Origin of the sequence: Psychrobacter sp. DM8 (assembly GCF_051307025.1) — a bacterium.
Classification (GTDB): Bacteria; Pseudomonadota; Gammaproteobacteria; order Pseudomonadales; family Moraxellaceae; genus Psychrobacter.
The window spans coordinates 461,371-519,041 of the sequence record NZ_CP195538.1 but is presented as its reverse complement, the minus strand read 5'-3'; the positions used below and the strand labels follow the sequence as shown (position 1 = coordinate 519,041).

Annotated in this window: 48 protein-coding genes, 1 tRNA gene and 1 other RNA gene (1 of these 50 running past the window's edge); 20 read left to right on the top strand and 30 right to left on the bottom strand. The window is 44.5% G+C overall.

Annotation, left to right across the window (positions count from 1 at the left end):
* A protein-coding gene (gene trhO / locus ACR64J_RS02280; RefSeq protein WP_435950287.1) for an oxygen-dependent tRNA uridine(34) hydroxylase TrhO crosses the window boundary here: on the top strand, positions 1-530 show its 3' portion. 517 nt of this gene lie to the left of the window's left edge; 530 of the gene's 1,047 nt are visible here — the last part of the coding sequence; its start codon lies beyond the left edge, outside the window; the stop codon is at positions 528-530.
* A 97-nt stretch (positions 531-627) separates the two neighbouring features.
* Here trhO and serA read toward each other — a convergent pair whose 3' ends face one another.
* The gene (serA, locus tag ACR64J_RS02275) at positions 628-1,854 is read right to left on the bottom strand and encodes a phosphoglycerate dehydrogenase (protein ID WP_435950286.1); all 1,227 of its coding nucleotides are present in this window, start codon (positions 1,852-1,854) and stop codon (positions 628-630) included.
* Between the two features lie 279 nt (positions 1,855-2,133).
* Here serA and ACR64J_RS02270 point away from each other — a divergent pair, with 279 nt between their 5' ends.
* The gene (locus ACR64J_RS02270; protein WP_435950285.1) at positions 2,134-3,636 is read left to right on the top strand and encodes an FAD-binding oxidoreductase; all 1,503 of its coding nucleotides are present in this window, start codon (positions 2,134-2,136) and stop codon (positions 3,634-3,636) included.
* 90 nt (positions 3,637-3,726) lie between these two features.
* Here ACR64J_RS02270 and ACR64J_RS02265 read toward each other — a convergent pair whose 3' ends face one another.
* On the bottom strand, positions 3,727-4,362 hold the full coding sequence (locus ACR64J_RS02265) for a BLUF domain-containing protein (RefSeq protein ID WP_435950284.1): 636 nt from the start codon (positions 4,360-4,362) through the stop codon (positions 3,727-3,729).
* Positions 4,363-4,823: 461 nt separating this feature from the next.
* Here ACR64J_RS02265 and ACR64J_RS02260 point away from each other — a divergent pair, with 461 nt between their 5' ends.
* A complete protein-coding gene (locus ACR64J_RS02260) occupies positions 4,824-6,461 on the top strand; it encodes a bifunctional GNAT family N-acetyltransferase/carbon-nitrogen hydrolase family protein (RefSeq protein ID WP_317200135.1) in 1,638 nt (545 codons plus the stop codon).
* A 253-nt stretch (positions 6,462-6,714) separates the two neighbouring features.
* Entirely contained in the window at positions 6,715-7,260 is a 546-nt protein-coding gene (locus ACR64J_RS02255; protein WP_317200136.1) for a protein disulfide oxidoreductase, read from the top strand.
* A gap of 75 nt (positions 7,261-7,335) precedes the next feature.
* Here the strand turns inward: ACR64J_RS02255 and ald are convergent, their stop codons facing one another.
* The 3 genes from ald to ACR64J_RS02240 all read right to left on the bottom strand — a co-directional run bounded on the left by ald (position 7,336) and on the right by ACR64J_RS02240 (position 10,799).
* Positions 7,336-8,451 carry an alanine dehydrogenase gene (ald, locus tag ACR64J_RS02250; RefSeq protein WP_435950283.1) on the bottom strand — a complete coding sequence of 372 codons (1,116 nt, stop codon included), beginning with the start codon at positions 8,449-8,451 and terminating at the stop codon, positions 7,336-7,338.
* Positions 8,452-8,709: 258 nt separating this feature from the next.
* Complete coding sequence (locus ACR64J_RS02245; RefSeq protein ID WP_435950282.1) at positions 8,710-10,068, bottom strand: NCS1 family transporter; 1,359 nt, start codon at positions 10,066-10,068, stop codon at positions 8,710-8,712.
* A 32-nt stretch (positions 10,069-10,100) separates the two neighbouring features.
* Positions 10,101-10,799 carry an aspartate/glutamate racemase family protein gene (locus ACR64J_RS02240; protein WP_435950281.1) on the bottom strand — a complete coding sequence of 233 codons (699 nt, stop codon included), beginning with the start codon at positions 10,797-10,799 and terminating at the stop codon, positions 10,101-10,103.
* Positions 10,800-10,938: 139 nt separating this feature from the next.
* Between ACR64J_RS02240 and ACR64J_RS02235 the strand changes: the two genes are divergently transcribed.
* From ACR64J_RS02235 to lspA, 3 genes are all read left to right on the top strand, one after another.
* Positions 10,939-11,673 (top strand): GntR family transcriptional regulator, encoded by a 735-nt coding sequence (locus ACR64J_RS02235; RefSeq protein WP_435950280.1) that lies wholly within the window; start codon positions 10,939-10,941, stop codon positions 11,671-11,673.
* Between the two features lie 164 nt (positions 11,674-11,837).
* Positions 11,838-14,690: an isoleucine--tRNA ligase gene (gene ileS / locus ACR64J_RS02230; protein WP_435950279.1), complete on the top strand. Its 2,853-nt coding sequence runs from the start codon at positions 11,838-11,840 to the stop codon at positions 14,688-14,690.
* Positions 14,683-15,324: a signal peptidase II gene (gene lspA / locus ACR64J_RS02225; protein WP_435950278.1), complete on the top strand. Its 642-nt coding sequence runs from the start codon at positions 14,683-14,685 to the stop codon at positions 15,322-15,324. The genes ileS and lspA overlap by 8 nt, the downstream gene beginning before the upstream one ends.
* Positions 15,325-15,391: 67 nt before the next feature.
* On the opposite strand, the gene ACR64J_RS02220 is transcribed toward lspA, so the two are convergent.
* Together ACR64J_RS02220 and ACR64J_RS02215 are read right to left on the bottom strand one after the other, a co-directional pair.
* On the bottom strand, positions 15,392-15,889 hold the full coding sequence (locus ACR64J_RS02220; RefSeq protein ID WP_435950277.1) for a hypothetical protein: 498 nt from the start codon (positions 15,887-15,889) through the stop codon (positions 15,392-15,394).
* A gap of 22 nt (positions 15,890-15,911) precedes the next feature.
* Positions 15,912-16,577 (bottom strand): DUF1294 domain-containing protein, encoded by a 666-nt coding sequence (locus ACR64J_RS02215; protein WP_435950276.1) that lies wholly within the window; start codon positions 16,575-16,577, stop codon positions 15,912-15,914.
* A gap of 166 nt (positions 16,578-16,743) precedes the next feature.
* On the opposite strand from ACR64J_RS02215, the gene ACR64J_RS02210 reads away from it, so the two are divergent.
* Together ACR64J_RS02210 and ACR64J_RS02205 are read left to right on the top strand one after the other, a co-directional pair.
* Complete coding sequence (locus ACR64J_RS02210) at positions 16,744-17,238, top strand: FKBP-type peptidyl-prolyl cis-trans isomerase (protein WP_435950275.1); 495 nt, start codon at positions 16,744-16,746, stop codon at positions 17,236-17,238.
* A gap of 21 nt (positions 17,239-17,259) precedes the next feature.
* Complete coding sequence (locus tag ACR64J_RS02205) at positions 17,260-18,300, top strand: aldo/keto reductase (RefSeq protein WP_435950274.1); 1,041 nt, start codon at positions 17,260-17,262, stop codon at positions 18,298-18,300.
* 89 nt (positions 18,301-18,389) lie between these two features.
* Here ACR64J_RS02205 and ACR64J_RS02200 read toward each other — a convergent pair whose 3' ends face one another.
* Positions 18,390-19,184, bottom strand: coding sequence for a lysophospholipid acyltransferase family protein (locus ACR64J_RS02200; protein ID WP_435950273.1), 795 nt, complete (start codon positions 19,182-19,184; stop codon positions 18,390-18,392).
* 263 nt (positions 19,185-19,447) lie between these two features.
* Between ACR64J_RS02200 and hflX the strand changes: the two genes are divergently transcribed.
* The 4 genes from hflX to ACR64J_RS02180 all read left to right on the top strand — a co-directional run bounded on the left by hflX (position 19,448) and on the right by ACR64J_RS02180 (position 23,380).
* Positions 19,448-20,923, top strand: a complete 1,476-nt coding sequence (gene hflX / locus ACR64J_RS02195; RefSeq protein WP_435950272.1) for a ribosome rescue GTPase HflX — start codon at positions 19,448-19,450, stop codon at positions 20,921-20,923.
* 304 nt (positions 20,924-21,227) lie between these two features.
* Positions 21,228-21,659 (top strand): CidA/LrgA family protein, encoded by a 432-nt coding sequence (locus ACR64J_RS02190; RefSeq protein WP_435950271.1) that lies wholly within the window; start codon positions 21,228-21,230, stop codon positions 21,657-21,659.
* Between the two features lie 66 nt (positions 21,660-21,725).
* Positions 21,726-22,415, top strand: coding sequence for an LrgB family protein (locus ACR64J_RS02185; RefSeq protein ID WP_435950270.1), 690 nt, complete (start codon positions 21,726-21,728; stop codon positions 22,413-22,415).
* A gap of 164 nt (positions 22,416-22,579) precedes the next feature.
* Complete coding sequence (locus tag ACR64J_RS02180; protein WP_317200150.1) at positions 22,580-23,380, top strand: lytic transglycosylase domain-containing protein; 801 nt, start codon at positions 22,580-22,582, stop codon at positions 23,378-23,380.
* 162 nt (positions 23,381-23,542) lie between these two features.
* On the opposite strand, the gene tsf is transcribed toward ACR64J_RS02180, so the two are convergent.
* The 10 genes from tsf to ACR64J_RS02130 form a co-directional block, all read right to left on the bottom strand.
* Positions 23,543-24,427: a translation elongation factor Ts gene (gene tsf / locus ACR64J_RS02175; protein ID WP_435950269.1), complete on the bottom strand. Its 885-nt coding sequence runs from the start codon at positions 24,425-24,427 to the stop codon at positions 23,543-23,545.
* A gap of 177 nt (positions 24,428-24,604) precedes the next feature.
* Positions 24,605-25,462 carry a 30S ribosomal protein S2 gene (gene rpsB / locus ACR64J_RS02170; protein WP_435950268.1) on the bottom strand — a complete coding sequence of 286 codons (858 nt, stop codon included), beginning with the start codon at positions 25,460-25,462 and terminating at the stop codon, positions 24,605-24,607.
* Positions 25,463-25,895: 433 nt separating this feature from the next.
* Entirely contained in the window at positions 25,896-26,345 is a 450-nt protein-coding gene (locus tag ACR64J_RS02165; protein ID WP_435950267.1) for a chemotaxis protein CheX, read from the bottom strand.
* Between the two features lie 36 nt (positions 26,346-26,381).
* Entirely contained in the window at positions 26,382-26,831 is a 450-nt protein-coding gene (locus ACR64J_RS02160) for a chemotaxis protein CheX (protein WP_435950266.1), read from the bottom strand.
* Positions 26,832-26,880: 49 nt separating this feature from the next.
* A complete protein-coding gene (locus tag ACR64J_RS02155) occupies positions 26,881-27,243 on the bottom strand; it encodes a response regulator (RefSeq protein ID WP_435950265.1) in 363 nt (120 codons plus the stop codon).
* 9 nt (positions 27,244-27,252) lie between these two features.
* On the bottom strand, positions 27,253-29,493 hold the full coding sequence (locus tag ACR64J_RS02150) for an ATP-binding protein (protein WP_435950264.1): 2,241 nt from the start codon (positions 29,491-29,493) through the stop codon (positions 27,253-27,255).
* Between the two features lie 77 nt (positions 29,494-29,570).
* Complete coding sequence (locus ACR64J_RS02145; protein ID WP_435950263.1) at positions 29,571-30,440, bottom strand: substrate-binding periplasmic protein; 870 nt, start codon at positions 30,438-30,440, stop codon at positions 29,571-29,573.
* 383 nt (positions 30,441-30,823) lie between these two features.
* The gene (locus ACR64J_RS02140) at positions 30,824-31,999 is read right to left on the bottom strand and encodes a multidrug effflux MFS transporter (RefSeq protein WP_435951007.1); all 1,176 of its coding nucleotides are present in this window, start codon (positions 31,997-31,999) and stop codon (positions 30,824-30,826) included.
* 270 nt (positions 32,000-32,269) lie between these two features.
* Positions 32,270-33,082, bottom strand: coding sequence for a crotonase/enoyl-CoA hydratase family protein (locus ACR64J_RS02135; protein ID WP_435950262.1), 813 nt, complete (start codon positions 33,080-33,082; stop codon positions 32,270-32,272).
* Between the two features lie 101 nt (positions 33,083-33,183).
* Positions 33,184-36,636, bottom strand: a complete 3,453-nt coding sequence (locus tag ACR64J_RS02130) for an ATP-binding protein (protein WP_435950261.1) — start codon at positions 36,634-36,636, stop codon at positions 33,184-33,186.
* Positions 36,637-36,936: 300 nt separating this feature from the next.
* Between ACR64J_RS02130 and cysM the strand changes: the two genes are divergently transcribed.
* The 6 genes from cysM to ACR64J_RS02100 all read left to right on the top strand — a co-directional run bounded on the left by cysM (position 36,937) and on the right by ACR64J_RS02100 (position 44,753).
* Positions 36,937-37,872 carry a cysteine synthase CysM gene (gene cysM, locus ACR64J_RS02125; protein WP_435950260.1) on the top strand — a complete coding sequence of 312 codons (936 nt, stop codon included), beginning with the start codon at positions 36,937-36,939 and terminating at the stop codon, positions 37,870-37,872.
* Between the two features lie 89 nt (positions 37,873-37,961).
* Positions 37,962-38,780: a 3'-5' exonuclease gene (locus tag ACR64J_RS02120; protein ID WP_435950259.1), complete on the top strand. Its 819-nt coding sequence runs from the start codon at positions 37,962-37,964 to the stop codon at positions 38,778-38,780.
* Between the two features lie 34 nt (positions 38,781-38,814).
* On the top strand, positions 38,815-40,374 hold the full coding sequence (rlmD, locus tag ACR64J_RS02115) for a 23S rRNA (uracil(1939)-C(5))-methyltransferase RlmD (protein ID WP_435950258.1): 1,560 nt from the start codon (positions 38,815-38,817) through the stop codon (positions 40,372-40,374).
* Positions 40,375-40,680: 306 nt separating this feature from the next.
* Positions 40,681-43,218: a RelA/SpoT family protein gene (locus ACR64J_RS02110; protein WP_435950257.1), complete on the top strand. Its 2,538-nt coding sequence runs from the start codon at positions 40,681-40,683 to the stop codon at positions 43,216-43,218.
* Between the two features lie 64 nt (positions 43,219-43,282).
* Positions 43,283-44,200: a bifunctional DNA-formamidopyrimidine glycosylase/DNA-(apurinic or apyrimidinic site) lyase gene (gene mutM / locus ACR64J_RS02105; RefSeq protein WP_435950256.1), complete on the top strand. Its 918-nt coding sequence runs from the start codon at positions 43,283-43,285 to the stop codon at positions 44,198-44,200.
* A 118-nt stretch (positions 44,201-44,318) separates the two neighbouring features.
* Positions 44,319-44,753, top strand: coding sequence for a hypothetical protein (locus ACR64J_RS02100; protein WP_435950255.1), 435 nt, complete (start codon positions 44,319-44,321; stop codon positions 44,751-44,753).
* 112 nt (positions 44,754-44,865) lie between these two features.
* On the opposite strand, the gene typA is transcribed toward ACR64J_RS02100, so the two are convergent.
* A complete protein-coding gene (gene typA / locus ACR64J_RS02095) occupies positions 44,866-46,716 on the bottom strand; it encodes a translational GTPase TypA (RefSeq protein ID WP_435950254.1) in 1,851 nt (616 codons plus the stop codon).
* A gap of 292 nt (positions 46,717-47,008) precedes the next feature.
* A complete protein-coding gene (locus ACR64J_RS02090; RefSeq protein ID WP_435950253.1) occupies positions 47,009-48,208 on the bottom strand; it encodes an OmpA family protein in 1,200 nt (399 codons plus the stop codon).
* Between the two features lie 550 nt (positions 48,209-48,758).
* Here ACR64J_RS02090 and ACR64J_RS02085 point away from each other — a divergent pair.
* Positions 48,759-49,313 carry a pilus assembly FimT family protein gene (locus ACR64J_RS02085; protein WP_435950252.1) on the top strand — a complete coding sequence of 185 codons (555 nt, stop codon included), beginning with the start codon at positions 48,759-48,761 and terminating at the stop codon, positions 49,311-49,313.
* Positions 49,314-49,422: 109 nt separating this feature from the next.
* On the opposite strand, the gene recO is transcribed toward ACR64J_RS02085, so the two are convergent.
* The 10 genes from recO to coaD all read right to left on the bottom strand — a co-directional run bounded on the left by recO (position 49,423) and on the right by coaD (position 57,514).
* Positions 49,423-50,235: a DNA repair protein RecO gene (gene recO, locus ACR64J_RS02080; RefSeq protein WP_435950251.1), complete on the bottom strand. Its 813-nt coding sequence runs from the start codon at positions 50,233-50,235 to the stop codon at positions 49,423-49,425.
* A gap of 54 nt (positions 50,236-50,289) precedes the next feature.
* Positions 50,290-51,306, bottom strand: a complete 1,017-nt coding sequence (gene era, locus ACR64J_RS02075; RefSeq protein WP_435951006.1) for a GTPase Era — start codon at positions 51,304-51,306, stop codon at positions 50,290-50,292.
* 183 nt (positions 51,307-51,489) lie between these two features.
* Positions 51,490-52,284, bottom strand: coding sequence for a ribonuclease III (rnc, locus tag ACR64J_RS02070; protein WP_435950250.1), 795 nt, complete (start codon positions 52,282-52,284; stop codon positions 51,490-51,492).
* 52 nt (positions 52,285-52,336) lie between these two features.
* Positions 52,337-52,726 carry a DUF4845 domain-containing protein gene (locus tag ACR64J_RS02065; RefSeq protein ID WP_317200172.1) on the bottom strand — a complete coding sequence of 130 codons (390 nt, stop codon included), beginning with the start codon at positions 52,724-52,726 and terminating at the stop codon, positions 52,337-52,339.
* 105 nt (positions 52,727-52,831) lie between these two features.
* The gene (lepB, locus tag ACR64J_RS02060; RefSeq protein ID WP_435950249.1) at positions 52,832-53,734 is read right to left on the bottom strand and encodes a signal peptidase I; all 903 of its coding nucleotides are present in this window, start codon (positions 53,732-53,734) and stop codon (positions 52,832-52,834) included.
* 158 nt (positions 53,735-53,892) lie between these two features.
* The gene (gene lepA / locus ACR64J_RS02055; RefSeq protein ID WP_317200174.1) at positions 53,893-55,692 is read right to left on the bottom strand and encodes a translation elongation factor 4; all 1,800 of its coding nucleotides are present in this window, start codon (positions 55,690-55,692) and stop codon (positions 53,893-53,895) included.
* 412 nt (positions 55,693-56,104) lie between these two features.
* A tRNA-Met gene (locus ACR64J_RS02050) sits at positions 56,105-56,181 on the bottom strand.
* Between the two features lie 83 nt (positions 56,182-56,264).
* Positions 56,265-56,641, bottom strand: an RNA gene (gene rnpB, locus ACR64J_RS02045) — RNase P RNA component class A.
* A gap of 64 nt (positions 56,642-56,705) precedes the next feature.
* The gene (locus ACR64J_RS02040) at positions 56,706-56,954 is read right to left on the bottom strand and encodes a YfhL family 4Fe-4S dicluster ferredoxin (protein WP_317200175.1); all 249 of its coding nucleotides are present in this window, start codon (positions 56,952-56,954) and stop codon (positions 56,706-56,708) included.
* A 41-nt stretch (positions 56,955-56,995) separates the two neighbouring features.
* Positions 56,996-57,514, bottom strand: a complete 519-nt coding sequence (coaD, locus tag ACR64J_RS02035) for a pantetheine-phosphate adenylyltransferase (protein WP_435950248.1) — start codon at positions 57,512-57,514, stop codon at positions 56,996-56,998.
* Positions 57,515-57,671 lie beyond the last annotated feature (157 nt).

The window sequence follows — 57,671 nt, the reverse complement described above, 5'->3', positions numbered from 1 at the left end:
TTCGTGAGTTTCCAGAGTATGTCGCAAAAGAGCTTGATCCTAGCAAACACAAAAAGGTCGCGATGTTCTGTACGGGCGGTATTCGCTGTGAAAAATCGACGGCCTATTTGCGCGAGCAAGGGTTTGAGGAAGTCTATCATTTAGAAGGCGGCATCTTGAAGTATTTAGAAGAAGTACCGCAGCAGGACTCAATGTGGCAAGGCGACTGCTTTGTTTTTGATAATCGCGTTTCGGTCAATCACGACCTAGAGAAAGGCGAATATGAGCAGTGCTTTGCGTGTCGTATGCCGATCACTATTGATGATATGAATAGCGCCTCTTATGTCAAAGGTGAATCTTGCCCGCATTGTATTGACAAAGCCACTGACGCACAAAAAGCGCGCTTTCGCGAGCGTGAACGTCAGATGCAGCTTGCCAAGCAGCGCGGTGAGACGCATATCGGAAGCGACGTAAATGACATTATCGAAAAGCGCAAAGCTGCTAAAGTTGAGGCGCGTCTCAAAGCAGATACTACTAACCAGACAAACTAAGCGTATCGCTACAAATATTATTTGATTTAGAGAGTACCCATAAAAAAGAGAGACTATACTAGTCTCTCTTTTTTATTGCACTGTTATACCTTTTAGATTAAAACAAAATACGCACGCGAATGGTTTCTTCGACGTCTTTGAGCTGATCAAGCGCGGCTGTTGAATCATTGTAATCAACATCCATGACCAAATAACCAACATCGCCTTCTGTCATCAGGCTCTGCGCCAAGATATTGATGTGCGCTTCTGCAAACAGACGGTTGATTTGAGACAGCACGCCTGGAACGTTTTTGTGGATATGCAGCAGGCGATGTGAGCCCTCTTTGAACGGTACTGAAACCTCTGGGAAGTTGACCGCCGTTGCTGTATCACCTTGATCTGAGTAGCGTACGAATTTTTCAGCGACTTCAAAGCCGATGTTTTCTTGTGCCTCTTGTGTTGAGCCACCAATATGCGGCGTCAAAATCACGTTATCAAATTTGCGCAGTGATGACTCAAACTCTTCATCCGCAGACTTTGGCTCTTTTGGGAATACATCGATCGCCGCGCCGAGTACCCGACCCGACTCAAGTGCCGCTGCCAAATCATCAATCTCAACACAAGTACCCCGTGCCGCATTAATAAAGTAGCTGCCCTCTTTCATCTGATCAAACTGCTCTTTTTTCATCATATAGCGTGTACTTGGTACATCAGGCACGTGCAAGGTGACGATATCAGCGGTGGATAGTAGCTCGTCTAAGCTGCCAACTTGATGGGCGTTGCCTAGCGGCAATTTGGTGACGACGTCATGATAGATGACCTTCATACCGAAGCTCTCAGCGAGTACTGATAGCTGCGAGCCGATAGAGCCATAACCGACGATACCGATAGTTTTGCCGCGCACTTCATGTGAGTTTTTAGCAGATTTGCCCCAGCCGCCGCGATGCACAGTAGCGTTCTTTTCTGGGATACCGCGGTACAGCATGATGGCTTCCGCCAGTACCAATTCAGCCACTGAGCGCGTGTTAGAGTACGGCGCGTTAAAGACGGGGATACCCATCTCACGTGCAGCCTCTAGATCTACTTGGTTAGTACCAATACAAAAGCAGCCAATACCGATAAGCTTTTTGGCGTGCTCAAGTACGTCACGCGTCAATTGCGTGCGCGAGCGAATACCGACAAAGTGCGCATCTTTAATCTTTTCGATCAGCTCGTCCGTATCTAGTGCGTGACTCAGATACTCAATATTGCTGTATCCTGCGCCCTCTAATACTTTTAGCGCGTTGTCATGGACGCCCTCTAATAGTAAAAAACGGATTTTATCTTTTTGTAGTGATAATGCCATATGAGACCTGCCCTATAATTGGAGTCACTGTTTGTCATAATCTAAACAGTCGACGAGAATAAAAAACAATGCGCTTATCTTACACAAAATTGTCGCTAGGTGTTAGAGCATAATGTGAATTAAGCTATAGATATTGTGACTAATAGTGACCTATAAAGGGTCAAACGCATTCTAAATATGTACTGGTAATGTGCTAATATTAGGGCACGTTTATAAGTTATCAAACACCAGCTATGTTACTTGTCCAACACATGACCCTTGCACCTAGTCGAGACTATTATGACTGAATCGATCACCGAAAACCTGCCCGCCCACGCGCGCACTCACGCCGCTGACCAAGCTGTGGTCAATGAGCCAAACCTTGCGCCAGCAGCGAATAGCGCAGCAGTACAAGCTATACTAGACGCTCTAATCACTACGCATAACTTTGATAGCAGTCAAATCAAGACCGATAGCGAGAGCCTTGTACATTGGGGTAAAGACTGGACCAAACATTTTGCTCCTGCTGCCTCTGCTATTATCTTTCCTAAGACCACTGAGCAAGTGCAAGCGATCGTACTGCTAGCGAATGAGTATAACGTCGTATTAACCCCAAGCGGCGGACGTACGGGTCTATCGGCAGGCGCAGTCGCAGCTAATGGCGAGATTGTAGTGAGCTTCGATAAGATGAATAGTATCGGCAAATTTTATCCTGCTGATCGCTTGGTTGAGATTGAAGCAGGCGTGGTCACCGAGCAGCTTCAGCAATTTGCCAAGTCCAAAGATCTATACTACCCTGTCGATTTTGCATCAGCAGGCTCAAGCCAGATGGGTGGCAATATCGGCACCAACGCAGGCGGTATCAAAGTCATACGTTATGGTATGACGCGCCAGTGGATTATGGGGTTGACAGTGGTTACTGGTCGCGGCGATATCTTGCACCTCAACCGCGGTATGGTCAAAAATGCCACAGGTTATGATTTGCGTCAGCTGTTTATCGGTAGTGAAGGTACGCTTGGATTTGTCACTCATGCGCAAATTAAGCTGGATCGTGCGCCGCAAGACTTAAATGTCATGGTGCTAGGCATGGATAGCTTTGATGATGTCATGAATGTGCTATCAGCCTTTCAAGCAAAGATTGATTTGACCGCCTTTGAATTCTTCGATGATGTGGCAATCGATAAACTCATGGCACATGGTCAAGTCCAAGAGCCGTTTGAGTCGCGTACTCGATTTTATACTCTACTTGAATTTGAAGCGCCATACGAGCCGATTATGGATAAGGCTATGGCGATATTTGAGCACTGTATGAGCGAGGGCTGGGTCGTTGATGGCGTCATGAGTCAAAGCATTGCGCAGGCGACGGAGCTGTGGAAACTGCGTGAGTATATCTCTGAGACTATCTCAGTCTTTACCCCGTATAAAAACGATGTGTCCGTGTTAATCACTCATGTCCCTGATTTTATTGCTGAGATTGACGAGGTTGTCAGTCGTAATTATCCTGACTTTGAGGTGTGCTGGTTTGGTCATATCGGTGATGGCAATTTGCATCTAAATATTTTAAAGCCTGAACACTTAAGCAAAGATGCGTTCTTTGATGCTTGCCAAATCGTTAATAAGTACGTGTTTGAAATCGTGCAAAAATATGGCGGTTCGGTATCGGCTGAACACGGCGTTGGCATGACCAAAAAGCCATATTTGGAATATAGCCGTACGCCGCTTGAGATTGAGTACCTAAAAGCAGTCAAAAAAGTGTTCGATCCCAATAACATCATGAATCGCGGTAAGATATTCGATATATAAGGCGTCTTACGTAGTCATAAAAATAAGTAAAGACGCTAGACTCAACGGTTTAGCGTCTTTTTTCGTTTTGTCATTTGTATATAAAGCGTACTAATAGGTTAAAAGGTAGAGGCCTATAACGAGCAATATTGCCAAAAATCCTTGAACGATTAAAAACGCTTGGTGCGGCGCGGCAATGTGCTTAAACATATTACCCATGGCATTGTAGGTAATACCAGCTGCTTTTATATGCGGCGGATTATCAAAGGTTTGGATAGTATTAATAAACTGCGCAGTACGAGCGGGCGTCCAGCCATGCGGCGCAAAAGGTAAAAAAGGCGAGAGCTGATCGGCTTGTTTTTTGGTTGCAGGAGACCAAAGCCAGCGCTCCAAAAATAGTAAGCGCATGCGCCAATCCTCAAAGCTGCGCTGACTGATGTTTTTTAGAGACAGTATCTGCACCTCTTTATGACGTCCGTCAGCAAAGATACGCTCTTGCAGAGTCAGTATCTCATCTTTTTCGCCCTCCAAGCACTGCAAAAAATGCCCGTTGCCATAACACAAAGTACCCGTTATGCCATGCTGCTGGTTGTAGCTGCGAGCATGCGCCTCAACTTCGTCAAAAACAGAGGACTTTAGACGTGATCTGAGCGTCATGCTACTGACATAAACCAATTGGATCAAACCATCCTTAGGCGTATCGCTCAGCTTTTTGACAGTTTCCATATGGTTTAGAGGTATTTGCATAGATAATATCCTAAGGAGCTTATAATTATTATATGGTTCGCAGATTCATAAAATACTAAAGAAAAAGGCAAATAACTATCAAAAAATAGTAACTCATACCTTAGCAAAGTTGATTGAGACCACTTAGCAATGTTTCAAAGTAGCGGCGCATAGATATTGAGTTTTAGATGTCAAATGACTACTAGGGTTACAAGGACTACTAAGGGTAACTGGAAATAGAGTATTGAGATGATATGATAGCGAACTAAATAATTGTGAATAAAAATGAGTGCAAGAACGTAATAACTACTTGTTATTGTTAATTATTGTAACATTGTTACTGTGTTCAAGATAACCATTTTTTGTAACTGACAGGACAACATATTATGAGCATATGTCGCTAGTTGTATGCACTCATATTATCAAGCAATAGCCTTCACGCTTATCACCACGTAGTTAATAAACAATATTATAGGATCTTTATGAGTAATATAGAAAAACCAGAAGACTTTCATTTAACGATTGCCGAGATTAAGAAAAAAGACTATCCCCAGCTCAAAGCTCTTATGGATAAAGTATATTCTAACCTTGGCGGTTCTTGGTCAAAAGCCACTATCCATGCTTTGATTGATGCCTTTCCCGAAGGACAAATTGCGCTATTTGATCACGACGATCTGATCGGTATTGTACTGTCTATGCGTGTCGATTATGCCAAGTTCTCTAATCCGCATACTTATGATGATCTGATTGGTCACAAAGAGATTATCAGAGATGATCCTAAGGGTGACGCTATTTATGGCTTAGATGCGCTCATTGATCCTGAGTATCGCGGTTATCGCTTGGGTCGTCGCCTGTATGATGCGCGAAAAGAGCTGTGCCGACAGTTAAACTTCCGCGCTATTTTGGCAGGCGGACGTATACCTAATTACTACAATCACAAAGACCTCACTCCTGGCGAGTACATTGACGCGGTCGAGTCGCGTGAGATTCATGACTCAGCGCTATCTTTTCAGCTCTCAAACGGCTTTATTGTCAAGCGCATCTTGACCGCATATCTACCTGATGACAAGCAGTCTAAAGGCTTTGCAACCTTGCTTGAGTGGGCCAATATCTATTATGAGCCCAAAGACTATAAGCCCAATACCCGTAAATCTGAGGTACGTATTGGCGGGATTCAGTGGCAGATGCGTGAGGTTGAGTCGCCAGAGGAGCTGCTACAACAAGTCGAGTTCTTTGTCGATATCATGGCGGACTACAACTCAGATTTTGCCTGTCTGCCAGAGTTTTTTAACGCGCCGTTAATGGGATTGTGTGAGTCCACCGATCAAAACATCGCCATTCGCTTTTTGGCAGGCTATACCGAATGGTTCAAAAACGAGATCTCGCATCTAGCGGTTAGTTATAACGTCAATGTCATCACAGGCTCCATGCCGCTACTTGATGAAAACGATACTTTGTATAATGTCAGCTACCTATGCCGCCGCGATGGTACAGTCGAGGAGCAACGCAAGATTCATATTACTCCGCATGAGCGTAGTGCCTGGGTGATTGAAGGCGGTGACGAGGTCAAAGTGTTCGACACGGATGCCGGCCGTATTGGAATCTTGGTCTGTTATGACGTTGAGTTTCCAGAATTAGCACGCTTAATGGCACTCGATGACATGGACATTTTGTTTGTGCCATTTTGGACCGATACCCAAAATGGCTATCTACGCGTGCGCCACTGTGCCCAAGCACGTGCCATTGAGAACGAATGCTACGTGATGATTTGTGGTTCTGTCGGTAACTTGCCGCAAGTGGAGAGCCTCGATATTCAATACGCACAGTCGTCTATTTTTTCGCCATCAGACTTTGCGTTCCCGCATGATGCCATCATGGCAGAGACCACGGCTAATACAGAAATGGTGTTCTTCTCTGATCTCAATTTAGATAAGCTCATCCATGTGCGTAACGAGGGTTCAGTACATAATTTGCTCGATCGCCGCGATGATCTGTTTAGCCTAAAGTGGAAGCGTAAAGCAAAGATACCTGCCAGCAAACTAAGCGATAGCGAGCGCCGTGAAAACTCAGGTAGCGTACTGTTGGGCAATCCACTGCAGGGTCGCGCCGAAAAGTTCTAAGGGCTTAAGGTAAAGGTGAAAAGCTCACAAACGTATAGTCAAGTCAATGTAAAAGAGATGCAGCGAGGCTGGGATAAATTTTGCGCAGCATCGAGCAGCGCAGACACAGCACGCAAGTAAAGTTTGTACCAGTCTCGCGTTACAATCTAGTATATCTATCTCGTTTAGTACCCACTACACAATAACAAAACGGCTGATCATTCAGCCGTTTTTTATATCTAAGATCACAAAAAGTAGAAGAGCAGGTACTAAAATGACAGGTTCGCAAAAAACATTAAAACTTAGAAAGACACCGAAACAAAAGGGGCTATCAATACTTAAAACCATACTTATCTATGGGACGATATTTGCGCTCATCTATACTGCTGTGAACTGGTGGCGACAGCCTGTCATGCCGGCCGATCCACAATTGCAACTGACAGACTATCAAGGACAACGCCTTGATCTTGCGGCAATGAGTACCGATAAGCCGACGCTCGTATATTTCTGGGGAACTTGGTGCCCGATATGCACTTATACTTCACCAACTATCAATAAGCTGGCGGTGGAGAATAACTACCCTGTCGTGACCGTTGCCATTAAGTCAGGCAATAATCAAGAATTATCAAACTATATGACTGACAATAATTTTGATTTCACGACGATAAACGATGAAGAAGGACGTATCTTTGCTGACTGGCAAGGACAAGTGACGCCGTCGTATGTAGTGTTAAAAGATGGCAAAATGACGCAAGGACTCACAGGCATTCAGCCGCTTTGGTCGCTTAAATTACGGTTGTGGCTGAGTTCGGTTTTTTGAGTCGACTGACAATGATTTAAATAAGCCTACCTTTTTGCAAAAAAGAATTAAGTAGGCTTTGTTTTATGATAGTAGTTAACCGATCAACTCATCCAAATCCTTATACTCATATTCTAAATCTTCAGCGACCGCCTCGTAAGTCATATGACCTTGCATGGTGTTAATGCCTTTTGCTAGTGCAGCATTATCCATACACGCTTGCTTGACGCCTTTTTTAGCGAGTGCTCGTACGTAGGGTAAAGTCACGTTCGATAAGGCTAAGGTTGAAGTACGCGGTACCGCGCCTGGCATGTTAGCGACGCTATAATGAACAATACCGTGCTTGGTATACGTAGGATCGTCATGGGTTGTGATGCGATCGGTCGTCTCAAAGATACCGCCTTGATCGATGGCGATATCGACGATGACGCCCCCGTCATTCATAGACTCGATCATCTCTTCACTGACTAGTTTGGGTGCAGCCGCTCCTGGAATGAGTACCGCGCCGATGACCAAATCGCTATTTTGTACGCACCTAGCAATATTGACTTTGTTGGATACTAGCGTCTGCACCTCATTACCAAAGAGCTCAGATAATTGCTTGAGACGTTTGGGATCAAGATCCAAAATAGTGACATCTGCGCCTAAACCGATTGCCATTTTTGCCGCCTCCGTACCTGAGACGCCGCCACCGATGATAGTGACCCGCCCCTTTTGTACGCCCGGTACGCCGCCGAGTAATATACCTTTACCACCATAAAAGCTCTGCAAAAACTGCGCGCCGATCTGTGTACTCATGCGCCCTGCAATCTCACTCATTGGCGTTAGCAGTGGCAGTGAGTCATCCTTTAGCTGTACGGTTTCATAAGCAATGCCCGTTACTTTATGTTCTATCAATGCTTTCGCCAGATCAGGCTCAGCGGCGAGATGCAAATAGGTAAACAGAATCAAGCCTTCTTTAAAGTACTCATACTCTGATGATTGTGGCTCTTTGACTTTGATGACCAATTGGGCATCCCAAGTCTCACTTGCACTGTTAACGATAGTTGCGCCTGCGTCTTTGTAGTCATTATCAGTGAACTGCGAACCCATACCAGCGTCTGTTTCAACGACAACCTTGTGACCATCATCGACCAAAGCACTGACTCCACTGGGTGTCAATCCAACGCGATTTTCATTATTTTTAATCTCTTTTGGAATGCCTATTTTCATAATTATCTTCCTTGATAAGAGTAATTTGACGGAATCAAAATTGAGCCAAGCGTGATGTTAGTTTAACGATTTACATTTACGACATACACGCAATCTGCCAGATAACTCACTAATCGTAGCACATCTCTTTAGATACGTTTCTCTCCAAATACGTTGTTTACAATGTAAAGCGATCTCTTAGGAATGTTATAAAAAGCCCGTAGCGTAGGATATGCTACGTTACGGGTTTTTTTATCAATGACTCTAAGCGATAACCATCTACGACATAAAGCGCTGCGCCGATGGCATTTTGAGCATCAATATCCAGTAGATTGCGCCAGCAGGAATCAGGCTGGCATACCAAGAGATGCTAGTGAACGTCAGCGCAACCACAATACCGATCGCCATAGCGATGACTGCTGCCATATTCACCCCTTTATAAGGACCATTTTCATCATATAACTTATCGATATCGAGCTTTTGCTTACGCAGGAAGTAATAATCAACGACCAATATCGCAAATATAGGCCCTAAGAATGCAGAGTACGTTTGAATAAAGAGGTTGAGTCCTGCCGCAGACTCATCTTTGGCCAGCTCCCAAGGAAAGGTTCCAAAGGCGAGCAACCCGACGATGACCGCCGCTGTTTTGTATTTGACTTTAAAGATATCCATCAAGGCATAAGCAGGCGGTACGACGTTATTTAGAATGTTGGTTGTGACCTGAGCAAAGGCAATAAACAGCATGGTGATGACCAGTAAAGGCTTGTTATCAACTGCGCTTGAGAACACTTTAATAGGGTCTACTTCACCCGTTGCGCTAGTCACCATGAGACCGATCAAGCCCATAAACAAGGCAGCAGGCAAGATAGAGTTTGAATAAATGACTACTTGACGGAACAATCCGACGTTCTCTTTTAATTCGCGTGAATAATCAGAGACGTTGAGCATCATCGTACTATAGACACCTAAAAACAGCATGGTCGCACCCCAAAAAGGCGTACCCCAAGTACCTTCAACATTAATCAAATTAGTTGAAATAGTATCGCCATATTTATTAATGACACTAATAAATATATAAATGAGAGAGCCGATAATAAACACCGAGCCGATGTTTTCAAGCCACTTGATACCATGAAAGCCCAAAACAGATAGACCAATCTGTAAAAATTGAAAACCGATGAAGAAAACGACGATATTGCTATAGCCAAATAGTGCATCAGATACCAAGTTCAACGCACCAGCGCCAATCCAGCTCTGAAAGCCAAACCAGACGATCGCAGGTACTGAGCGCACTAGTGCAGGAATACGGCTACCAGTGAAGCCAAAAGCGGAGCGCGTCTGAACCATAAACGGAATACCATACTTGTGACCGGCGCGGCCATTAATCATCAGCGCCGCCCCGATGACGGTACAACCTATAGCAATGGCAAGTACCACTTGCAGCAAGTTTAGCGTACCGACCAGACCTGAGCCGACGGTGAACGTCCCGATAGAAACGCAGCCGCCAAGCCATGCAAATAAATAAGACCAAGATCCCATGATGCGCGTGGTTTGCGGCGCAAGGCTCTCCTCTCCGACTCCCTTGTGATCCAGCGTTTTGATATCTGCCGCCGCTACGGCTCTTTTTGCGTCTTCCATGACACTCTCCTTCCTAAAGTGTGTAAATTGACTTAGCTCTTAATAGGCGCCGCATAAGCCCCAATCTTGCTGGTTTTTATACCGCTACCAATGAGTGCCTCGACCATACGCGTAGCCACAGTGACGCCGTCGATAACAGGAACGCCCGTCTCTTTCGTCAGCCACTCGGTCAAATCTGCCATGCCCGCACAGCCCAAAACGATCGCTTCGCAGTTGTCCTCACGTATAGCGCGTATAATCTCATCGCGTACTTTTTCGCGCGCGCCAGAGCCTGGCTCCTCAAGCGCCAGCACAGGTATCTCAGCTGAGCGCACGCGGCGACAGCGATGAGACAGACCATAGCCGTGAATAAGCTCTTCGATCACAGGTATCGCGCGCGGCAGAGTCGTCACCACGCTAAATGAGGTTGAGACCATACTTGCCGCCTTGACCGCCGCCTCACAAATACCTAAGACGGGACCTGAGAACACCTCACGGCAAGCGCCAATACCTGGATCATCAAAACAGGCGACTACGACGCCATCGACGCCGTCTGCTTCTGCTTGGGCCAAACGTCTAAGCAGTCCAGGCACAGACATCGCTTCGTCATAGTGTCCTTGAATAGAGGCTGGCGCATCATCCCCAGACGCGCCGATGATCGTTGTGCCAGCGCTTGCTTTTTGACGAGCGCTCTCAACGATTTTGTCCGTCATGGAGGTCGTCGAATTAGGGTTCATGACTAAGATTTTCATAAAGGTTGGTTATCCATATATAAAGTTGATACAGAGACTGATTTGAATATCAAATAAAAGTAACTATATGCGTATATATTCATTGTTAACTAAAATTGTTAACAATACAACTAAAAATTAAAAAATGTTGTCGCCATGCATGCAGCGCACTATAATCGCGACTATGAATCTTATTAATACGCTAGTAAAAAACGAAGACACGCCAGAGAATGCAATCATTGAGGCTATCACTGCTGCAGTGTCAGAGCAGCGCTTGCCTGCGGGCACTAAACTTGGTGAGCAGGCATTGAGCGATCTGTTCAAATGCAATAGAGCTAACGTAAGACGCGCCCTCTCGACACTGGCAACTATGCATGTGGTGCAATTACAGCCCAATCGCGGTGCATTTATCTCAACGCCTACGCCCAAGGAAGCCGGTGACGTGTTTGCCGCGCGGCGCACCATTGAGCGTACGCTGGCGCTCAGCGTCATCAAAAACGCCACCGATCAAGACAGTGCTAATATGCGCGCTATGATTGAGGATGAAGCGGTTGCGCGCGCGGCAGGAGACACCCCTGCTGAATTGCGATTATCCCGCGCCTTTCATATGCATTTAGCGACAATCGCTGGCAATCAGGTGCTCGAGAAGTTTTTGAGTGAACTTACCTTGCGCACGACTTTGATTATCGGACTATACAATAATGCAGGCTCCTCAAACTGCGCTGAAGATGAGCATTTGGGTATAGTACAAGCGATAGAGGCCAAAGATGAGAACAGACTTGTCATGCTACTCGATGAGCATTTGAGTCATTTAGAGAGTAGTCTTGATTTTGCTCACGCCACCCAGCCGTTCTCTACCTTGGCAGAGCAGCTGATTATTAAAAACAATCAATAAGTCTGAGCGTCTATTTGCCCAAAACATGTCCCCTGTTTTTAGTGCGTTAATTGCCTTATAATAGGTGGCTTTGATTTTTGTCAATGCGTCCTGCATATATACCAGTCATCCTATATTTTGGCACGCGGGTTTTCTCACTACATTTAATTAAGACAAAGACCACTATGACCGACTCTATCGACTACAAAGATACGCTAAACCTTGCCGACACGCCCTTTGCAATGCGTGCTAACCTTGCCAAACGTGAGCCTGATTGGCTGGCGGCGTGGGAAGCGGACGACGTCTACGGCAAAATTCGTGCCGCGCGAGTCGGCGCGACCAAATACATTTTGCATGACGGCCCTCCCTATGCGAACGGTCAGATTCACTTAGGTCACGCGGTCAACAAAGTCCTCAAAGACATGATCGTCAAATCAAAAACCTTATCAGGCTTTGATGCGCCCTATGTACCAGGCTGGGACTGTCATGGTCTACCCATTGAGCAAAAGGTTGAGGCCAAAGTCGGTAAAGTCGGTCAAAAAGTGTCCGCCACCGAGTTTCGCGGTCTGTGCCGTGAGTATGCGAGCACGCAAATTGAATTGCAAAAAGCTGACTTTAAGCGCTTAGGTATCTTTGGTGATTGGGACAATCCTTATCTCACGATGAACTTCGCGCAGGAAGCCAACATTGTGCGCGCATTATCTAAAATCTATGACAATGGTCATGTGACTCGCGGTATGAAGCCTGTCAACTGGTGCTTGGACTGTAGCTCAGCTTTGGCAGAAGCGGAAGTAGAATATCAAGACAAAATCTCTGATGCGATCTACGTCAGCTTTGATGTTTTGGATACTCAAAAACTAGCTGCTTTAAGCGAGATTGACGGCACTATCGCCGCTGTGATCTGGACGACGACGCCATGGACGCTGCCTGCTAACCAAGCCATCTCAGTACATCCTGAACATGACTATAGTGTGGTCGCAACCGACAAAGGCAACTTGCTATTAGCCGCTGATTTGGTTGAGACAGCACTTGTTGAGCTTAAACTGGACAATAAAGGCGTGTTGGCAACCGTATCAGGTAGCGCGCTTGAAGGCTTGCGCGCTCAGCATCCATTAATTGAAGATCGCCAAGTGCCGCTTATCTTAGGCGATCATGTCACGGTTGATAGCGGTACGGGTCTGGTGCATACCGCGCCCGGTCACGGTCTTGACGATTATATCGTTGGTCTTAAATACAACTTGCCAGTAGAGAACCCCGTTAGCGGCACTGGCGTCTATTTAGAGACGGCCGCTGTATTTGCAGGTGAGCATATCTATAAAGCCAATCCAAAGATTATCGCCGCCTTACATGACAATGATCATTTGGTCAGCCATACCAAAATTGAGCACAGCTATCCGCATTGCTGGCGTCATAAGTCGCCGATTATCTTTCGTGCGACGCCGCAGTGGTTCATTAACATGGAAGTTGAGGGCCTACGTGAGCGCGCCCTAAAAGATATTCCACAGGTTAAATGGACGCCAGCATGGGGTCAAAACCGTATTGAATCGATGATGACGGGTCGCCCCGACTGGTGTATCTCACGCCAGCGTACTTGGGGCGTGCCGATTGCCTTTTTTACCCATAAAGAAACAGGCGAGCTGCATCCAAACACGCTTGAGCTGATGGAAGTGGCTGCAAAGAACATAGAAGCGGGCGGCGTGGAAGCTTGGTTTGATGCCAGCTGTGAGGACTATCTAGGCGATGAAGCAAGCGATTATGACAAGTCTACCGATACGCTAGACGTTTGGTTTGATTCAGGGACGACGCATTTTGCTGTCCTTGAGCAGCGTGAAGAACTGACCAACCCAGCTGACATGTACCTAGAAGGCTCAGATCAGCATCGCGGCTGGTTCCAGACCTCCCTTTTAACCTCGGAGGCGATGTACGAGCGTCCCCCGTTTAAGCAAGTCTTGACTCATGGTTTCGTCGTTGATGAAAACGGCCGCAAAATGAGTAAGTCACTGGGTAACATCATCACCCCACAAGACGAGATTAACAAAACAGGCGCGGATATGCTGCGGTTGTGGATCGCGTCGAGCGACTATCGTTATGAGATGAGTGCAGGTAAAACGGTCTTTAAAGGCGCGATCGATATGTATCGCCGTATCCGTAACACCTTGCGCTTCTTATTAGCTAATACCGATGACTTTAATCCTGCGACTAATAGCATCGCTATTAATGATCTGGTCAGTCTCGATAAGTTCATCCTTGAGCGTACGCAGACTGTGCAAGCGCAAATTATCGCTGCTTATGATGCCATGGACTTCCATCAAGTCACGCAACATATCGCGGCGTTCTGCTCGCAGGACTTGGGTAGCTTCTATTTAGACATCATCAAAGACCGTCAGTACACCACGCAAAAAGATGGACAGCCGCGCCGCTCGGCGCAAACGGCGATTTACCATATCGCCCAAGCTTTAATTCGCTGGATTGCACCGATCTTGTCATTCACCGCGCAAGAAGCATGGGAAGTATTACACGCTAACGATAGCGCAAACGCCGATGCGTACGTGTTTACTCAAGAGTGGTACGAGTTCCCAGAACTTGAGCTGAGCGCGATTAGTACTGATGATTGGCAAAACATTATGCGTGCCAAAGACTTAGTCAATAAAAACATCGAAACCGCACGCGGTGACAAAATCATCAATGCCAATTTATCCGCTGATGCCACCCTTTATGCCGAGGGCGCGATGCATGATAGCTTAGCCAAACTTGGCGAGGAGCTACGTTTTGTCTTAATTACCAGCAAAGCTACGCTTGCACCACTAGGTGAGGCGCCTACAGATATGACAGCTGCTGATACATCTGCTGATACAGCTGATAATGACAGCGGCGCGGCAACCGATCTAAAAGTCAATATTAGCGCCGCGACGGGCACTAAATGCGTACGCTGCTGGCATATCCGCGATGATATCGGCACTGACCCCAAGCATCCAGAGCTGTGCGCGCGCTGCGTAACCAATGTCACAGGTGACGGCGAGGTGCGCTACTATGCTTAACACCCCTGACTCCTCCAAGCCGCAAACACCAACCCCAGTCGATGAATTGCCAAGACCCGTACATATCACGACAGGTAGCTCAATCACGCCTATGGGCCGGTTAAATAAAACGCCCAAAGTGGTTGCCAATGGTAGCCGTGCCTTTATATGGTATATGCTCTCGCTCATTATTATTGTTTTTGATCAGTTCACCAAATGGTTAGCTGAGACTCGGCTAGTATTTAACGAGCCTGTACCCGTTATTGAGCCGTTTTTGAATTGGACTTTGGCATACAACTACGGCGCTGCCTTTAGCTTTTTGGCGGATGCAGGCGGCTGGCAAAAATGGTTTTTTTCTGGGCTAGCACTGATCATATCGATATTTTTGATCGTCTATCTAGTCAAGGCGCCACGAAACGCCAAGCTGCTCTCTCTCGGTCTCGCCTTGGTACTTGGTGGCGCTATTGGTAATCTGATTGATCGCCTGCTCCATGGTCATGTCATAGACTTTATACATGTCCATAACGCCGATGTCTGGCATTACCCGATATTTAATATTGCAGATATTGGCATTAGTGTTGGCGTGGCGATCATTGTCATCGATATGCTGTTTTTTGAAGGTAAGCGGACTGATCCCAAAAAGGCTAAAAATTAGCATCGTTTCATTAAAAATAAACCCCGTCATAATTCACTATAGCGGGGTTTTTTCTAGATATTACCTATCATTTATAATCAAGCTTAATATAATTAGGCTTTGGCATATCACTTTTCTCATATACCCAGCTCCCATCAGATTGATAAGCAAGACATCTATTCTTAGGTAAAAAAATTGTGCAGATATCTTCTTTCCTACTACTGATAAGAAACTCAATCGATAAGCCATTATCGAGCTTTAAAGCTAAGTTAAGATCGTCAGTGACCAAAATATTTATCAACTTGCCAAATTCAATCTGTTGCAGCGCGTTATCTAAATCATCGTTAGTACCGGAGTTATTTTGACCCTCTAAAATAACTTTGTCCTCTTTTATAATTTTCCACATACGATTATAAGTACGAAATTGCCATTCACCATAATACGGATCTACATTACGTTCTTGGTTGTGATAAATTTTTTCTCCGAAATCTATGGCAAAACTATAATAGTAGCCTACTCGCTTACGGCAGCAAACCCAACCATAACTGGGTTCTATCAAGGGTAAAACTTGTTCAAAAGCGTACATAACTAATGCCTTTTTTAATAATTCATAAAAACCCCTCCAATCCCCCACCCGCCATCACAAATAACAAGCCCGCCAAGTTAATGACTACCGTCAAATAATACGCCATACGAAACTCTGGCTTTTGGGACTTGTGGCGCAGATAAGTCTGGGCAACCAGCGCTCCCACCCAGCCGCCAAGAGCGCTTAAAATATGTAATGTCATCTCAGGGGTGCGCCACTCATTGTTTTGCGCCGCTTTTTTATCTTTGGCATACATCATATAAGTGATAATTCCCAACGCTATATACCAGCCAAACACGAGCCAGCTTATCTCACTTGTGAATGCCAGTACCGCTAGCACCCCATAAAAGCCTACGCCAATAAACAAACGCTTTTTTTGACCCTCCTCAAAGTCCGCTTGTGCGCTGCGTTTTTGATTACGCTTACGGATTTGACTGTTCTTATTTGCCATTTTTTGCTGTACAAAGCTTAGCTCTTGTATTCGCTTGGCCTGCAGGCGACCTTGATTATCTTGCCCAAGCGTAAAGACAACGTGTTCGCCAATCTCTGGGCGGCGCGGTGCTTTGAACTCGCTCACGTGAAAAAACACCGACTCGCCATTCCCCATTTTGATAAAACCAAAGCCTTTTTCATCTTGCCATTTTTGTACGACGCCTTGTACTAGGATGCTTCGCTCATTTTGTGCCATTGCTATATATGCTCACTTGTAGATTCAAAATTATAGTATTTTATCTATGGTACTTTATTTATATTTATAGTGCCGCAGTTACGTTACATTATTGACGCTTACACCAGCTATCATTTGCCTTATTATTTGATGCATTGCTTTTTTAATCACTAGGTGACCTTTGACTATGACCGACTCTCAATTTATCAATCCTAACGAAGATACGCGCATCGCTTACGGCAGTAGCGTCAAACTACATTTTGAAGTCTCACTTGAGAATGGAGAAATAATCGATTCAACCTTTAGTCGCGACGCACCTGTCACGCTGACTATCGGTGATGAGAGTCTATTGCCTGGCTTTGAGCAGGTGCTGATGAACTTGCGGGCAGGCGATACGCGCACAGCACACCTTGGCCCTGAACAAGCCTTTGGAGACTGGAACCCAGATAACGTCCAGCAGTTTAGTCGCACTCAATTTGCGCTCATCGCGGACAATCCTGAGATTGGCATGATGGTTGAGTTTGAGGATAAAGGTAAAAACACTTTGGCAGGTATCATAAGTGCTATCGATGATGAGATCGAAGTGGACTTCAACCATCCGCTCGCCGGTCAAGCGGTGCTTTTTAAAGTCCAAATATTTAAAGTCACTCCGCCTGGCGTGACTGGTATACAGCTCATTTAAAACAATAAAAAGGATAATAAGATGAAATATGAAACCCTGCCACAGATTCATGAACAGGTATCCAAGATTTGTCTAGGCACGATGACTTGGGGACAGCAAAACGACGAGAGTGAAGCGCACGCGCAGATGGATATGGCGCTAACTGCTGGCGTCAACTTTTGGGATACCGCCGAGATGTACCCTTCACCACCTGATAAAGACAAGCAAGGGGATACTGAGCGTCATATCGGCACTTGGTTTGCTAAGAACAAGCAGCGTGATAAGGTTATCCTTGCCAGCAAAATGTCGCCAATGAGTTTTTTGCGTGACGGTCAAAGCCGTTTTAACGCTGAGCATATCGGGCAAGCTATCGATGGCAACCTTAAGCGCTTGCAAACAGATTACATCGATGTTTATCAGTTGCATTGGCCTGAGCGTCAAACGAACTTTTTTGGTCAGCGCGGCTACACCGAAGATATGGCAGCGCAATCACTGGACGATTTGACGCCGTTTTTAGAGACCATTCGAGCGCTAAACGATGAGATCAAAAAAGGTCGCATTCGTGCGTATGGCTTATCCAACGATACCGCTTGGGGACTCGTGCGCTATCTTTGGGAGGCGGACAAGAATGGTTTGATCGCACCTATCACGGTGCAAAATCCTTATAGCCTACTCAATCGCTTGTATGAGGTCGGTATGGCAGAGATCGCGCATCGCGAAAACGTCGGCCTACTTGCTTACTCGCCGCTAGGCTTTGGTGTGTTGTCGGGCAAATATTTAGATGGCAAACGTCCAGAGGGCGCTCGCCTGACCAAATATGAGCGCTTTGGTCGTTACGTAAACGAGCAAGCGCTATCGGCGACAGAACAGTACGCCAAGATTGCTGATGACGCAGGATTAGATATGGCGCAGATGTCACTGGCTTTTGTTAATTCGCGTGCTTTTGTCACTAGCAACATTATCGGCGCGACCAGTACCAAGCAGCTTAAATCTAACATCGACAGCATTGATCTGACTTTGAGCGCAGATGTACTAGAAGCTATAGAGGCCGTACATACCGAGCAGCCTAATCCATCGCCTTAGTTTTATTTTTAGGTAGAAATATCAAAAAAAAGCGCAGCCTATTAAAGGTTGCACTTTTCTGTGTTTATCCTGATAGCAAAACCTTATGCTTATGCAGAAGTACTCAGTACTCTTGAATGTAGTTCAGCTAAGCCTTCTTGCATACTTTTTTGCAATTTGTTGGTCATCTCACTTTTGCTATAGCCATTAGGATCTATTGGCTCAAGCGGTAGCACATAAGCGGTAACATTTTTGCTATCGAGTACCTTTTTAAGGCTCTCTTTCATGGTTAATTTGCCATAATAAGGCAGTGCGTCACTTAAGGTACCGTCCTTATTAACATAAGCGAGTACCATAGGCTGTACGGGTACCTTTGCATCTATCGCTGCTTGCAAAAGCGTACCATGAATACGCTTGATTTTTTTACCATCTGTCGTGGTGGCCTCTGGGAAAAAGACAACCGAAAAGCCTTCTTTTAAAAAGTCTGCAATTTGCGTGGCTACTGATCCGGCATCTCCTGACCCGCGCTGGATAAATACCGTGCCCGCAGCATGAGCCAGCTTACCAAATACAGGCCACTCGCCAATCTCAGCCTTTGACAAAAAGAACGCGGGACTCACGGTACCTACAACTGGAATATCCATCCATGACACGTGGTTTGATACCCACAGACCGTGATGCTGCGGTACTGGCTCGACCTCTACGACCTTGACACCGAACGAGCCTGCCATCTTGCGACAAAAGGCTTGAATATAGCGTGGTAGCTTTTCTCTTGGTGGCTCCCGAAATGCGCCGATGCGCTGGGCGGCGCGTAGTCCGCCGACCATAGTTGTGGTCATGCCAGCGATTTGCTTGCCACGGCCCAACTGTTTTTTGACTGAAAACTTTGACTTAGATTGACTCATCTTTGTCCCTCATGGATGTATATAGTGCGTTATTGTATATAAGCTACGCGCGGTTATGTAAAAGATAAATTATAAAAATAGAGTGTAATAAAAGGCAGATAAGTATAACAAACTTCTCTTGATTCAGTGACGATTTGTTCACTCAGACCTCTTGGATCAGGTTCAAAGTTAACATAAAATTATCTGACACGCTTTAATATCGTTGGGGTGGCCGCATATAGAAGGTTATAACCCTTTAATAAATTAATAATAGGTGACTATTTTTGGAATATTTTGACAGACATACCGGCGGCGAGCGCGCTATTATCGTTCATCTAGACATCCGCCAAATTCAAGATCCTGATGATCTTGGCGAGTTTGAACTCTTGGCGGACTCAGCAGGTGCGGATCGATTGGCACTAGTGACAGGCTCACGCCTAAAGCCTGATGCCAAGTACTTTGTAGGGAGCGGAAAGGCTGAAGAGATTGCCGAACTGGTACGCGAGCATGACGCTGATATCGTCCTTTTTAACCACAATCTGTCGCCATCACAAGAGCGTAACCTTGAGACTATAGCCCAGTGCCGCGTCCTTGACCGCACCGGTTTAATCTTAGATATCTTTGCTCAGCGCGCTCGTACTTATGAAGGTAAGTTGCAAGTCGAGCTGGCGCAGCTTAACCATCTATCGACGCGCCTCGTTCGCGGTTGGACGCATTTGGAGCGTCAAAAAGGGGGTATTGGTCTGCGTGGCCCTGGTGAAACCCAGCTTGAGACCGATCGCCGCTTATTGCAGACGCGAGTTAATCAGCTTAAGAGTAAGCTTGAAAAGGTACGGCAAACGCGCGCGCAAGGCCGTGCCCGTCGGCAAAAATCTGATGTACCCACTGTCTCGCTCGTCGGTTATACCAACGCAGGCAAGTCCACTTTATTCAATCGTTTGGTGGATGAAAACATCTATGCTGCGGACAAACTGTTTGCGACCCTTGACCCGACACTGCGCCGCTTAGACTGGCAAGGCGTTGGACGCGTAGTACTGGTCGATACCGTAGGCTTTGTGCGTCACTTGCCCCATGAGTTGGTTGAGTCTTTTCATGCTACGCTTGAGGAGACGTTAGAGGCTGATCTTTTGCTTCATGTTATCGATTCCTCAAGTGAGGATATGCATGAGCAGATTCAAGCGGTCAAAGCAGTGCTGGCTGAGATTGACAATGACGTACCTGTGCTCAATGTCTATAACAAGATTGATCTCACTGATGAGCCTGCTCGTATTGGGTATGCAAGCGAGGGGAAACCCAATCGTGTTTATGTCTCCTCACGAGAAAACCTAGGTATGGAGGAGCTCTCTCTTGCCGTACAGCAGCTATTGACGGGCACGCTTACCACCTTTGATTTGACGCTGCCATATAATGCAGGTCAATTCAAAAACACCTTGTACGAGCTTGGCGTCATACTCGAGGAAAGCTATGATGATACGGGTCATGAGTGCCTGACCATACGTCTGCCAAGCGATAGGCTCAAGCAACTGCTCGGTCAGGCTAACCTGTCTCCTTTAGACGTACTGCCCTTAGCACAAGCAACGCTTTTGATGCCTGTTCTTGAACCTTTTGAAGAGTCAAGCCAAGAAAAAACTGCGACAAATGCAGGTGATCTTGACAGTAAATCGGTAGATTCTGATGACTCAGCTGAGACTTTAAGCCATCATTTAGACGATGAGTCCGAAGTTGATTTAGCCTTGTCTGATACAACGCCAGAGGCCTGATCAATCAGTCTAGCTATTTATTAAACGCGGTCTTTAGTACTATTTAAGTTACTATTTAAAAAAACCTCACCTAATACAAGCGGTACTTATCTTATAAGATAGGTATCGCTTGTTTTTTGATAGTTTGGCGCTTATTGATTCTGCCTTAGGGAACCTAGCTTTATTAATGTGGCGACTGTGTATATAATTGGCGCTCCTATCATCGACAAGTGTTTTTTTAATGGTGTGTCATGTTTTACTAGTACTTACCATTAGTCAAACCTCTAGCACGTTATGTTTATTTTTAACTTATCATGAGTCACTTATGACCCTCTCTTCGCACTCAAAGCTACCTTTATGGATGGCTATTATTTTAACCCTCGTTATGGTCGTTGTGGTTCGTGAGCTTGCGGTCGTTATCTGCAGCTGGGCTGGTATCGAAAAGGCTGCCAATATTGTCGGTTTGGTTGCGATGTTCTTGATACTTATGACTTGGCGTTTGATAAGAGGTCTACCGCACTGGCTCACTCAAGCGAGCAATACTTTGCTTGTCGATAGCGGTTTTGCCTTTTTACCTGTATCTGCCGGCGCTGGCATCTTGTTATTTGAGCTTGGTGATGAGTTATGGGGCGTCATGATCACGATGATTATCAGTACTCTCATACCGCTATGGGGTCTTGGCATCTTGGCTAATCGCTGGCTAAACAGTAGCGATACTCTTGATACGTCAAGCAAATCTACTGAGCGTCAAGAGTAGCCGTATGTTTTATGAGAGAGTTATGCATCTTTCTAGGGGTTTTTATGTATTTTGCTAGAGGTAGCCATGTATTTTGACAGCATAGCCGTAGCGACTGGGGCGGCGATACTATTGACGTTAGTGGCGCACGTGAGCGCCCGCGTCCTTGCCAAAAAGCTCACTTGGCTGCCTATGGTCATTACCGCACTAGTCTTAGTTATTGTGTTCTTATTCATTTTGCAATGGGACTATGATAACTACTATGGCGTGGCCAAACCTGTCTTTGATCACCTGTTGGGTTACGTGACAGTACTACTTGCTGTACCGCTGGCAGCAATGAACTTTAAGGGTTTACCGGTCAAGCGCCTCTCTATTATTGTGCTGATTGCTAGTATTGTCGGGGCTTTATTGCCCATGTCACTTGCCTATCTGTTTTCGCTTAGCCAAGAGACCATATTAGCCTTTGCCACTCGCTCTGTAACCACGCCTATCGGTCTTAGCGTAGCGGACTTGATTGGCGCACCTTTAGCGATGGCAAACCTGATCATTATTGTTTCAGGCTTGCTTGGCGGCGCTCTGGCACGTTTCTTGTTTCGCAGTATTGATGATGACCGTGCAAAGGGTTTGGCACTGGGACTGGCGGCGCATGCTTTTGGTACAGTTGAAGCGTGGCAGATCAGCTCAACTGCTGGACGTTATGCAGCCTTTGGCTTAGCGGTTAACGGGCTATTGACTGCCGTATGGGTACCCATATTTATCGGTGCGCTGTCAGCATAAGCTCATTCTTTATTTTATGGATATGACATATTCGACATAAGTCCAAATGAGGATTTATGTTATAGTTGTGTTATAGTAAATTCTATCTATTTTAAATCAGCTGATTCTTGAGCGCGTTCATACACCAAGTAATCTGATCGTCTTCGATAAAAAGTGATGCCTTTATGATAAACATTCAAACCCTAAGTCGTTGCCTGTCACCGATATTATTGACCTCTTTTGCTCTATCCGCTATTTCTACAAGCGCGCATGCTGGCAATATGTATATCTATAAAGACAAAGGCGGTCAGGTTCTTCTAACCAACGTCAGCCCTAGCGGTAATTTTGAAAAATTCACCAAAAAAGTAAAAGTCACTTATTACAAAGACAGTAGCAATTACGATAATAATGCCAGTACCAATAACTACGGTACTAGCCCTGCTAGCAATAGCGGTAGCCGTAATGCTTATGACGCTTATATCCGTGCTTCAGCTGCTCGTCATGGCGTTGATCCTGGGCTTATGAAAGCAATGATGCATACCGAGTCCGCTTTTAATCCTAATGCCCGCTCGCCTGTCGGCGCACAAGGCTTGATGCAGCTGATGCCTGCTACTGCCAGACGATTTAAGGTGAGTAATGCTTGGGATCCTGCGGATAATATTGAAGGTTCAGCCAAATATATCGCTTGGCTGATGCGCCGATTTGATAACAATATCGAATTTGCTATTGCAGGCTACAACGCAGGCGAAGGTAACGTCGATAAGTATGGTGGTATCCCACCATTTAAGGAAACCCGCAACTACGTCAAAAAGGTGATGAGCCGTTATCATAGCCTGTACAAAAACGACTCTGGGCTATCGACTAGTACAAATAACTATAACAACGCTAATGGCATCAGCGATAACAGCTCAATGCAAAATGTCAGCTTTGGTACGAGCAGTAATAGTGCAAGCTACGCCAATTCCGCTTACGCTGCGCTACGTTAAACTTACTATTTTATATACTGCAAAACGCAAAAAGCCCGCTACTATATAGCGGGCTTTTTGTCTCTATCTATTTGTCTGTATCTTTTTTATCTATATGCAGTATAGAGCACTACATTAACTAAGATAGGTTTAATGCTATCTACTTAGCTTATTGATATAGGCTTACTTGTTTGCAGCAGCTTGCGTTGCGGCAACTTCTGCAGCAAAGTCTTCTTGCTTTTTCTCAATGCCTTCGCCAACTTCTAAGCGCTTAAAGCCTAATACTTTAACGCCCTCAGCTTTTAGTACGTCGCCGACTTTTTTGTCGTTGTCCATGACGTATGGCTGACGCAGTAGGGTCACTTCATCAAGATACTTACGCAGACCGCCTTCGATCATTTTTTCAACGATGTTATCAGGCTTACCAGATTCGCGAGCTTTGGCTTCAATGATATCTTTTTCACGAGCCAATACGTCTGCAGCCACGTCTTCGTCATCTACCGCTACTGGGTTAAAAGCGGCGATATGCATAGCAAGGTTTTTACCAGTATCAGCATTATCACCTTCAAAAGATACGACCACACCGATACGTAATCCATGACGATATGAGGCAAGGTTATCGCCTTCTAGCGTCTCAACGCGGCGTAATTGGATGTTCTCACCGATTTTTTGTACCAGTGATACGCGAGCTTCTTCGACTGTTTGACCATCGCCATATGGCAATTGATTGATAGCTTCAACGTCAGTCGTATTGTTTTCTAAAGCGATATTAGCGACTTTTTCAGCAAAAGCTGTAAAGTTGTCATCTTTGGCGACAAAGTCAGTTTGGCAGTTAACTTCTACCAAGAATGCTTTTTTGTCGTTTTGTGCGATGATGATAGCACCGTCAGCAGCGATATTACCTGCTTTTTTGGCCGCTTTTGCTTGACCCGATTTACGCAAGTTATCGATGGCAACTTCAACATCGCCATTTGACTCCTCTAGTGCTTTTTTGCACTCCATCATGCCAAGACCAGTACGGTCGCGCAATTCTTTTACCATTTTGGCAGATACTTTTACGTCTGTCATAAGAGTTACCTCTATTTGTTGTGTGTGAAAATGCTTAATATAGGTTTGCTTAACGAATAATAGCGCCTAAAAAGACTATTTATTGTATAAAAGGCATGACGAGTAAACCTTCATCATGCCCCTTATTGATAATAAATAGGTCACTAACAATAAGTTAGTGTTACGCTTAGTTAAGACTTATAGATCAGTTTGTGCTTCGGCTGGGTTTTCAACCGCAGGTGCTTTGGCAGGTTGCTCAATCGCAGTTGCTGACTCTTCGGTAGCAGGTGCTTGCTTATCCGCTGGTGCTTGCTCAGACGCTTGCTCTTGATCCGCTTTGCCGCCCGCTTGCGTTTGTGCATACTCTTTACCCGCGATGATCGCATCAGCCATAGAGCTGACATATAAAGTCACGGCGCGAATAGCATCATCATTAGCAGGGATGATGTAATCAACATTGTCAGGATTAGAGTTTGTATCGACGATACCGATCACAGGGATACCTAGGTTTTTAGCTTCTTTAATAGCAATCGCTTCATGATCAACGTCAACAACGAAGATAGCGTCAGGTAGGCCGCCCATGTCTTTGATACCGCCTAATGAGCGCTCAAGCTTTTCCATATCACGTGTACGCTCTAGAGCTTCACGTTTAGTTAGCTTAGCAAAAGTACCGTCTTCCGCTTGCTTCTCAAGCTCTTTTAGACGAGTGATTGACTGGCGTAGTGTTTTCCAGTTGGTAAGCATTCCACCTAACCAGCGATGGTCGACGTATGGCATGCCAGCACGCTGTGCTTGCTCACGGATGATACCGCTTGCCGCACGCTTAGTACCTACAAATAGTACCTTGTTTTTCTTAGCTGCTAAGCCGTTTACGTAAGTCAAGGCTTCGTTAAACGCTTTTACGGTATGCTCTAGGTTGATGATGTGAATCTTATTACGGGCACCAAAGATATAAGGACCCATTTTTGGATTCCAAAAACGAGTTTGGTGACCAAAGTGAGCGCCAGCTTGGAGTAAGTCGCGCATTGCGATTTGTGTTGGGTTGTCATTTGCCATGTAAAAATGTCCTATTGGTTGGGTTATGCCTCCACATCACAAAAACTGCCTATCTAGCGACACGCATTTGCAAAGCGTTTTTTAGGGTAAATAAAAAGGCTTATGCAAATTAATCAAGTCGCCAAACACCCAGCAATTTTTTGCCATGATGTGTGTGTCATTGGTTGGTTAAAAAATGCACTATCAAAAAATAGCTGCGCTGTATTTTATCATATATTAAGTAGCAATCTCTAGTTATTTAAATCGTACGAACAATCTATCTATAGGTTGTGGATATCCATCAAGTCTAAAATAGACAAAGAGTAGAATGCAAAAAAACGACGTCTGAGCGTCGTTTTAATATGGCCGATTCGAAATAAAATAAACTATTATCAGTTTTGTAGTGGTTCAACTATACTTAACATGTTCAACTTTATATTGCAGTGAACCGTCTTTAGGCAATACAGATACCTATTACCGCCTCATAACCACGCCAAGTAAAAGGCGTTATATAGCTATGACGATCATTGGGTAGGTAGGATAAGCTTGGCGCGCCCTCAACGATAGTGGGAGGGGAAATAATAAAGTCGGCGCCAAATTCAGTACGGGCATTACCTGATATGGTGTTCGCCATCTCACCAAGTAGATCTTTCATCATTTTAAGGGACGTGTCAGGCTCACCCATGATTCTGATAATCTCGCGCAGCATATTACTCGGAGCACTAACATAAACGCACCCAGTCAGTGGTCCTGATATCTTGATAATACCGCTATAATCATAGCCTACTGCGACTTTATTATCACTTAGATATGGAGTGTCAAGTGAAACACTATCAGTGCCAATCTGTGTAAAAAAGGCATCGATTGAGCTTAAAAAGACCCCTAATTTTTCAACTTTGATCATAATATTATCCGTATATAATACCCAGTAGCTAAAGCATTAGTCTTCAAGACAAACGACGATTTCACCGATCTGTGATAACCAAGTAATAGGAATGATAAAAGAGCGCTCATCATCAGGTAGAACGATACTCTGCGGCGCACCTTTAAACACAAAAGGGACAGAGATGTGAAACTCAGAACCGAACTCTGTACGTGCGTTGCCAGCGATAGTATTAGCCACTTCACCTGCTAGATCGATATACATCGCTTCACTAGTATCCCTCTCGCCCATACTACTTAATATAGAAGATAGTAGCTTGCGAGTCGCCGAAAAATACACTACCCCTTTTTGTGCACCAGATATACCGATGACGCCAGTATAGTCGAGTACTTTAGGCAGCTTACCTTCTAGCAAGTAAGGCGTGTCTACCACCATCTCCTCGCTACCAAACTGGTTAAAATAGTGGCTAATAATATCCAAAAAAATCTGTAGCTTTTGCTCTTTCATAGTATTTTTCTTGTATTTAATGGGTATGAGCTTAGTTTGCGTCAGCTCATTAGTCTTGCATCAATTCGTGTAAGGACTCAACCAAATCCTCTTCTGAAAAAGGCTTGCATAAAAACCCGCTAGCACCGAGCGATAGCGCCTCAATACCAGTAGATTTATCAGACAAAGCTGACACGACTAAGATACGTACATCAGGATCAATGGCGATAATCTTTTTGATACATTCAAGACCATCCATTTGCGGCATCGTCAGATCCATCGTAATCACATCAGGGCGGTGCACATTGAACTTCTCTACCGCCTGCACGCCACTGGTTGCCGTCGCTACTAGCATAAAGTTGCCAGAGTCATACGCTCGCTGGATACGGTTTCGAATGATGTTTGAATCATCAACGATCATTAGTTTATACATAGTTTACTCTCAACTGGCTTTTGGTAATTTGATAACAAAACGTGTCATCTTACCCAGTTCACTATTTACGTTTAGACTACCATCATGCTCTTTTATCAAAGACTTGATGATGTCTAGCCCAACACCGCGGCCGCCATCTTCATCAGCATACTCCTTGGTAGAGAACCCTGAAGCGAACAACTGTTTGAGTAGCTTAGCTTGACTAAAGGTAGCAACCTCTTCTTTACTATAGCGGCTACCTTCAACCAATCTACGGCGAATGCTATCGTAATCGATACCTTGACCATCATCTTGGATAGTGATGACAAAGTCTCGACCAACATTTTGCATCTCAAGCTCGATGGTTCCAACGTTTGATTTGCCCGCTGATTTACGAGCCTCTGGCGTCTCTACTCCGTGAACGATAGCATTACGTAGTAGCTGAATACTAATCTCTTTGACGGGTTTTTTAAGACGCTCTGGTACACTGACATGACTCAAAGTTTGGCTTTGAAGTTGTACATATTTATCTTGTCTGGTGGCAATGTCTTGCGCGAACTCTTGATAATATGGCATATAGTCATCGTCTGAATCATCATCCAAATCAATGTCCATACCCTCATCACTATAGGTGTCATCGCTTGCGCTGTAGGTATTATCGCTTGTGCTATGAGTACTCAAATTTTCAGAAACTTGTGCAACTGGCTGAGCAGCGTCTGGTTCTACTACAACTTGAGGCTCTACAGCTCTTGGCGTAGCAGCAGCAGATGATTGGTTAATACGCTCACCTAAAGCTTCAATAGTGTTAGACAAAGTGAGGAGCTCATCTAGATGAACGGCTAGCGGCAAAAAGTCGTTACCTGATAAGGTGCCTTGGTTTTGTAGCGCATGAAGTTTGTCTTCTGCTTCTGAGGCAATCTTAGTAAAGCTATGCAATTTAAGTGCAGAGGCCTCGCCTTTTAGGCTGTGCATATCACGATAAATGGCTTTAAGTTTGCCTTCAAGCTCATACTGCGAGCTGCCTGGGTTTTTTAGAATGTTGTTAATTTTTTCGATATGCTGTTTGGTGTTATCGATGAACTCGTTAATCACCTTTGGATTTACGTTCAAGATAGTGGTCAGCATCTCGATTTGCATATCGTTTTGTGAGCGCTCTTTTTCTAGGCGCTGTTCAAGATAAACGGCATCTGATACGTCATTAACGTTGACCAAAATACGCGCAATATCTTTATTGTTATAAACTCGTGAGAACTTAAAATCTAAGAAGCGACTGTCTGAACCTTGCTCACCTGATACATTATGCAATCTCACTTTGTGCAATGGATTTAATGAGTCGACGAGTTTTTCTTTTACTCGCGGATTGTATAGCTGCTCAATGAATTGCTTGGTCGTCGTCAAATCTTTATCAGAGATACGGCCACGCAATACACTGGTAAAGTTCTCGCCCGCTAAATTGTCAGTACCGATAATATTGTTTAATGCCCGAGAATGCTGTTGTCCGATATTTAAGTCTTTATCTAACAAGAATAGACCAGTATTTACCGTTTGCATGATCTCTTGCGTCTCACGACGAGCCGCTAGTGCTTCAGCATCAGTCTCACGCAAGCGGCGAACAAAGAAGAATACAAAGACTAAGAAGTAAGCAAAGATTGCCGCAACCCCTAGTAGCTGAACTAGACGGATCGTATTAGCCTGAGCTTCTGACTGAGCATAAACTTCATCGGTCAGCTCGTTTAAAGAGTCATTCATACGCAAACTTGATGTTTTAGCTTGATCATTGGCCAGTGCAAGCTCACTTGATGAGTCAATTAAAATATCATCAGCACCCTCAAGATAGTTTTCGATAAGTGGCTTTAGCTTATCCCACTCTTGTTGTGCAGTTTCAAGTGCGTTTTGCTCATACTCGCCTTTTATTTGAGGAACACTGATCGTTGTACCATTGCTATTAATATAGTTTGAGCCGTTACTCATACCCTTTAACAGCTGATCAATATCTTGTGTATTGGTTTCAAGTCTTTCTCTGACTCGTACTTGGTGTGGCGAGTTAATATGTTCGCCAGTACTGTTTTGCAAATCAAACAAGTCTTTAATAATCGTTTGGGCATTGTTCGCAGTTTTGTTGGAGAGGTTAACCAGGGTTGTATTGCGCTCAAGAATACTTGAGGTGTAAAAAGTAAAAGCGAGCAAAACCCCAATGAGCGTTAAAAACGCTACAATGGATAAGATTAAACCGCGATAACGTGAACCGTCATTTATATTTGCGATAGCCATAGCTGATTCCTTTCAATATAGATAAATATACTTACTGTTTAATAACAAGAGTAGCCTATAGTTTGTTATTACAAGAATTATTGCATCGCCTTCTCTTGCTCTAATACCGCAGACGTTAAATCCTCACCGAACCATTTAGTCGTTAATTTGCCGTAAGTACCATTTTCTTTAATAGTTTTGAGACCAGCATTTACTTTCTCTAGCAATTCAGGCTGATCTTTGTCAATGACTAACACTTTGCGAGCTGCTTCTGCGGTTAAGTCTTCGTAATCAAAATACTGAGGTTGTAGACTTGGCAAATCTTCCATGATATAGCGCAGCGCTCCTGAATCCTCTGCTACTGCGTCAACCTTTCCTTGTGCCATCGCTTGTACTGCGGCAAAGGTAGTGATGTAGGGTTCAACTGATTTTACCTTGAACTGACCGCTGCTAAAAAACTCATGCTGCACTGTATCATCTAGCACACCAATTCTGACGTTGCTTAAGTCGTTTAAAGAGTTTAGATTTAGCGATTCATCTAGATACAATAGCGTAGAGGGCAACGGCGCATAGGGATCTGAGAGCAGATATTTACTGGCACGCTCTGCACTATAAGGAACGGCTGCAGCAATCATATCCCGGTTTTTGCTATCTAAATTCTCAAAGATCACCTCCCAGCGATCGGTATAGTTCTCTACTCGAAAGCCTTGATCCTCTCCAATAGCATTCATAACATCTATATCAAACCCACTTACGTTACCGTATTCATCTTTAAATTCATAAGGAGCAAAATCTGAATCAGAAGCTACCCGAACTACTGGCGCTGAATCAGGTAATTTACTGACAAACTCTTCTTCAGTTGTACCTTCTGAATTTGCAACTTCTTGAGTAGCAGGATTGCCAGAATTGCTACATCCTAACAAGCTAACGCTCATCATTACTGGAAAAATGTATAGTAATTGCTTCATAATTGACCCTTAATTCAAAATTCATTTAGCCAGTACTATGTCTCAATAGTAAGCTTATGTTTCACATATATTGAAAATGTAAATATTTAGTTACATTACATACTAATAAGGTCATAAGTAAATTGCAATATTTTAATTATAATAGTTGAATGAGATTTATATTTCTCAATATAAATATAAATATCTATTTATATAAATGTATTAAGGACAACGTTCACGTCAAAGTTCACATTAACTTACTACTCTGTGATTTTGGTAATAGTAAACAAATATTCATATTTTCTTATTTATCAATTAAGTAATTGGCATGTTTGAAAACTAAAAAAACTCAACATATTATGAATATATTGAGTTCTTGTGAAGCTATATTAAGACTACAGATATTACTCAGCATCATCCAAATTTAAGTTACGATCAATCTGCCAAATTAAATAAGCGCCAAGACTCATAAGTGAGAACATAGCGATACCAATCTTAAGCACAGGATTAACCGGGAACAGATTGAGCAGTAGCCCGCCAAATATTCCCACCGAAAACATCAAGGAGCCTTGAAGCGCACTTGCCATACCTGCGCGTTTTTTCTGAAACGCTAGAGCAATAGCCGATGCGTTGGGCTGCGTAAGACCCAGTCCTGCAATACAAAAGAAGATACAAGTTAATACCAGTGGCAGCCACGCATCAGTACCAAATAGTATGCCTATAACAAACAGCGCGGCCGCTGATATGACCTGCATCATCGCTCCAAAACGCAAGATACTTAGAATACGAAAGCGATTGGTGAGCCATTGATTGAGCTGAGTTAAAAGCACAAACCCTGCCGCATTCATCCCAAAGAGCCAGCCAAAATGCGTCGCTGAAACGCCATAAGTGTCCATAATGAGCTCAGATGCCGAGCTAATATAGACGAACATCGCTCCCATCAATAATCCGCCACCTATAGCCGGATAACTAAAGCTTCTATCCTTTAATAGATCCCAGTATTGACTCATCACCTCTTTGGCGGGACGCGCGTTACGATTCTCTTCTGTTAATGTCTCAAAGAAAAAGAATTTAGTGAGGAGTAGATTAAACGCCCCAAAAGCGGCCAAAAACCAAAAGATAGAATGCCAACTAAAAAACTGCAAGAACAGCGCACCAAGCGATGGCGCAAGTATAGGGGCAAGCCCCATGACCAATATCATGATAGAGAATGCTTTTGCTGTTTGCTTCGCGGTCAACCTGTCACGAATTGCCGCGCGCGTGACCACTGCGCCAACGCAAGCACCTAGGGCTTGTACGGTACGTCCTACAAACAGCACATACTCGCTATCAGTCAGTGCACAGACAATAGAGGCAATCACATACAGCGTCATCCCAAAATATAGAGGTTTGACGCGGCCAACGCGATCACTCAAAGGCCCGTAAATAAGTTGCCCAAAGACCAAACCGACAAAATACGCGGGTACGGAGTTGGCCATAAATGCGGTCGATACGCCAAAATCATCCGCCATAGAAGGTAGCGCGGGCAAATACATATCGATAGATAAAGGCCCAACTGCAACAATAAGCCCAAGCATCATAATCCAAGCAACAGGCAGATCTGCTGAGCGTACACGCTCGCTCGCTACTGGTTTAGGATTGATTGGGGTGTTTGGAGTAGACATAGCAAGACCGTATGATTTGATGAAATAAATATATATACTGCTTGGAATCGCAAAAAAAACAGCAGACAAGGCTATATCGCACTGTCTGCTGGAATTTCAATAGGTAAAGGGGTTGAGCTGCGATATATACTTACAAGATACTATAATATATGAAGTAAAGACATATGTTTATAGTATGCATAACGACTATCTAAACTGACGCTTGTTAAAGGTAATACTGGCATCCTTGGCTTTTTTGAGGGCAAGTTTGCGGTTGCGACCTAGCATGACTTTGAGTTGCCACATTTTTTCTTTATATAGCGTCATAGCAGGTTGCTGATGCATCGCATTAATCACGCGCTTGCTCGCCAGCACCGCATCGGGTGAACGCTCGGCGAATTCAGCAGCTAATCTTTGCGCATGTTCAAGCGGCTCATCACTACAGTGACTGACCAGACCTAGCGTCTTGCCCTCAGTACCATCGATAAGGCGCGCACTCATGGCCAGCTCCTTGAGCACATCTTCTCGCACCACCCCAAAGGCGGATTGCGTCAGACCCATATCAGGCACTAAGCCCCACTTAGCTTCCATAATAGATAGCTTACAATCTGGATGACTGACGCGCACATCACAAGCGAGTGCCAGCTGTAATCCTGCACCGATGCAATGACCCTCTAATACAGCGATCACTGGAATTGGCACCTCACGCCAGACGAGACATACGCGTTGGAACATACTCTGCCAAGGCTTTACTAACTCCCAAAAGGCATAAGCTTGATTCTTAGGATTGTTTAAATCACCCAGATCAATACCCGCGCAGAATGTTCCCTCGGCACCATTTAGAATAACCGCGCGCAGGCTCTTGTCTTTACTTATACGCTTGGCTACGTTGACCAACTCATTCACCAGCTCAAAGCTAAGCGCATTTTTTTTGTGTGGTCTGTTGAGCGTAACTGTCAAAATATGGTCAGTTACGCTAACTTGTAGCGTTTTGTATTGATGGGCAGTGATAGCGTGCATAGTTATCCTCAATATTAGGTAGCAAGTATTTAGATCGATAAAACTATCATAGCAAGGTTATGTGGGTAATGTCAGCGCAATAACTGACCCCAGATATCACATTAGATCATTTTCCACGTCATATCATTTTCACTCAATCGGTGATAATTCAACTGCGGATAAGCAGACAAATCAAGGGCTTGTAAGTTATCTAATGCAGTTATTAGTGCTTCATAATAAGGTGCGAGCATAGCCAGTTGAGCGGGCGTGGTATGCTGCACATTCAATAAACACTTATCTTCTAAATCTTGGCTGGCTTGACGCAGCTCTGGCACGCCTGTATAGCGACTAGCGCCCAATATACGATGAGCAATCTGCGCTAGCATACTGCGATCATGAGCATGCCAGGCTTTGGTCAGTACCTTTTTTTCATCGTCAATAGTATCAAGCATCATCATGATAAGCTTAGCTGCAAGCTCAGGCTTGTTAGCAGAGCGCGTCAGCGCATCTTGCCAGTCAAAAATATCAGAATCTTTGTGCATACTTGAGGTGCTGCTGTTAAGACTGTTACTCTTTTGCATATTGGCAGAATTGCTATGCGCCCACAGGTTTTGCACAGGTTGCATAAAGGGTGGCTTCACAAAAGAAGATACTGTAAAAGGATTGTCGCTTTTGTCTTGCTGATAGTTTGGCTCAATATTAGACTGACTAGTGTCTTCACGCTGATCAGTAGAAGCAAAACTAGATTCATGTCTGTATGCAGACGCTTTGCCATTGCCACCCTTGGTTTGACTGTTGCGCAAATAATCATCGCGAACTCTTTTAAGGGATAAGGATCGAGCAGCTCTTTTCTCGATTGTATCTTGTTGATCAATCAAAGTGTTACTCGTTTTTTGACCACTATCGTTAGTCGGAGCGGCGTAAGATGCGATTAGTGTATGAGCTTCTGTAGTAGTGGCGCTATTAACAGAGGTATACTCTTCATTTTTGATAGCCAAAGCTGAGTCATGCGACATCGCAGTTCGCCCAAGCCACTTTTGTAGTACTTGCAACAGCTGCGGCTGACTAATCGGCTTACCGACATAATCATCTATCCCACTTGCAACCAATTGTTCGCGCTCATCAGCTAGTCCATGCGCAGTCAGAGCAATAATAGGAATACGCTTATCTGTGTTTTCGATTTTGCGAATCTGCGCAGCAGCTTCACGTCCTGACATACGCGGCATTTGAATATCCATAAATATCAGGTCAATATGCTGCTTGTGGTTCTCCTCTGTTTTATCTTGTTTGCTAAGCTCTAATGGTTGCTGAGTAAGGATGTCACGATTTTGCGCTTTTGACACCTGAGTTTTATCGTGTAAGTTATGTTGAAGCGTTTTTATATTCTCATTTGAGGTTTGCTGTTTACTAATAATCTCGATCGCATCAAAGCCACTACTTGCGGTCACAACATGAATACCAAGCTCGCTTAATAGTGCGTCCAAAACCAGCAAATTAGGCAGATGATCATCGACTGCCAGTACTGTCATGCCCGTCCAGCGTGGCTCTTTGATCTGCTCTATAGCGCGGCGCTTGCGGGTATCGAGCATTGTATAGAGCTGACGCTTATCTAGCGGCTCATATAAAATATTGGCTTGGTATCGGTTTAATAAAGCTTTGTCGGCAGCAACTTGATAACCAAATACGGCAAGTTTGCCTTGATAGTGCAAACGGATCTGTTTGAGTAGCGCCATCATATCGTCTTGAGTATCATCATCAACAATGACCCAATCCCAGTAGTTGCCCTGCTCCTTCAATGATTCCAGCACGCCCGGTAGAGAATTGGCTTGCACCAGTTTAATCGGCAAACTGTGCAAACTGGCTTTGAGTACCTGTCTGGAGGCGGCATGATTGATCCAAACCAGCACATTAAATTCATCATGAGCGCTTGCCAGCGGCGCAAGTCTCGGTAAATCAATCGTTTGCTCAGCGGCTGCCTCTAGCACATTGACATGCGCTGGCATACGAAACCAAAAGGTCGCGCCTTTATTAGCAATGTTTTCTTGCGCATTGTCATAAAACCCAATGTCACCACCCATAAGACGAGTGAGCTGCTTGGATATCACAAGGCCCAAACCTGTACCGCCATATTGACGAGTAATTGATGGATCACCTTGACTAAAGCTTTGAAACAGCATCTTTTGATCGCTCTTGGATATCCCCTTACCGCTATCTTGTACACTAATGATTAAATGATCATCTCTGTGATCGTCTAAGCTTACGCGCACCACCACATCGCCGCTATCTGTGAATTTGATAGCGTTGCCGACGATATTGGTCAATATTTGCTTAAGTCGTAGCGCATCGCCATTAATGCACATGGGCACATCGTTATAGAACAGTACTGCCATGCGCAGACCTTTTTCAGAAGCCACAGGCGAGAGCATATCGACCACGTCATAAACCGTGCTATAAAGGTCAAACTCGTGACAATCAAGCACGAGTTTACCCGCCTCAATCTTTGAAAAATCGAGCACATCATGAACCAGAGCCAGTAGATGTGCAGAGGACTTGCGGATGGTTTGTACGTACAAATCTTGCTCGGTATTAAGCTCACCGTGACGCGCGAGCAGATTAATAAAGCCATCAATACTGTTAAGCGGCGTACGGAGCTCATGACTGATATTGGCCAAAAACGCAGATTTTGCTTGACTGGTTGAGATGGCGGCATCGCGGGCATTTCTAATAGAGATGTTCTGCATCTCCATCTCATCAAAAGCAAGGCGCAGATCATCTTCGGTTTGCTCGGCGTGGTCTTTTAGCTCCTGAAAGCTTGAGTGCAAACGGCGCAAGGTTCTGACCAGATCTTGTTGCAATAGATTAAGCTCGCCATCAGACTCAACCAGCACAGGCTTGTACAAATTATCAACCTGCGTGCGCTGAAGTTGCAAGCGCAGCTCATAAATAGGTGCAATCCAGCGTTTGGCATAGATGTTTAGAGTCAATAGCAAAATTAAAATCGTAAACAGACCAGTAATCGCTAGCGCCATGGCAATACGGTAACGGGCGATATAGAGCGGCTGGTTGTCCATATCAACGAGCAGCCAGAATTTTTGCCCGTCAAAACTACCTAACGAGCTGCCGTATACTGTACCAATAGGCGATGGCTGCTGCGATAAAAAGTCCTTGTTAACATCAATAACAGGCCACGCCTCCTCCACCCCATAGCCCACAGTCATCAAAATCTCATCGTTATCGTCAACGATAGCGATGCGCTGTACATGCTGGTCCGATTGCATTTGACTTAGCTTTTCACGGATAATTCCTAAAGCCGCTACGGCCTCTGATGAAGCCTTGTCCGTAGCTAATGCTTGATTTTTTTGCGCTAATAATTGTGGTACTAAGTCTCGAACCATAGGCTTGTAGCGAATAAGCACCGCCTCAGCTAAAGCTTCTTGCTCTGAATCACTGGCGCGCATGGTCTCAGTAAATACCAAGATACCACCAACGATTGCCAACACACATATCGGCAAAAACACCAAAAGGATCAGCTGACCATAGGCGCTACTGGTATTAAAGCGTTTTTTTTGTGCCATGAGTAGCTTGACTCCATTATCCTGCGAGCTTTGTGACTGTCTGAAAATCTTAAAACTTTGATGTCCGTATTTTAGCAGCATTTATGATAACAGGGGCTATCAATACCATTTGCCCGTTTGCACTAACTCAATTACAGATAGCCTAGTTACAGATAGGTGTCGATGGCATAAGCGCTGCCAAAAACAAAATGATATAATAAGCCCACTTTTTGTCAGTCGCCTTTATGCCTTAAATACTAAGGAGCTACTGGCGCTTATAAGACAACCCTAGTCTTATCTAAAAATATATAAGGATGCCGTATGTCGTCTACAGATTTTATCACTCAGATTAGCACATTAGCGGACTGCGTCGGTCAAACGCCTTTAGTCAAATTGCAGCGTTTGCCAGAACAAGAAAACATTACTAATGGCGCGCAGCTTTTGGGTAAGCTTGAGGGCAACAATCCGGCAGGTTCGGTCAAAGATCGCCCTGCATTTAACATGATCTATCAAGCACAGATGCGCGGTGATATCAAACCTGGTGACATGCTCATTGAGGCGACAAGTGGCAACACAGGGATCGCCCTCGCTATGGTCGCCGCTATGCGCGGCTATCCGATAACTTTGCTTATGCCAACAAATTCAACTCAAGAGCGTAAGGATGCCATGCTCGCCTATGGCGCAACCTTAATCAATGTCGATGAAGGCATGGAAGCGGCGCGTGATATGGCGCTACAAATGCAAGCGAATGGTCAAGGTATCGTGCTCGATCAGTTTAATAATCCTGACAATAGCCAAGCGCATTACCTCACGACAGGGCCTGAGCTTTGGGCTCAAACTAACGGCAAAATCACTCATTTTATTAGCTCTATGGGGACAACAGGGACGATCACTGGCGTATCTAAATACCTAAAAGAGCAAAACCCAGAGATCAAAATTATTGGCTTGCAGCCTGATGAGGAAGCGGCTATCGCTGGTATCCGCCGCTGGCCTGCCGCTTACATGCCTGGAATATATAATGCTGACTTAGTCGATGAAGTTATGGATATCGATCAGCATATCGCTGAGATTTACATGCGTAAGCTTGCCAAGACGGAAGGCATTTTTGCAGGCGTATCCTCTGGCGCGGCAGCGTGGGCAGCGGTGCAAGTTGCCAAAGCTAATCCTGATGCTGTCATTGCCTTTATCGTCTGCGACCGAGGCGATCGTTATCTATCGACTGGTCTTTATAACGTGGACGATAACCGTGCTGAGTAAAGATGATCGCTACTAAACACCTTAGCTAAAACTGATAACGGCATAACATTTTAGATGACCGATTTTTAGATGACCCTTTAGGATTTATTATGACCCAAGCTCTACCGTCAAACCCTGTGCTTGTTTTTGATATCGAGACGGTAGCCGATACGGATGCTGCCCGCCGTATTTATCCGCAATTGGCTGATCTAAGTGATAGCGAGGCGCTGAGTGCACTCCAGTCTATTCGCCTGCAAGAGGCAGGTCATGACTTTATGCGTCTGCCCCTTCAGCGTATTGTCTGTATCTCAGCGCTATATATCAAAGGTGAGCAGTTCTCTTTGTTTTCACTCAGTGCTGATAAGTTTAGTGAAAAAGACATTTTGGCAAAGTTTTTTCGCGCTTTTAGTGAGGTTGAGACCTTGCCGCAGCTCATTAGCTGGAACGGCTCTGGGTTCGATATTCCTGTGCTTATTTATCGCGCGATGCAATACGATCTGTCAGCGCCTTGGCTGTTTGAAGAAGGCGAGCGTATCAAAAACATGCGTTTTAACAATTATGTCAATCGCTTTCAGACCCGTCACTTAGACTTGATGGACAGATTGAGCCAGTACGGCGCTAGTCGCCGCGAGGCGATGGATGTTGTCGCTAGCCTCTATGGCTTACCTGGCAAGACAGACGTCGATGGTAGTATGGTCGGCGCACTCGTTGCGGCTGACAATTGGCAGACGCTCTCGACGTATTGTGAGTCTGATGTGATGAATACTTGGCTGATTTATTTGCGCTGGCTGCGACTGACAGGGCAACTATCGTCACAAGGCTTTAGCGACTGGCAACAGCGTAGTCATGACTATCTTAAAACGTTAACGCAAGCGGATGGTAGTCTACGTCACGAGTCTTTTATTGCGGATTGGTCCACTTCTTTATAACTTCTTTTTCCTTTTTTAATGCTAAGGCAGGTTTATGCAACCCACCGATTCACAACCCTTGAATAACCAAGATACCCAAAGTATCGCTAACGACGATACCTCTCAGACCACAACTTCTCAGACCATCGTAGTGCCGCCTAATAAGAAAAAATCAAAACCCTCGACCAAAACGCGTCGCCGCCTAAAGGATGCAGAGCCACTGCCCTTCACTATCGATGGTCTATCTCATGATGGGCGCGGCGTCGCTATTTATGGCAAGGATTTTGATGAGCGGCAAGGTCACGCGCAGGACAAACATGGCAAAAAAGTCTTTGTCAGTTTTGCATTACCTGGTGAAAGCGCCTTAGTCAAGTTGACCAACAGCCGCGCCAGCTTCGAAGAAGGCGACGCCATTGAGGTAACGAAAAACCCCAATCCTGAGCGCGCCGTACCGCCCTGCCCGCACTTTGGTGTTTGCGGCGGTTGCAACTTACAGCACTGGCAGCCTGACGCGCAAATTAACTTTAAGCAATCTGTCCTCGCTGAGATGCTCATGCATCAAGCCCATGTTGCCCCTGACCACTGGCTTGACCCTGTCGTCGGTGACAGACTTGGCTATCGTACCAAAGCGCGATTGGGCGTGCGTTATGTGGTCAAAAAACAGACGGCGCTGGTAGGCTTTCGTGAGCGCTCTAGTAATTTTTTGGCAAAGCTCAATGAATGTCATATCCTAGATCCGCGTATTGGCTTTGAGATTGAAAACTTAAAAGCGCTTATTAGCACTTTAGATAGTCGTGACAAAATCGCTCAGTTAGAGCTGGCGATGGGTGAATATTTGCCGGATCTTCCTGATGGTGATCAGCCCGTTGCTTTAATTGTCCGCAACCTTGCGCCTTTATCAGCAAATGATATCGATAAGCTCAAAGCGTTTTTTGCAGCGCGTAACTGGCAGCTGTATCTGCAATCTAAAGGTGCAGATACGATTGAGCGCATTGCTTTAACCGATAAAGATGATCTGAGCGAGCAGTTTGGTCGTCTGTATTATGAATTACCTGAGTACGATCTCACTTTTGAATTTATTCCAACCGACTTTACCCAAGTCAATCTCTCGGTCAATCGGCAAATGACCAAACTTGCTTGTGATTTACTAGATCTAAAAGCAGGCGAGCGCGTATTGGACTTATTTAGTGGCCTTGGTAATTTTAGCCTGCCACTAGCGCGTTTGGTTGGAGCTACAGGATCGGTCGTTGGGGTTGAAGGTAGTGATGCTATGACCGCGCGCGCCGCTGATAATGCGCGCCGCAATCAGCTCGATAATACTGAGTTTTACGCACAAGACTTAACTCAAGATTGCACCGATAAGCCTTGGGCCAATCAAGGTTTTGATGCTTTGCTAATCGATCCACCGCGCTCTGGTGCTTGGGAGATTATGCAATATCTGCCCAAATTCAATGCTGAGCGTATTGTTTACGTGTCCTGTAACCCAGCAACGCTTGCCCGCGATACCAAAGCGCTACTTGAGCAAGGCTACCGTCTGACCCATGCAGGAGTGATGGATATGTTTTGTCATACCGGTCACGTCGAATCTATCGCACGCTTTGAGAAAATCGCTTGAGTAAGCTGAGTGTAGGTTACGTTTGACTTTAATTTCCTTACACAGGCTGTCTTGTATGATGACACTAAAGTGAGATAATTAAAGAGAGAACAATAAAATACATACTCGTTGGGTACTCATACTTATCAGATAATAATATGCAGATACCTAGTAGTTGTTAGCATTTATAACTATTAAAATTTTGATAACAGCTGCTAAAAATTGATTTTTGGCGGCTGTCATTATTTAAAAGTGACTTGTTTTGAGCAATCAGACAAAAATCTAGCAAGATGAAGTATGACTTAGGGTTAGCAAAAGGAGGCGGCGATGGTAAAAATTCGCGAAGGATTACCATTAGTAGATGGACAGATGACAGAGACTGATAGTGCCTCGCTTGCAGCGCAGTTGGTTGCCAATCAGCGCTCTCATCAATCAGCCAATAGCTACGCGCAAATACCGCTAGATATCAAAGCCCAATTGGCGACCCACAAACTACATACCACCTTTGATCGCTCAATCTCTTTTGAGCAAGACGATTCTGCTATCAAAGACGACTACTCGAACAATGAGCTACTCGAAAAATCCAACATCCCATTAGAAGACATCGATGATGCCAATATCGATGTCCCTGTTTGGCTAGATAATGTTGCTAAGCGTATTGGGCAGGAATCTGTTCCTATTTTAAGTGATGCCTGCGAGTTTATCCGTAGTCGCATGAATACTAGCGAGTCTGAGCGCTCAGGTGCCTATGTGACCGGTATTGGTATGGCAGATATCTTAACTTACCTGTATCAAGATGAAGACGCTTTGGTCGCCGCTATGCTCTATCGTAGCGCTCGTAAATCGATGATTAGTCTGGCAGATATCCAAAAGCACTTCAACGCTGATATCGCAACATTAGTTAAAGACACCTTAGCCATGGGAAAACTGTCCGCTATTATTGAGAGCAGTAAGCGCCTAGAGGATCATTTCGTTAACAATCAGCGCGAACAGTTATCTAACATCTATAGCATGCTCATCTCAGTGACCAACGATGTACGCGTGGTGCTCATTAAATTAGCTGAGCGCACCTTTGCTATGCGTGAATTAAATTTCGCTGATGAGGAGCGTCAACGCCGAGTGGCACGTGAGGTCATGACTATTTATGCGCCTCTCGCCCATCGTCTTGGTATTGCTCAGCTCAAATGGGAGCTTGAAGACTTGGCATTTCGCCATCTTGCTCCTGATAGATACAAAGAGATTGCCAAACTACTCTCTGAAAAGCGCAGTGAGCGCGAGTCCTATATTCAGCGCGTCCAGAATAAATTGAATGAAGCTTTAGTTGATGCAGGTATCGAAGGTGAGGTATCAGGACGCGTCAAACACATCTACTCTATTTATCGCAAAATGAAGCTTAAAGGCTTATCGTTTGATCAGCTTTATGACATTCGCGCGCTTCGAGTTTTGGTCAACTGCCCATCAGATTGCTACCATGTTTTAGGCTTGGTTCACGGCTTTTGGCGCTATATACCAGAGCAGTTCGATGATTATATTACCAATCCTAAATCTAACGGCTACCGCTCCTTGCATACTGCTGTTATCGCAGAGAACAAGTCGTTAGAGGTGCAGATTCGTACGCATGAGATGCATTTTGAGGCTGAGCTTGGCATGTGCGCGCATGTCAATTACAAAGAGGGGTTAAAGAATAAAAAAGACACTTACTTTAATCAAAAAATCAGCTCTTTGCGTCACTTGCTTTCTTTGAATAATGAGGTTCGTAATCGCTCAGACTCGGCCTTGACCATTGAGGACGATTTAGGCGGCATTGCCTTTACTGAGCTTGAAGATGAAGAGCACATCGTTGATTTTGATGAGCTTGAGCGTATCTATGTTTTTAGTCGTGACGGGGATATTACTGAGCTGCCAAAAGGAGCGACCGTACTTGATTTTGCGTATTACGTCCATACACAAGTGGGTAATCGAGCGCAGGCGGCGCGCGTCAATCAGCGTTATGTTCCGCTCACGTATCAGCTAAAAACTGGCGAGCAGGTTGAGATTATTACCAAAGCGACGCGCGAGCCTAATCGTGATTGGCTTGTGGTCTCCTTAGGGTATATACAGACTAGCCGCGCCCGCTCCAAGCTGCGCCAATGGTTCAATAAGCAAGATCGTGACAAAAATATTGAGATCGGTCGGGACATGCTAGCAAAAGAGCTCGAGCGTTTATCTGTACATCCCAACAGTATAGACCTTAACGATTATACGCAGTTCTTTAGTGTCAATCACGCCGATGACATTCTCGTCGGCTTGGTTACCGGTGAGATCGGACTCAATCAGTTGACCACGCACATCTCTCGTCAGCTGCATCTAGAACCTGAAAAACCCGAAGAAGATTTTGTTGTTAATATTGACAATAAACCTGCTGGTAAACCTGATGCGTATAAAATCTCTATCGCTGGTCTCGATAATACAGAAATCCATCTCGCTGGATGCTGTCATCCTGTACATGGAGAGCCAATCGCAGGTTATGTGACCCTGTCTCGCGGCGTTAGTGTGCATAATCGCGGTTGCCCTGAATACTTGCGCCTTATCGAGCGCGATCCTGAGCGCAAAATCGCTGCCAGTTGGCAATTTAAGTCTGGTCGTTATCAGCCTGTCGATATCCATATAGAAGCTTACGATAGACGCGGACTATTGCGTGATTTAACGCAAATTATTGATAAAGAAAATGTCAATATTCGTAAAGTTGAAACTTTGAGTACAGATGATAATATTGCTTTTTTGAAGTTTCATATTGAAGTGGCAGGCCTTGCGCATTTATCCAAACTACTGGCTAAACTTGAACAGCAGCATGGTATTTTGCATGCACGACGCGCAGTAGCTTGATAGCTTTACAAATGCGTTGTTAACCCTCCTTTATTTTTTACTCATATAAACGTTTTGAACCCTTATGCCTGAACTCCCTGAAGTTGAAACCACAAAAACAAGCCTAACGCCTCTACTTGGCCAAAAGGTTACAAAAGTACAAGTATTTCAGCCGAAGCTGCGTTGGCAAATGCCCGACGACTTAAATGACTTGGTCGATCACGTATTAGTAGACGTGCAAAGACGCGCTAAATACTTGATTTTAGACTTTGCTCCCGTGGCCTCCAAAAGTAATGACTTTGATAAAGAGGTACGCCAGTTGCTCGTGCACCTTGGTATGTCAGGAAGCTTACAACAGCATGCTAGCGGTGCAGACAAGCGCAAACACGATCATCTCATCATTACTTTTAGAGATGATGATGGCGCGCTTACTCAGCTGCATTACCATGATCCAAGACGTTTTGGCTCGGTATTGTGGTATCACGATTACAGTAGCAAGCTATTAGACAACCTAGGTCTTGAACCTTTATCAGAGGCTTTTGATGCAGATTATCTCTATCAATTCATTCAGCGGACTGATGCAGCGAAATATAAACCATTGGATTCTAATTCGCGCAAAGCAACTGCAAGACGACCAATTACGCGCGCTATTAAATCTGTCATCATGGAACAACAAGTCGTCGTTGGTGTGGGTAATATTTATGCCACCGAAAGCTTATACTTAGCAGGTATTCATCCAGCTACGCCTGCTAATGAAGTGTCCTACAAGCAATTATCTATACTAGTTACGCATATCAAGACTATCTTGCACAAGGCCATCGCCCTTGGTGGCTCCACTTTACGCGATTTCACCGTTGCCAGTGGCGAGACCGGATATTTTCAGCAAACTCTAAACGTGTATGGTCGTCAAGGAGAAGCATGCCCTTCTTGCAATGCCGATTTAGACAATATTAAGCTCAACGGCCGTGCTAGTGTTTTTTGTCCACAATGTCAGACTTTATGAATTAAACTTAGCAAATTGGTCAATAATAGGCTTTTATGTTGCTTATCGCAGCACATCTTGCTTTAATAGCATAATTATATATTCTCGTTACGTTCATTATTAGCTTTAGGATAACATCATGACCGCTTACTCATTACTTGCTGCTAAACGTCGCATTATCATTGCCATTACTAGTATTGTTTTGACAACAGCTATGGTGCATACGGCGTCTGCTGCGATAGAGATTGACGAGACTGATTTTGGTCCTTCTTATGAGACGATGGTCGTTGATACGGTGGTAGGCAAGCCCTTGCAGCTGGTCGCCGCGGTAGCTGGTACTGCAGCTTATATAGTTAGTCTACCCTTTTCCGTTATTGGCGGTAATGCTGATCAAGCTCAACGAAAACTCTTTGTTGAGCCATGGGATGCGATGAGTCGCTGCTTAGGATGTACGGTTGCCGAAGACAATTATTACAAGTCACAAGTGGTTGATGACAACATCGTACGTATCGTTGTTGATCAGCCCTCTGAGATTTTGATCAACACCAATGATTATGTCGTTGTGACTCCCTAACTTGCGCCGTTAAGATTTGTCTGCATCAACGATATATTTTGACAATAAAAAAAGGCCAACATCACGTTGGCCTTTTTTATGTCTGACTGTTTAAGTTGGGTACCGGCTAAAACTAAGCACCCTTTTTGCTACGACCATGACGCTTACGCTCACTTTCGGTCAAGTAGCGTTTACGCAATCGAATAGCTTTTGGTGTTACTTCAACCAACTCATCATCTTGAATAAATTCAAGCGCTTGCTCAAGGGTAAACTTGATAGCAGGCGTTAGTGTTAGTGCTTCATCAGTACCACTAGCACGAACGTTGGTCAATTGTTTAGCCGTTGTCGGGTTGACAGCCATATCATCATTACGTGAGTTTAGACCAACGATCATACCCTCGTATACTTCAAGCTGCGGTTCAGCGAATAATTTGCCGCGCTTTTGCAGGTTGAACAGTGCAAAACCTAGACAGGTACCTTTGGCCATAGATACGAGTACGCCATTTGTACGACCACCAACATCACCGATCTTTTGAGGACCATAGTGAGAGAAGCTTGACGTCATGATACCCGTACCTGAAGTGAGGGTCAAAAACTCAGAGCGAAAGCCAATCAGTCCGCGTGCTGGCATAGTCGCCTCAATACGCATGCGACCTTTACCATCGAGCTCCATATTAGTCATCTCACCTTTGCGTAGACCAACTTGCTCCATGATAGAGCCTTGATGCTCATCTTCGATATCAAAGACAACGTTTTCGTACGGCTCTTGCAACTTGCCATCGACTTCTTTGACGATAACTTCTGGGCCAGATACCCCAAGCTCAAAACCTTCACGGCGCATGTTTTCGATCAATACAGATAAGTGCAGCTCACCGCGACCTGACACTTTAAACTTATCTGGAGACTCTGTATCTTCAACACGTAGCGCTACGTTATGAATCAATTCACGCTCTAAGCGCTCACGAATATTACGTGAAGTTACAAACTTACCTTCAAGGCCTGCAAAGGGTGAATTATTGACCTGAAAATTCATTGATACTGTAGGCTCATCAACGGTTAGTGGCGGCAATGCTTCAACCGCATTAGGATCACAAATGGTATCAGAGATATTAAGAGCATCAATACCTGTAATACAGATAATATCGCCAGCTTGTGCTTCTTCGACATCGATACGATCAAGACCGTGATATCCCATGATTTTGAGGATACGGCCGTTACGAGTCTTGCCATTTTTATCAATAATAGTTACAGGCGTATTGGTGCTAATTTTGCCCCGCTGAACACGGCCAATACCGATCACACCAACAAAGCTATTATAGTCAAGGCTTGAGATTTGCATACGAAACGGCGCATCGGCATCAACTTGCGGTGGCTGTACCACATCGACGATAGTCTCAAAAAGTGGTGTCATATCGTCAGCTAAATTATCCGCTTCCAGACCAGCAACGCCATTTAGGGCCGAGGCATAAACAACTGGAAAGTCTAACTGCTCATCCGTTGCGCCCAGGTTGTCGAACAAATCAAATATCTGATCCATAACCCAATCAGGTCGTGCACCTGGACGGTCAATTTTATTAATGACAACAATTGGCTTAAGGCCTTGCTCAAATGCTTTTTGAGTGACAAAGCGAGTTTGCGGCATAGGACCGTCTACAGCATCGACAACTAGTAGTACACAATCAACCATAGACATAACGCGTTCAACTTCGCCGCCAAAGTCAGCGTGACCTGGGGTATCTACGATGTTGATGCGATATTCAATGTCTTTACTTGGATGTTGCCATTTGATGGCTGTGTTCTTAGCCAAGATAGTGATGCCACGTTCTTGCTCGATATCACCTGAATCCATCGCACGCTCAGCAATGTTAGCACGGTCGCCAAAAGTGCCTGATTGATGCAAAAGTTTATCAACCAAAGTGGTTTTACCATGATCAACGTGGGCAATGATTGCGATATTACGCAGGTGTTGGATGTCGTTCGCCATATAAAATGCTCGTTTTGTCTTAATAAGAATGCAGTAGCAATAAGCGCCGCTGAATATAATAATGATGTAGATCTACTAAGTTTAAATAATAAGTAAAACTATGATAATACACAAATTTATCGTACAGGTAGCTGTGCTAGAGAACACTTTGCCAATCTGCAAAGTATTTGGGCGGCTAGTATAACATTAATGCACTGCCTTTTTTATAAAATAACTGAGCAGTGCAATATCAAAACAAAAAAAAGCCACCCGAAGGTGACTTTTTTATTTAGAACTTGCTACAGATGAATGATTAGTTGATAACCATATCTTTAGTTTGCTCTACAGTCATTGTTTTGTTACCAGTAATGATAGCGTAAACACGACGGTTCATAGCACGACCTTCTTCAGTATCGTTAGAAGCGATTGGTTGGTCATAACCATAGCCTACAGTCGATAGACGATTAGGTGCAATGCCGAACTCGTTAGTTAGCATAGATTTCACTGCGACGGCACGGGCTTCAGACAGACGTTGGTTATAACGTGCTGATGGACCTGTTTTTGAAGCATGACCTTCAACGCGAGCGGTAGAGTTTGGATACTCACGCATCTTCTCAGCTACTTTAGCAATCTCAGGCTGGTACTGTGCTTTGATGTTAGATTTATCGTTGTCAAAGAAGACACGAAGCTCCATTTTTAGAGCATCATCGATAATAACTTCTACTGGGCAACCACGAGCGTCAACAACTTGGTTCATTGGTGTGCCTGGGCATGCATCTAAGCTATCTACAACGCCATCACCGTCAGAGTCCATTTCAGGATCGATAACTACGATAGGCGTAGTATCAACAACTGGCTGCTCAATCACAGGCTCTTCGATTGGTGGAACAGCTACTGTTGGAGCTAAGTGACCACCAAGGACGACTTCTAGACCCGCTAGAGCCATGCCTTCCCACCAGTTCTCATCAAAGTTGTGAATAGCACGAGCTTCACCGCGTAGGCTTAGTGCATCATTGATACGATACATCGCACCTAAACCTAGGTTACCAATAGTATCAGTAGAATTAGCAACTTCATCACCGTTGTTATCTTCGATATCAAGTTTAGATTGACCAGCACCAATTAGCATATATGGCTTCAACGCACTATCAGTATAACCAGTAAATTCTTCAGTACCGATTAAGAAGTTACCCGTGATCATTTCTTGTTCTGCATCTAGGTTATCAGCACCATTCAGACTTTCAGCATCAGTGTTGGATACGCCGTATTCAACTTGGAACTGGGTAGAAGGAGTCAACTCAATACCTAAAGCGGCACCAGTATATAGACCATCTTCTTTGTTGTATCTATCGCCGTTACCATTATCATTGAGTAATGTTTCTCTTTGATCATCGTCAGCGCCTTCAGCGTAGTGATAACCAAGTAACAATGGGCTGATAGTGACACCAGCATTAGCGGCTAGTGGAGCTGCTGTTACAGCAAACAGAGCTAGGGCAATCTTATTCAATTTCATGGACTTTCTCCAAAGGATAATTTAAATGATGCGTTAATCGATGTTACTTACCAACATGTGCTCATGACAAGTTTTTTTGAAAATGTGTCATTTTGCAACAAAACCAATTAAGGAGTAGCTTAGCGACTATCAATTGACTTTACAACTTTTTTCGTCAAGCAGCTACACATTATTACACGATAATGTCGTAACTAAAACACAATAGCCAGTTTAAATTACGGATGACTAACATACGTATTATTCCTAATAACATGAATGTTAGACGTCAATAGTACATGTACTAACAAACACCTATTGAGCTCATGCATTTTAGTACAGATAGTAGCTATTCTCTATTGGTAAAACTCATGATTCACCAATTGAAACATTTTTTGACATTTGATACATATTCAGTTTATATTATACAGATGAACATTAGTTCAAGTTAATAATAAAAAATGAATACGCATATAATGTATACATATAGCTTTGTGTCAAAATCAAAAGTTGTAAACTTTTAATCGAAAAAGTAATTAGTTAATAAGATGGCGTACACAGAGAGAAATATCACATGGATGAGATATCTGTAAGAGCCAAAGGAAATGGCTTCACGTTACCTGAGCTGATCATTACTGTGGCTATTTTAGCTATTATAATGACCATCGCCGCTCCTAGCATCTTTAAACATTTAGCTAGTATGGAAGCCAATCGCATCAAAAACCAGTTAGAGAGTACATTTAGTCTTGCCAAAGCGGAAAGTTATATTCGTCGACAAAATTTATTAGTATGTCTTTCTGATGCTGGGGGCAGATGTCATAGAGATAGTGATAAAAAAATCTTACTCTTCGTTGATGTCAATGATAACAAGCATTTTGACGTACAAGTAGACTACTTGCTTGATGAGCAAAACCTGAACCCTAAATATAGTAAACTTAGTTTACGAGTGGGCGCAAAACGTCACTACACAAAGTTTTGGGGTGATAGTGGAAAACCGCGAGGACATTTCGGTCACATAAAGTACTGCCCAACGTCGAGCTATAATGACGCCATGTATCAGATCTCATTTAATCAAGGCGGCATCGTCAGACATAAACCTAGCAGTACTCATCCTACGGGCTGTGCCTAATTTATGACTGCATGGTTATGACTGCATATGTCTGACTACAACAATCTGCCTGATCACTCCTATTGAGCGTCAAATCTTATTCAAAAGCTATCTTCTAATCAAAGACTATCTACTGATAGCGTTGTTGCTGCTGCCAAAGTAGACGACTTTGCAGAGGTTGATAATCTAACAAATGATCTATGAGCTGACGATAAAGGCGCGACCAGTTACTGAGAGTATCAAGTACGACGCCCTGTTCAACCATTTTTATAATCTCTTTTCCTTCAAATATCGACTGCGCAGTAGCGTTAGTTGTCGCCTCAGTATGCACAATGGGAACTAATCCGGCATCTGGTAAAAATCGATAAGTCGTGTCAGGCTCAATAGCATTTAACATATTGTCTTGCTCTAACGTTAAAGAAAATCCTAACTCAGCAAATAGATGCTGCTCAAAATGGCGCAAACAAAGGCGCAGCTCGTCAGCAGTTAGAGCCTGCTTAAGCTGTTCTAGGCTATTTTGATAATGATGCCATAAGACTGGCATTGGATCTTCAGTTGGCAATAGTCGCCAGAGTATCTCGTTTAGATACAGTGCTGCATACTGATGTTGACCTGTGATCTGTTTATAAGAAAGCTCGTTTATAGGGTCTTTGGTGTCTTTAACAACCAGTTCTTGCTCACTCATGGGTGAAGAGACTTGGTCTACTTTAGGGGCACTATCGCTATGACTGTTACTAGGTATTTGAGCGATGTTAATTTGACTAAAGGTTTTAAGATCACGCTTACCAGTGGCAAACAGCTGCAACGGTATAAACAGCGGTGCTCCCTTTTTACCAATACCATGGACAACGCCATACTGCTCAGAGAATAGATAATAAAGCGCACGCTTTTCTTGATAAGAGCGTTGATGTAATAAGTAACCTGTTAACGCTTCATTACGCATCTGCTTTGGTCTCAGTAATATCGCATTTTCAATGACAGTATAGTTTTAATAAGTTTAATACCCTAGGCTCGTCAAAGCGCGTTCATCATCAGACCAACCACGTTTAATTTTGACCCATAGTGTCAGCATAATCTTTTTATCAAACAGCTGTTCCATATCTTTACGAGCATCCATCCCTACCTGCTTAATACGCTGACCCTTATCACCTATTACGATAGCTTTTTGTCCACTGCGCTCAACATAAATAGTTGCATCGATAAAGGTTACGGCCTTACGCGGTCGTCCCGTTTTTGGATCAGTATGCGCAGGCTCATCCTTAAACTCATCAATCTGTACGGTCAAATCGTAAGGAACTTCGTCCCCTGCACTACGCATAATTTTTTCACGGATGATTTCACTGGCTAAAAAACGCTCTGAGCGATCAGTGATTTGTTCAGTGTCATAAATAGGTGCTGCATTTGGTAAGTGTGACGCTATCACTTCTTCTAGGCGATCAAGGTTTTGATTTTTGAGCGCCGATACGGGAACGATATCAGCGAAATCAAAGCTATCACTAAAGGTCTCGATAAGCGGTAGAATCGACCCCTTATCCTTTAAGGTATCGGCTTTATTGATGACCAGCACTACGGTCAAATTGGTATCGCCTAGCTTTTGCAGCGTTAACAAGTCATCGTCGCGCCACTGATCAGAGTCGACCACAAACAGTACCAGATCAACGTCAACTAACGCTGATACCGCCGCTTTATTCATGCGCTCGTTAATCGCTCGGACTTCGTTACGATGGATACCTGGGGTATCAACGAACACCGCTTGCATCTCATGCGTGCTCAAAATACCATGAATACGGTGGCGTGTGGTTTGCGGCTTGCGGGAGGTAATCGATAGCTTTTGACCCAGCAAGTGGTTCATCAAGGTTGATTTGCCAACGTTAGGACGACCGACAATCGCGACATAGCCTGCTCTAAAATCATCTGTCATCTGCGCTTGATGATTCGGTGAAAAAAACCCATCAATTGTATCTTCATTATTTGTATCATTATCTACAGCATCTATTTCTGTCTCAGCCTGCATTTGAACCTGACTTAACGCCTTACCTATTGTTCTTGGCTCTTTATCTTGAGTAGATTCTAGGCCTGCATTACTCGTAGGATTAGCAGTATCTAAGGTGCTCGCTTGATTGGTATCAGTATCTTTTGTCATAAGGGTATTGTGTTCTTTAAGTAGTGGCAAATCATAACGATTGCTTATAGAAAATTATTTATGTGCTTTTTTGGCAGAATTTGGTAGTTTATGCAGCTGATTAATCATAAGCTCAGCCGCTTTTTGTTCTGCAATACGGCGGCTCTCTCCTGATTCGGTAATATCAGGACAATTGGGAATATTAACCTGACAGCGCACTACAAAGATCTGATAGGGCGCGTTACCGCGAGTCTCGACCAGCTCATAATGCGGCAGATCAAACTGCTTAGATTGTAGCCACTCTTGCAAACGACTCTTGGCGTCTTTGAGCACTTTTTGATCGTTAACGTTATCAATCAAATCACCATACCAAGCCAATACGCAAGTACGAACAACTTCTAAGTCCTGACTGTCCAAGTAGATCGCCCCTATTAGTGACTCAACCGCATCGGCTAGTATCGATGCACGATTGCGACCACCGCCTTTACGCTCGCCGACGCCTAAAATAAGGTAATCTGAGAGGCCCAAATTTTGAGCGATAATAACGAGCGACTCTTGGCGAACTAATGTTGCGCGCATGCGAGTAAGCCTACCTTCATTCTCCAAGGGGAACTTATGATATAGCGCTTCGCCAACAATCATACCTAGCAGAGCGTCGCCTAAAAACTCCAAGCGCTCATAGTTTTTTTTGCTATCAAAAGAGCGATGAGTCAATGCCAATTTTGGAAAACTTAGGTTATTGAAGGTATAGCCTAGTTTACGTGTCAAAACAGCCAATCGCTGCATAAACTCAGAGCTTACAATAGGTGTCTCGGTAGCGTTATGATTGGACTGGGTCTTTGGCACCGTCTGCTGCGAAGTTGGTTTCATTTGTGGCTTGTGGTTATCCCTTTTTGTACAAGTGAGTAGTTAGTTGATCTCATTATTCTGTTATAGGTTCGATGTCGCCTTCAAAACGGCTGACGATATCGACATTCCCAAATAGATTATTGGTCTTATTGTACTTTTTGTAGATAGCCAATTGACCTTTTTGACTGTTGGTAAAGGTAAAAATATCTTCGGCTTTGGTATCGTAATAAGCATTGATAGATAGCTTCTTATTAGTATTCTCAATTAGCTCGCGAGCAGTATCGCCATTATCATTGGCTCTTTTGAGCTCAGCGGCGATGATTTTAGTCAATTGACGATCATCTAACTGTGCAGGGACAATAGCAACAGCTAGCTTTACCGCTATACCTAGTACCATGATAAACAATATAACACTTGTCACCCCAGAGCCGCGCTGTGTGGACAAGCTAGATAATTGATGCACCTTTATAATCCTTTAACCTGTTGGCGTATTGGTAACCGTAATACCTATATTAATATTAGCACAGACTCTATCTCTAACTGCGTTAAACCTCTTAGCTGACTACATCTAATCGATAGAGCCGTTGCGCGATAAAGACGGCATATTTAGACCTGGCGGTTTGTGCATCCAGATATAAGCCGCTTTACCTGCTAGGTTCTCGTCAGGTACAAACCCCCACCAGCGCCCATCGGCGCTGCGATCTCGGTTATCACCCATGACAAAATAATGACCATCAGGGACGGTAATGCGCCATTTAGTACCTGCCGAGCTAACCACCTCTGGAGACTCTTGCTGTAAAAAATTAGCATATTGTGAACTATTCATACCAGGCAAGTAGCGTACTAGATGCTTATGATCGCCTTGAATCTCTTCAAAGTACTCAGCTTTGGCTTCTTCATCTAAGCCCATCTGTATAGCATCTTGTTGAGTGAGTCTATAGTTTTGAATGGGTTGTCCTTCAAGATAAAGACTACTGGTAAGCTCAGGCTTAGGAGTAAAATCAACGGGGGTCGTCTCAACGGGCACATCATTGATAGCAAGCGTGCCATCGTCATAACTGACCGTATCGCCTGGTAGACCAATGGCACGTTTTATATAGTAGATGCTCGGATTCTCAGGATAGCGAAACACCATAACATCGCCATGTTCAGGGCTGCCTGTATCAATTACTTTAGTATAAGTAAGCGGTAAACGCACGCCATAAGCGTACTTGTTGACTGCGATAAAGTCGCCAGTATAGAGCGTCGGCACCATGGATGATGAGGGAATATTAAACGGCTCAAACAAAAACGAGCGCACAATCAAGACGACGGCGAGTACTGGAAAAAAGTCATAAGCCCAGCGTACTGGCATATTCTCTTTGCCAGCGCCCAGCTTTTTGCGCTGCTTTAGTACTAGCTTATCAAGCAGCCAAATAGCCCCTAAAACCAAGGTTAATGGCACCAAAATCAAATTAAAATCAAAATCCATACGTTGTTGCCTATTAACTTAGCACTGATCTGCTGTCAAAAACGCTGCGAGTCATTATTGTTTTAGAACGTATAACTCATTGATAAAATGAGCAGCTGTTATGTCCGTGTTAACTGTACTTTTATTAGATGTACCTTTACCAGACACAACCTTAAACTCTAACTATCTACTTGCAATACCGCCAAGAAGGCTTCTTGTGGAATCTCCACATTGCCGACTTGCTTCATGCGTTTTTTGCCCGCTTTTTGCTTGGAGAGTAGCTTTTTCTTACGCGAGACATCACCGCCGTAGCACTTGGCTAAAACATCTTTGCGCATAGCTTTGACCGTACTACGACCGATAATTTGACTACCAATAGCGGCTTGAATAGCGACATCAAACATCTGACGCGGTATCAGCTCTTTCATTTTGCCAACCAGCTGATTGCCGCGATGGCGCGCTTGGTCTTGATGGACGATCATAGCCAAAGCATCGACCTTTTCGCCGTTGATTAAGACATCAACCTTGACCAATTTGTCCGCTTGATAACGCTCAAAGTTATAATCTAAAGAGGCAAAACCGCGCGAGACCGACTTTAGGCGATCAAAGAAATCCATGACCACTTCACCCATTGGAATATCAAATATCATTTGTACTTGCTTACCCATAAAGCGCATATCAACTTGCACGCCGCGGCGCTCGATACATAGGGTCATGACATTACCTAGGTAATCTTGCGGTACTAGGATCTGGCAGCGGGCGATGGGTTCACGAAACTCTTCGATATTATTCGGTTCAGGTAGTCTTGAAGGGTTGTCGACGTAGATAATATCGCCGTTTTTCTTTTCAATCTCATAGATGACCGAGGGCGCGGTAGTAATCAGGTTGAGATCATACTCACGCTCAAGGCGCTCTTGGATGATCTCCATATGCAGCATACCCAAAAAGCCGCAGCGAAAACCAAAACCTAGTGCATCAGAGGTATCAGGCTCAAAGAACAGCGAGGCGTCGTTAATTTGCAGTTTCTGCAGCGCTTCACGAAACTTCTCAAAGTCATTAGCATCGACTGGGAATAGGCCGGCGTACACCTGCGGGGTGATTTGCTTAAACCCAGGAATACGCTCAACATCAGGCGTTTTGGCATGAGTGATAGTATCACCTACGGGCGCGCCTGCAATATCTTTAATACCAGCGATAATAAAGCCAACTTCACCCGCCTCTAAAATACCTGTATCTAGAGGTTTTGGCGTAAAAACACCAATGGAGCTAACAGGATGGGCGTCTTTGGTCGATAAGATATATATTTTATCGCCTTTTCTGACTGTCCCTTGACGTACGCGCACCAAAGAGACTACGCCTAGATAACTATCAAACCAAGAGTCGATAATCAGCGCTTGTAGCGGCGCGTCACGATCTCCTGTCGGTGCTGGGATAAACTCAACCAAAGCCTCAAGCAGCTTGTCAACGCCAAGGCCAGATTTGGCAGATACGCGCGGAGCATCAACGGCGTCAATACCGATAATGTCTTCGATCTCCTGAATGACGCGCTCAGGCTCGACTTGTGGCAGATCGATCTTATTTAGCACTGCCATGACTTCAAGGCCTTGATCAACAGCGGTGTAGCAATTAGCAACCGACTGCGCCTCAACCCCTTGCGCGGCGTCAACGACCAGTAGCGCACCTTCACAAGCGGCTAATGAGCGTGATACCTCATAAGAGAAATCGACGTGACCTGGGGTGTCAATAAAGTTAAGCTGAAAGCGTTCACCATTTGGATGGTCATAATACAAGGTTACGGACTGCGCTTTGATCGTAATCCCGCGCTCACGCTCGATGTCCATGGAATCGAGGACTTGCGCTTGCATTTCACGATCTTGCAGCGCGCCGCACATCTGAATAAAGCGATCAGCAAGGGTCGATTTGCCATGATCAATGTGGGCGATAATAGAAAAGTTACGAATATTAGCTAATGAGGTCACAAAGCGCCTACTAAATAAATGATGATTGAATAACAACGATAAAAAAGATGATGCCTAGCATAGACGTTAAGGTAGCCATGCAAACGATTACTCGCCTACAGGCCCTTTATCATACTTACAAAATCAGTAAAACAGCAATTGCTGCTGCTTTTGACTACGCATAGACAGGTGCAAGTATTCTAGCAGTTTTTGCCTACAAAGTAAGGCGATTTTGTTAGGCTCTGTTGGCGAGCAACAATATACAAGTAAAGTTCAGTCAGTAGTACGTTGAATATAGGTTGCGTTATTTTTATCTTCTTATAATATTTCAAACATACTTATCAATGCGGATAAGAAAGGTAATATTTTAGGCAAAAAAAAACCAATCACAAAGGATTGGAGTTTTTGATAACACAAGCTACTACTATATAAATGGTGGCGATGAAGAGACTTGAACTCTTGACCTCACGATTATGAGTCATGCGCTCTAACCAGCTGAGCTACATCGCCATTTAAGGCTCGGTATTATGCCCAAGCAGGAGACTTGCGTCAACCCCTAAAGCACAATTTTTTGCCTGTTACGCTAAATAAAAAGGTTTGGTAAACCGATAAGCCGGGTTCTGTCGTGGACGATCATTCCTCTAGGCGTATCATCGCTAATACGCTCAAGCAACCTACCCGCATCGAACGCGGGCCGCGCCATGCCGATGCCTATTTGGTCTTGCTACGCGTGGAGTTTACCCTGCCGTGAGATGTTGCCATTCACGCGGTGCGCTCTTACCGCACCCTTTCACCCTTACCGATAGTGTTAGACACTAAAGGCGGTCTGCTCTCTGCTGCACTGGTCGTCAGATTACTCTGCCCAGCCGTTAGCTGGCACGCTGCCCTATGTAGCCCGGACTTTCCTCCCCTGCAAGTCTATTCATTTATAAAACAAACAGTATGCAGCGGCGATCGCCTAGTCTACCAAGCGCGCTAGTATAGCAAAACTTGCACCCGCTTGGTTATGTATTTTCATCCTATTTATAGTTTAATTACTGACCTGTAATACGCTTGTACTTAGATAATAAATCACTCTCAGTCTCATTATGGTCAGGATCTTTGGGGATGCAATCAACCGGACAGATCACTACGCACTGCGGCTCATCGAAGTGTCCCACACATTCGGTACATAGATCAGGATCGATGACATAGATGTCCTCCCCCTCTGAGATGGCCTCATTGGGACAAGCAGGTTCGCAGACATCACAGTTGATACATTCATCCGTGATTAATAGCGCCATAAACTGCTCCTTATCGATTATTACTGTTGTCAACCCGCTCTTTATGAACCTAGCTTTTTAATAAAAGCCTGAGAGACGCATTTTGGGACAAACTTACTGACGTCACCGTCAAGCTTGGCGATTTCTCGTATCATCGTTGATGAGATAAACGAATAATGCTGAGATGGGGTCAAAAATACCGCTTCAAACCTATCATCAAGTTCGCGGTTCATATTGGCTAATTGAAACTCGTATTCAAAATCTGACATGGCTCGCAAGCCGCGCAGTACTGCTGTGGCGTTTTTTTCACGCATAAAGTCCACAAGTAAACCCTCAAAACCAACGACAGACACTTGCGGCAAGTCTGCAAATACCGTCTCAACTAGGCTCACGCGTTCTTCAAAGCTAAATAACGGCTTTTTGTGATGACCTGATGCGACAGCGATAACTACCTCATCGAATAATTTGGTCGCACGCTTGACCAAATCCACATGACCATTGGTAATCGGATCAAAGGTACCTGGGTACAAGATTTTGGTGTGCAGCTTTGATGAGGTGTTTGATGAGATTGCAGGGTTCATAGCAAGGGTCATATAGTGGTTGATGATACTGCGTATGCTAACAAATTTCGGCGGTGTTTAATACTTATCTGCTACATTTGTCCTAAGCTCGTTTTACCTATTTGGCTCGATGTTTTGATACAATAGCGGGTTCGACTCATCCGCTGCGAGCAATCGC

Excerpts from the sequence above, each read along its gene's own strand:
- ACR64J_RS02205 (WP_435950274.1), top strand. The coding sequence starts at position 17,260 with ATGAAATATGAAACCCTGCCACAGATTCATGAACAGGTATCCAAGATT.
- typA (WP_435950254.1), bottom strand. The coding sequence starts at position 46,716 with ATGGCGAACGACATCCAACACCTGCGTAATATCGCAATCATTGCCCAC.
- ACR64J_RS02180 (WP_317200150.1), top strand. The coding sequence starts at position 22,580 with ATGATAAACATTCAAACCCTAAGTCGTTGCCTGTCACCGATATTATTG.
- ACR64J_RS02140 (WP_435951007.1), bottom strand. The coding sequence starts at position 31,999 with ATGATGCTTGGGCTTATTGTTGCAGTTGGGCCTTTATCTATCGATATG.
- ACR64J_RS02165 (WP_435950267.1), bottom strand. The coding sequence starts at position 26,345 with ATGATCAAAGTTGAAAAATTAGGGGTCTTTTTAAGCTCAATCGATGCC.
- ACR64J_RS02210 (WP_435950275.1), top strand. The coding sequence starts at position 16,744 with ATGACCGACTCTCAATTTATCAATCCTAACGAAGATACGCGCATCGCT.
- serA (WP_435950286.1), bottom strand. The coding sequence starts at position 1,854 with ATGGCATTATCACTACAAAAAGATAAAATCCGTTTTTTACTATTAGAG.
- ACR64J_RS02190 (WP_435950271.1), top strand. The coding sequence starts at position 21,228 with ATGACCCTCTCTTCGCACTCAAAGCTACCTTTATGGATGGCTATTATT.
- ACR64J_RS02135 (WP_435950262.1), bottom strand. The coding sequence starts at position 33,082 with ATGCACGCTATCACTGCCCATCAATACAAAACGCTACAAGTTAGCGTA.
- ACR64J_RS02240 (WP_435950281.1), bottom strand. The coding sequence starts at position 10,799 with ATGAAAATCTTAGTCATGAACCCTAATTCGACGACCTCCATGACGGAC.
- lepB (WP_435950249.1), bottom strand. The coding sequence starts at position 53,734 with ATGGATTTTGATTTTAATTTGATTTTGGTGCCATTAACCTTGGTTTTA.
- lspA (WP_435950278.1), top strand. The coding sequence starts at position 14,683 with ATGCTTAACACCCCTGACTCCTCCAAGCCGCAAACACCAACCCCAGTC.
- ACR64J_RS02120 (WP_435950259.1), top strand. The coding sequence starts at position 37,962 with ATGACCCAAGCTCTACCGTCAAACCCTGTGCTTGTTTTTGATATCGAG.
- ACR64J_RS02155 (WP_435950265.1), bottom strand. The coding sequence starts at position 27,243 with ATGTATAAACTAATGATCGTTGATGATTCAAACATCATTCGAAACCGT.
- cysM (WP_435950260.1), top strand. The coding sequence starts at position 36,937 with ATGTCGTCTACAGATTTTATCACTCAGATTAGCACATTAGCGGACTGC.
- ACR64J_RS02130 (WP_435950261.1), bottom strand. The coding sequence starts at position 36,636 with ATGGCACAAAAAAAACGCTTTAATACCAGTAGCGCCTATGGTCAGCTG.
- ACR64J_RS02265 (WP_435950284.1), bottom strand. The coding sequence starts at position 4,362 with ATGCAAATACCTCTAAACCATATGGAAACTGTCAAAAAGCTGAGCGAT.
- ACR64J_RS02235 (WP_435950280.1), top strand. The coding sequence starts at position 10,939 with ATGCAGCGCACTATAATCGCGACTATGAATCTTATTAATACGCTAGTA.
- ACR64J_RS02090 (WP_435950253.1), bottom strand. The coding sequence starts at position 48,208 with ATGAAATTGAATAAGATTGCCCTAGCTCTGTTTGCTGTAACAGCAGCT.
- rnc (WP_435950250.1), bottom strand. The coding sequence starts at position 52,284 with ATGAAACCAACTTCGCAGCAGACGGTGCCAAAGACCCAGTCCAATCAT.
- ileS (WP_435950279.1), top strand. The coding sequence starts at position 11,838 with ATGACCGACTCTATCGACTACAAAGATACGCTAAACCTTGCCGACACG.
- rpsB (WP_435950268.1), bottom strand. The coding sequence starts at position 25,462 with ATGGCAAATGACAACCCAACACAAATCGCAATGCGCGACTTACTCCAA.
- ACR64J_RS02255 (WP_317200136.1), top strand. The coding sequence starts at position 6,715 with ATGACAGGTTCGCAAAAAACATTAAAACTTAGAAAGACACCGAAACAA.
- ACR64J_RS02270 (WP_435950285.1), top strand. The coding sequence starts at position 2,134 with ATGACTGAATCGATCACCGAAAACCTGCCCGCCCACGCGCGCACTCAC.
- ACR64J_RS02145 (WP_435950263.1), bottom strand. The coding sequence starts at position 30,440 with ATGAAGCAATTACTATACATTTTTCCAGTAATGATGAGCGTTAGCTTG.
- tsf (WP_435950269.1), bottom strand. The coding sequence starts at position 24,427 with ATGACAGACGTAAAAGTATCTGCCAAAATGGTAAAAGAATTGCGCGAC.
- ACR64J_RS02040 (WP_317200175.1), bottom strand. The coding sequence starts at position 56,954 with ATGGCGCTATTAATCACGGATGAATGTATCAACTGTGATGTCTGCGAA.
- coaD (WP_435950248.1), bottom strand. The coding sequence starts at position 57,514 with ATGAACCCTGCAATCTCATCAAACACCTCATCAAAGCTGCACACCAAA.
- ACR64J_RS02215 (WP_435950276.1), bottom strand. The coding sequence starts at position 16,577 with ATGGCACAAAATGAGCGAAGCATCCTAGTACAAGGCGTCGTACAAAAA.
- ACR64J_RS02200 (WP_435950273.1), bottom strand. The coding sequence starts at position 19,184 with ATGAGTCAATCTAAGTCAAAGTTTTCAGTCAAAAAACAGTTGGGCCGT.
- ald (WP_435950283.1), bottom strand. The coding sequence starts at position 8,451 with ATGAAAATAGGCATTCCAAAAGAGATTAAAAATAATGAAAATCGCGTT.
- ACR64J_RS02260 (WP_317200135.1), top strand. The coding sequence starts at position 4,824 with ATGAGTAATATAGAAAAACCAGAAGACTTTCATTTAACGATTGCCGAG.
- ACR64J_RS02160 (WP_435950266.1), bottom strand. The coding sequence starts at position 26,831 with ATGAAAGAGCAAAAGCTACAGATTTTTTTGGATATTATTAGCCACTAT.
- ACR64J_RS02185 (WP_435950270.1), top strand. The coding sequence starts at position 21,726 with ATGTATTTTGACAGCATAGCCGTAGCGACTGGGGCGGCGATACTATTG.
- ACR64J_RS02220 (WP_435950277.1), bottom strand. The coding sequence starts at position 15,889 with ATGTACGCTTTTGAACAAGTTTTACCCTTGATAGAACCCAGTTATGGT.
- rlmD (WP_435950258.1), top strand. The coding sequence starts at position 38,815 with ATGCAACCCACCGATTCACAACCCTTGAATAACCAAGATACCCAAAGT.
- ACR64J_RS02100 (WP_435950255.1), top strand. The coding sequence starts at position 44,319 with ATGACCGCTTACTCATTACTTGCTGCTAAACGTCGCATTATCATTGCC.
- mutM (WP_435950256.1), top strand. The coding sequence starts at position 43,283 with ATGCCTGAACTCCCTGAAGTTGAAACCACAAAAACAAGCCTAACGCCT.
- ACR64J_RS02150 (WP_435950264.1), bottom strand. The coding sequence starts at position 29,493 with ATGGCTATCGCAAATATAAATGACGGTTCACGTTATCGCGGTTTAATC.
- recO (WP_435950251.1), bottom strand. The coding sequence starts at position 50,235 with ATGCGTAATGAAGCGTTAACAGGTTACTTATTACATCAACGCTCTTAT.
- ACR64J_RS02245 (WP_435950282.1), bottom strand. The coding sequence starts at position 10,068 with ATGGAAGACGCAAAAAGAGCCGTAGCGGCGGCAGATATCAAAACGCTG.
- era (WP_435951006.1), bottom strand. The coding sequence starts at position 51,306 with ATGCAGGCTGAGACAGAAATAGATGCTGTAGATAATGATACAAATAAT.
- ACR64J_RS02110 (WP_435950257.1), top strand. The coding sequence starts at position 40,681 with ATGGTAAAAATTCGCGAAGGATTACCATTAGTAGATGGACAGATGACA.
- ACR64J_RS02085 (WP_435950252.1), top strand. The coding sequence starts at position 48,759 with ATGGATGAGATATCTGTAAGAGCCAAAGGAAATGGCTTCACGTTACCT.